58 protein-coding genes and 1 riboswitch (2 of these 59 only partly in view) are annotated in these 57,671 nt (G+C 32.9%); of the genes, 41 read left to right on the top strand and 17 right to left on the bottom strand.

The genetic code is table 11. The annotated features are described in order from the left end of the window. From NRK67_04940 to NRK67_04910, 7 genes are all read left to right on the top strand, one after another. Positions 1 to 356, top strand: partial view of a DEAD/DEAH box helicase gene (locus tag NRK67_04940; protein ID UUV17253.1) — the 3' end only. 2,530 nt of this gene lie to the left of the window's left edge; 356 of the gene's 2,886 nt are visible here — the last part of the coding sequence; the start codon falls outside the window, past its left edge; it ends in the stop codon at positions 354 to 356. 258 nt (positions 357 to 614) lie between these two features. Beyond that, positions 615 to 1,760, top strand: a complete 1,146-nt coding sequence (locus NRK67_04935) for a hypothetical protein (protein UUV17252.1) — start codon at positions 615 to 617, stop codon at positions 1,758 to 1,760. Beyond that, positions 1,747 to 3,678 (top strand): FAD-dependent oxidoreductase, encoded by a 1,932-nt coding sequence (locus tag NRK67_04930; GenBank protein ID UUV17251.1) that lies wholly within the window; start codon positions 1,747 to 1,749, stop codon positions 3,676 to 3,678. The genes NRK67_04935 and NRK67_04930 overlap by 14 nt, the downstream gene beginning before the upstream one ends. A 1-nt stretch (position 3,679) precedes the next feature. Then, a complete protein-coding gene (locus NRK67_04925; protein ID UUV17250.1) occupies positions 3,680 to 4,732 on the top strand; it encodes a hypothetical protein in 1,053 nt (350 codons plus the stop codon). An 87-nt stretch (positions 4,733 to 4,819) separates the two neighbouring features. Continuing rightward, positions 4,820 to 5,263, top strand: a complete 444-nt coding sequence (locus NRK67_04920) for a MarR family winged helix-turn-helix transcriptional regulator (protein UUV17249.1) — start codon at positions 4,820 to 4,822, stop codon at positions 5,261 to 5,263. A 158-nt stretch (positions 5,264 to 5,421) separates the two neighbouring features. Next, positions 5,422 to 5,649, top strand: coding sequence for a helix-turn-helix domain-containing protein (locus tag NRK67_04915; GenBank protein UUV17248.1), 228 nt, complete (start codon positions 5,422 to 5,424; stop codon positions 5,647 to 5,649). Then, a complete protein-coding gene (locus NRK67_04910; GenBank protein ID UUV17247.1) occupies positions 5,642 to 7,609 on the top strand; it encodes a DUF2075 domain-containing protein in 1,968 nt (655 codons plus the stop codon). Before NRK67_04915 ends, NRK67_04910 begins: the two co-directional genes overlap by 8 nt. 176 nt (positions 7,610 to 7,785) lie before the next feature. On the opposite strand, the gene NRK67_04905 is transcribed toward NRK67_04910, so the two are convergent. Further along, a complete protein-coding gene (locus NRK67_04905; GenBank protein UUV17246.1) occupies positions 7,786 to 8,130 on the bottom strand; it encodes a hypothetical protein in 345 nt (114 codons plus the stop codon). Positions 8,131 to 8,170: 40 nt separating this feature from the next. Beyond that, on the bottom strand, positions 8,171 to 8,806 hold the full coding sequence (locus NRK67_04900) for an alpha/beta hydrolase (GenBank protein ID UUV17245.1): 636 nt from the start codon (positions 8,804 to 8,806) through the stop codon (positions 8,171 to 8,173). A 246-nt stretch (positions 8,807 to 9,052) separates the two neighbouring features. Here NRK67_04900 and NRK67_04895 point away from each other — a divergent pair, with 246 nt between their 5' ends. The 3 genes from NRK67_04895 to NRK67_04885 all read left to right on the top strand — a co-directional run bounded on the left by NRK67_04895 (position 9,053) and on the right by NRK67_04885 (position 12,249). Beyond that, on the top strand, positions 9,053 to 10,000 hold the full coding sequence (locus tag NRK67_04895) for an HD domain-containing protein (protein UUV17244.1): 948 nt from the start codon (positions 9,053 to 9,055) through the stop codon (positions 9,998 to 10,000). Between the two features lie 236 nt (positions 10,001 to 10,236). Next, positions 10,237 to 10,779 carry a manganese efflux pump gene (locus tag NRK67_04890; protein UUV17243.1) on the top strand — a complete coding sequence of 181 codons (543 nt, stop codon included), beginning with the start codon at positions 10,237 to 10,239 and terminating at the stop codon, positions 10,777 to 10,779. Between the two features lie 102 nt (positions 10,780 to 10,881). Continuing rightward, positions 10,882 to 12,249 (top strand): hypothetical protein, encoded by a 1,368-nt coding sequence (locus NRK67_04885; GenBank protein ID UUV17242.1) that lies wholly within the window; start codon positions 10,882 to 10,884, stop codon positions 12,247 to 12,249. A gap of 51 nt (positions 12,250 to 12,300) precedes the next feature. On the opposite strand, the gene NRK67_04880 is transcribed toward NRK67_04885, so the two are convergent. Beyond that, positions 12,301 to 13,923, bottom strand: a complete 1,623-nt coding sequence (locus NRK67_04880) for an AbgT family transporter (GenBank protein UUV17241.1) — start codon at positions 13,921 to 13,923, stop codon at positions 12,301 to 12,303. Between the two features lie 345 nt (positions 13,924 to 14,268). Further along, the gene (locus NRK67_04875) at positions 14,269 to 15,054 is read right to left on the bottom strand and encodes a formate/nitrite transporter family protein (protein UUV17240.1); all 786 of its coding nucleotides are present in this window, start codon (positions 15,052 to 15,054) and stop codon (positions 14,269 to 14,271) included. Positions 15,055 to 15,236: 182 nt separating this feature from the next. Here NRK67_04875 and ftcD point away from each other — a divergent pair, with 182 nt between their 5' ends. The 4 genes from ftcD to NRK67_04855 all read left to right on the top strand — a co-directional run bounded on the left by ftcD (position 15,237) and on the right by NRK67_04855 (position 19,284). Beyond that, positions 15,237 to 16,130 (top strand): glutamate formimidoyltransferase, encoded by an 894-nt coding sequence (gene ftcD, locus NRK67_04870; GenBank protein UUV17239.1) that lies wholly within the window; start codon positions 15,237 to 15,239, stop codon positions 16,128 to 16,130. Positions 16,131 to 16,191: 61 nt separating this feature from the next. Beyond that, positions 16,192 to 17,454, top strand: coding sequence for an imidazolonepropionase (hutI, locus tag NRK67_04865; GenBank protein ID UUV17238.1), 1,263 nt, complete (start codon positions 16,192 to 16,194; stop codon positions 17,452 to 17,454). 137 nt (positions 17,455 to 17,591) lie between these two features. Next, positions 17,592 to 18,236 (top strand): cyclodeaminase/cyclohydrolase family protein, encoded by a 645-nt coding sequence (locus NRK67_04860; protein ID UUV17237.1) that lies wholly within the window; start codon positions 17,592 to 17,594, stop codon positions 18,234 to 18,236. A 16-nt stretch (positions 18,237 to 18,252) separates the two neighbouring features. After that, the gene (locus NRK67_04855; protein UUV17236.1) at positions 18,253 to 19,284 is read left to right on the top strand and encodes a M42 family metallopeptidase; all 1,032 of its coding nucleotides are present in this window, start codon (positions 18,253 to 18,255) and stop codon (positions 19,282 to 19,284) included. 146 nt (positions 19,285 to 19,430) lie between these two features. On the opposite strand, the gene NRK67_04850 is transcribed toward NRK67_04855, so the two are convergent. The 5 genes from NRK67_04850 to NRK67_04830 form a co-directional block, all read right to left on the bottom strand. Then, on the bottom strand, positions 19,431 to 20,288 hold the full coding sequence (locus tag NRK67_04850; protein UUV17235.1) for an ATP-binding protein: 858 nt from the start codon (positions 20,286 to 20,288) through the stop codon (positions 19,431 to 19,433). After that, positions 20,285 to 21,130, bottom strand: coding sequence for an ATP-binding protein (locus tag NRK67_04845; GenBank protein ID UUV17234.1), 846 nt, complete (start codon positions 21,128 to 21,130; stop codon positions 20,285 to 20,287). The genes NRK67_04850 and NRK67_04845 overlap by 4 nt, the downstream gene beginning before the upstream one ends. Further along, positions 21,127 to 21,486: a NifB/NifX family molybdenum-iron cluster-binding protein gene (locus tag NRK67_04840; protein UUV17233.1), complete on the bottom strand. Its 360-nt coding sequence runs from the start codon at positions 21,484 to 21,486 to the stop codon at positions 21,127 to 21,129. Before NRK67_04840 ends, NRK67_04845 begins: the two co-directional genes overlap by 4 nt. Positions 21,487 to 21,599: 113 nt before the next feature. Next, positions 21,600 to 21,965 carry a dinitrogenase iron-molybdenum cofactor gene (locus tag NRK67_04835; protein UUV17232.1) on the bottom strand — a complete coding sequence of 122 codons (366 nt, stop codon included), beginning with the start codon at positions 21,963 to 21,965 and terminating at the stop codon, positions 21,600 to 21,602. Positions 21,966 to 21,997: 32 nt separating this feature from the next. Further along, positions 21,998 to 22,276, bottom strand: a complete 279-nt coding sequence (locus NRK67_04830; protein UUV17231.1) for a DUF134 domain-containing protein — start codon at positions 22,274 to 22,276, stop codon at positions 21,998 to 22,000. A gap of 158 nt (positions 22,277 to 22,434) precedes the next feature. Here NRK67_04830 and NRK67_04825 point away from each other — a divergent pair, with 158 nt between their 5' ends. The 17 genes from NRK67_04825 (at position 22,435) to NRK67_04745 (ending at position 40,243) form a co-directional block, all read left to right on the top strand. Further along, positions 22,435 to 24,369: a fructose-1,6-bisphosphatase gene (locus NRK67_04825; GenBank protein UUV17230.1), complete on the top strand. Its 1,935-nt coding sequence runs from the start codon at positions 22,435 to 22,437 to the stop codon at positions 24,367 to 24,369. Between the two features lie 150 nt (positions 24,370 to 24,519). Then, on the top strand, positions 24,520 to 25,140 hold the full coding sequence (locus NRK67_04820) for a CBS domain-containing protein (GenBank protein UUV17229.1): 621 nt from the start codon (positions 24,520 to 24,522) through the stop codon (positions 25,138 to 25,140). Positions 25,141 to 25,203: 63 nt separating this feature from the next. Continuing rightward, entirely contained in the window at positions 25,204 to 25,935 is a 732-nt protein-coding gene (locus NRK67_04815; protein UUV17228.1) for a kinase/pyrophosphorylase, read from the top strand. A gap of 21 nt (positions 25,936 to 25,956) precedes the next feature. After that, the gene (gene ppdK / locus NRK67_04810; protein UUV17227.1) at positions 25,957 to 28,542 is read left to right on the top strand and encodes a pyruvate, phosphate dikinase; all 2,586 of its coding nucleotides are present in this window, start codon (positions 25,957 to 25,959) and stop codon (positions 28,540 to 28,542) included. Positions 28,543 to 28,591: 49 nt separating this feature from the next. After that, positions 28,592 to 28,694: riboswitch (TPP riboswitch) on the top strand. 218 nt (positions 28,695 to 28,912) lie between these two features. Continuing rightward, a complete protein-coding gene (gene thiM, locus NRK67_04805) occupies positions 28,913 to 29,752 on the top strand; it encodes a hydroxyethylthiazole kinase (protein UUV17226.1) in 840 nt (279 codons plus the stop codon). Beyond that, positions 29,739 to 30,404: a thiamine phosphate synthase gene (gene thiE, locus NRK67_04800; protein ID UUV17225.1), complete on the top strand. Its 666-nt coding sequence runs from the start codon at positions 29,739 to 29,741 to the stop codon at positions 30,402 to 30,404. The genes thiM and thiE overlap by 14 nt, the downstream gene beginning before the upstream one ends. Next, entirely contained in the window at positions 30,401 to 31,204 is an 804-nt protein-coding gene (gene thiD / locus NRK67_04795) for a bifunctional hydroxymethylpyrimidine kinase/phosphomethylpyrimidine kinase (GenBank protein ID UUV17224.1), read from the top strand. Before thiE ends, thiD begins: the two co-directional genes overlap by 4 nt. After that, the gene (tenA, locus tag NRK67_04790) at positions 31,204 to 31,899 is read left to right on the top strand and encodes a thiaminase II (protein UUV17223.1); all 696 of its coding nucleotides are present in this window, start codon (positions 31,204 to 31,206) and stop codon (positions 31,897 to 31,899) included. Before thiD ends, tenA begins: the two co-directional genes overlap by 1 nt. A 71-nt stretch (positions 31,900 to 31,970) precedes the next feature. Further along, the gene (locus NRK67_04785; protein UUV17222.1) at positions 31,971 to 32,534 is read left to right on the top strand and encodes an ECF transporter S component; all 564 of its coding nucleotides are present in this window, start codon (positions 31,971 to 31,973) and stop codon (positions 32,532 to 32,534) included. Beyond that, positions 32,527 to 34,059, top strand: a complete 1,533-nt coding sequence (locus NRK67_04780; protein UUV17221.1) for an energy-coupling factor ABC transporter ATP-binding protein — start codon at positions 32,527 to 32,529, stop codon at positions 34,057 to 34,059. The genes NRK67_04785 and NRK67_04780 overlap by 8 nt, the downstream gene beginning before the upstream one ends. Beyond that, positions 34,044 to 34,766, top strand: a complete 723-nt coding sequence (locus NRK67_04775) for an energy-coupling factor transporter transmembrane protein EcfT (GenBank protein UUV17220.1) — start codon at positions 34,044 to 34,046, stop codon at positions 34,764 to 34,766. The genes NRK67_04780 and NRK67_04775 overlap by 16 nt, the downstream gene beginning before the upstream one ends. Positions 34,767 to 34,928: 162 nt before the next feature. Further along, the gene (locus NRK67_04770) at positions 34,929 to 36,080 is read left to right on the top strand and encodes a hypothetical protein (GenBank protein UUV17219.1); all 1,152 of its coding nucleotides are present in this window, start codon (positions 34,929 to 34,931) and stop codon (positions 36,078 to 36,080) included. A 64-nt stretch (positions 36,081 to 36,144) separates the two neighbouring features. Beyond that, positions 36,145 to 37,254: a PfkB family carbohydrate kinase gene (locus NRK67_04765; protein ID UUV17218.1), complete on the top strand. Its 1,110-nt coding sequence runs from the start codon at positions 36,145 to 36,147 to the stop codon at positions 37,252 to 37,254. 21 nt (positions 37,255 to 37,275) lie between these two features. Then, positions 37,276 to 38,193, top strand: a complete 918-nt coding sequence (locus tag NRK67_04760; GenBank protein UUV17766.1) for a pseudouridine-5'-phosphate glycosidase — start codon at positions 37,276 to 37,278, stop codon at positions 38,191 to 38,193. A 90-nt stretch (positions 38,194 to 38,283) separates the two neighbouring features. Further along, the gene (locus NRK67_04755) at positions 38,284 to 39,450 is read left to right on the top strand and encodes a hypothetical protein (protein ID UUV17217.1); all 1,167 of its coding nucleotides are present in this window, start codon (positions 38,284 to 38,286) and stop codon (positions 39,448 to 39,450) included. Positions 39,451 to 39,616: 166 nt separating this feature from the next. After that, positions 39,617 to 39,907, top strand: coding sequence for a DUF2325 domain-containing protein (locus NRK67_04750; protein ID UUV17216.1), 291 nt, complete (start codon positions 39,617 to 39,619; stop codon positions 39,905 to 39,907). Positions 39,908 to 39,916: 9 nt separating this feature from the next. Next, complete coding sequence (locus tag NRK67_04745) at positions 39,917 to 40,243, top strand: DUF2023 family protein (protein UUV17215.1); 327 nt, start codon at positions 39,917 to 39,919, stop codon at positions 40,241 to 40,243. A gap of 58 nt (positions 40,244 to 40,301) precedes the next feature. Here NRK67_04745 and ybaK read toward each other — a convergent pair whose 3' ends face one another. Together ybaK and NRK67_04735 are read right to left on the bottom strand one after the other, a co-directional pair. Continuing rightward, positions 40,302 to 40,778: a Cys-tRNA(Pro) deacylase gene (gene ybaK / locus NRK67_04740; GenBank protein ID UUV17214.1), complete on the bottom strand. Its 477-nt coding sequence runs from the start codon at positions 40,776 to 40,778 to the stop codon at positions 40,302 to 40,304. Next, positions 40,775 to 41,584, bottom strand: a complete 810-nt coding sequence (locus NRK67_04735; protein UUV17213.1) for a MerR family transcriptional regulator — start codon at positions 41,582 to 41,584, stop codon at positions 40,775 to 40,777. The genes ybaK and NRK67_04735 overlap by 4 nt, the downstream gene beginning before the upstream one ends. 70 nt (positions 41,585 to 41,654) lie before the next feature. On the opposite strand from NRK67_04735, the gene NRK67_04730 reads away from it, so the two are divergent. After that, the gene (locus NRK67_04730) at positions 41,655 to 42,275 is read left to right on the top strand and encodes a CatB-related O-acetyltransferase (GenBank protein ID UUV17212.1); all 621 of its coding nucleotides are present in this window, start codon (positions 41,655 to 41,657) and stop codon (positions 42,273 to 42,275) included. A 118-nt stretch (positions 42,276 to 42,393) separates the two neighbouring features. On the opposite strand, the gene NRK67_04725 is transcribed toward NRK67_04730, so the two are convergent. From NRK67_04725 to NRK67_04710, 4 genes are all read right to left on the bottom strand, one after another. Beyond that, a complete protein-coding gene (locus NRK67_04725) occupies positions 42,394 to 42,705 on the bottom strand; it encodes a hypothetical protein (GenBank protein UUV17211.1) in 312 nt (103 codons plus the stop codon). A gap of 56 nt (positions 42,706 to 42,761) precedes the next feature. Further along, on the bottom strand, positions 42,762 to 44,357 hold the full coding sequence (locus NRK67_04720; protein UUV17210.1) for a CTP synthase: 1,596 nt from the start codon (positions 44,355 to 44,357) through the stop codon (positions 42,762 to 42,764). A 193-nt stretch (positions 44,358 to 44,550) separates the two neighbouring features. Then, positions 44,551 to 45,597, bottom strand: a complete 1,047-nt coding sequence (locus tag NRK67_04715; GenBank protein UUV17209.1) for a M20/M25/M40 family metallo-hydrolase — start codon at positions 45,595 to 45,597, stop codon at positions 44,551 to 44,553. Positions 45,598 to 45,712: 115 nt separating this feature from the next. Beyond that, the gene (locus NRK67_04710; GenBank protein ID UUV17208.1) at positions 45,713 to 46,234 is read right to left on the bottom strand and encodes a shikimate kinase; all 522 of its coding nucleotides are present in this window, start codon (positions 46,232 to 46,234) and stop codon (positions 45,713 to 45,715) included. 216 nt (positions 46,235 to 46,450) lie between these two features. Here NRK67_04710 and NRK67_04705 point away from each other — a divergent pair, with 216 nt between their 5' ends. From NRK67_04705 to NRK67_04680, 6 genes are all read left to right on the top strand, one after another. After that, the gene (locus NRK67_04705; GenBank protein UUV17207.1) at positions 46,451 to 47,410 is read left to right on the top strand and encodes an ABC transporter substrate-binding protein; all 960 of its coding nucleotides are present in this window, start codon (positions 46,451 to 46,453) and stop codon (positions 47,408 to 47,410) included. Between the two features lies 1 nt (position 47,411). After that, on the top strand, positions 47,412 to 48,758 hold the full coding sequence (locus NRK67_04700; protein UUV17206.1) for a GGDEF domain-containing protein: 1,347 nt from the start codon (positions 47,412 to 47,414) through the stop codon (positions 48,756 to 48,758). Positions 48,759 to 48,889: 131 nt separating this feature from the next. Next, positions 48,890 to 49,510, top strand: a complete 621-nt coding sequence (locus tag NRK67_04695; protein UUV17205.1) for a protein-L-isoaspartate(D-aspartate) O-methyltransferase — start codon at positions 48,890 to 48,892, stop codon at positions 49,508 to 49,510. 108 nt (positions 49,511 to 49,618) lie between these two features. Continuing rightward, a complete protein-coding gene (locus NRK67_04690; protein ID UUV17204.1) occupies positions 49,619 to 50,296 on the top strand; it encodes a hypothetical protein in 678 nt (225 codons plus the stop codon). An 8-nt stretch (positions 50,297 to 50,304) separates the two neighbouring features. After that, positions 50,305 to 50,877: a phaC PHA synthase gene (locus NRK67_04685; GenBank protein UUV17203.1), complete on the top strand. Its 573-nt coding sequence runs from the start codon at positions 50,305 to 50,307 to the stop codon at positions 50,875 to 50,877. 94 nt (positions 50,878 to 50,971) lie between these two features. After that, a complete protein-coding gene (locus tag NRK67_04680; protein UUV17202.1) occupies positions 50,972 to 52,486 on the top strand; it encodes a nicotinate phosphoribosyltransferase in 1,515 nt (504 codons plus the stop codon). Positions 52,487 to 52,560: 74 nt separating this feature from the next. Here NRK67_04680 and NRK67_04675 read toward each other — a convergent pair whose 3' ends face one another. Together NRK67_04675 and NRK67_04670 are read right to left on the bottom strand one after the other, a co-directional pair. Next, positions 52,561 to 53,379, bottom strand: a complete 819-nt coding sequence (locus NRK67_04675; protein UUV17201.1) for a hypothetical protein — start codon at positions 53,377 to 53,379, stop codon at positions 52,561 to 52,563. A gap of 26 nt (positions 53,380 to 53,405) precedes the next feature. Next, a complete protein-coding gene (locus tag NRK67_04670; GenBank protein ID UUV17200.1) occupies positions 53,406 to 54,617 on the bottom strand; it encodes a glycosyltransferase family 4 protein in 1,212 nt (403 codons plus the stop codon). A 286-nt stretch (positions 54,618 to 54,903) separates the two neighbouring features. On the opposite strand from NRK67_04670, the gene NRK67_04665 reads away from it, so the two are divergent. The 3 genes from NRK67_04665 to serS form a co-directional block, all read left to right on the top strand. Beyond that, on the top strand, positions 54,904 to 55,788 hold the full coding sequence (locus NRK67_04665) for a sulfite exporter TauE/SafE family protein (protein UUV17199.1): 885 nt from the start codon (positions 54,904 to 54,906) through the stop codon (positions 55,786 to 55,788). A 326-nt stretch (positions 55,789 to 56,114) separates the two neighbouring features. After that, positions 56,115 to 56,708, top strand: coding sequence for a TIGR03936 family radical SAM-associated protein (locus NRK67_04660; GenBank protein UUV17198.1), 594 nt, complete (start codon positions 56,115 to 56,117; stop codon positions 56,706 to 56,708). Positions 56,709 to 56,742: 34 nt separating this feature from the next. After that, a protein-coding gene (serS, locus tag NRK67_04655) for a serine--tRNA ligase (GenBank protein ID UUV17197.1) crosses the window boundary here: on the top strand, positions 56,743 to 57,671 show its 5' portion. Its footprint extends 343 nt past the window's final position; 929 of the gene's 1,272 nt are visible here — the first part of the coding sequence; the start codon lies at positions 56,743 to 56,745; its stop codon lies off the right edge, out of view.

Below are 57,671 nucleotides of genomic sequence, written 5' to 3'. Positions count from 1 at the left end.
AAAAATTAGGAAACTGCCCTGTATTTATTACCTATCATGGAGATGAACAGATCTATGATCATGGTTTTTTGAGCAGATCGGAATTTAAATGGATGTCTAAAGCCAGAAGAAAATTATCCAGTCCGGATATGACTGTTATTAGGAACCAGAAGATAAGGATGCCTCTCTTTGTAAAGAAGAGTGACGATGAGGGGATAGAATTTTTCTATATGGGGGATCTGACTCCCAAAAAAGACGGGATAAAAGAGATGAGAATAGTGGATAAAAAGGGAAAGGATGTTTCTGTAGTAGGGATAGAATGTATTCTAAACAGAGGTGTGGAAGATGAGATGTACAGGTATTTGATGGAGGAGTAAAACCTTCATCCAATAAAAATAAATATATTTAGGGTTCATAGAATTTTTTTTAATGTTTGGAGGAAAGAGACATTGAGAAGATTTTCTATGGATCTTTTTTTATCCGTGAAATTATCACCAATGTTTTTACCCGTGAAGGAAATCACTTTTAAAGTGAAACAACTAATTTAAAATAGATCATATTTTTAAATTAGTTGCTTTTAGTAACTTTTACTGTTAAAATAGTTGCAAAGAGAAACTAAAATAAAGAGGTGAAATATGAAAAAATACGATGACTTAGCCAGTGAGTGGAGAGAAAGAAGAAAACGTATGCTGGCAGATAAAGAAAATCCTATCTGTAACTGGGATGAGGTAGATGTTTTATCTTTCAGGGAAAATAAAGGGAAAAAAATAACAGATAATAATCCCTATGTCAATATTTTAGATGTTGAAGAGTTTGAATTGCTCCTGGAAAATGAACCTTATCCTCTATCTCCTCCTGCCATGGCAAGATCAGGAAATCCCAAAAGTAAAACCGGGGAATTTTTTAAAGTGATGCATAAAGAGGTAACGGGAGATGAGATGCACTACTTTAAAGATCAGATGATCTCCATGGAAAGAATTATGAGAGAGATAAAAGATGGAGCTCCTGAACCCAATCCCGATAAAAAAATGGATCTTCATCAGTTAAAAGCTAAAATGAAAAAATATGCTGTCAGTCTTGGATTTTCCAGTGTGGGTGTGACAAAGTTAGACAGAAGATATATTTCATCGGGATATGAAAGTCAAATAGCTTATGATACCGTTATTTTATTGGGATATGAGATGCCCAAGGAGATAATAAAGAATTATCCAAAACCCCAGGGAGAATTAGGGGCTTTTTATGCATATACGGGATGTGCAAGAAATGTTCATAAGGTCGCAGATTTTATAAGAGACAATGGTTATCAGTGTCAGGCAAGAGACTGGAAGGGTGCTATTAAATATCCGCCCCATGCTGTAAACGCAGGGCTTGGAAATTACTCTACCTATGGTGTATGTATCACTCCGGAAGCAGGGACACGTCTTAAATATTGTGCTATTTTAATAGATAAGATGCCAATAGATGAACCTAGAGATTTTAATATTGAAGAATTTTGTTCCAGATGCAGAATGTGCCAGAAATCATGTCCTTCAAAATCCATACCTAAGGAGGAAAAGATCCATAAGGGAATTCTTAAGCGTCAGACACGTTTTTCTACGTGTTTTGAACTAATGACAACAGACAGAGAGTGTATGAAATGTGTGAGAGTATGTCCTTTCAGTCTTTTTGGACATGAAAAATGTATGGATACTCTGCCGGAATATTACAGATATAATCTGGTCAAGGAAGATTTAGATATAGAATTTTTGAGAAAAGAAGGTGGAAAAGATGAAGAAAAATAAGATGATTCATACTTTTGGAGATGTCTGCAATAAAACAGCTGTGAACATTTTTGATGAAACTACAATTTTAGATATTTTAACAGAGTCCGGAGGAATGAAGGGAAATAAAAAATTAAAAGTGATACAGATTGGAGGACCTCTGGGAGTGTGCGTTACCGGAAAGGAGAGATCCCGGAATATAAATGAATTTGAAAAGTTTCTCAATGGAAATATGATAGCTTTTTTAGATGACCTGTTCTGCCCTATGGATTATATGAGGTTTTTAACGAGATTTTTAATAAGGGAACTTAAAATTGATAATAAGAATATAAGAAAATTGAATCAATTGGTTGAAAAAATAACCCAGGGAAGGGGAGAACTCCAGACAATTGAAGAGATTAAAAATCATCTGGACCAGGGTAAAACAATAGCAGAACAACGTATGGCACGTATATTTTTATTTCTTCTGGATGAATTTAGTGATGAAGTTTTAGAGCATATTATAGATAAAAAATGTCAGAGCGGTATATGCAGAACCCTTATTACTGCCCAGTGTATGAATGCATGTCCTGCAGAAGTTTATATCCCTGGATATATTGAACTTATGAAAAATGACAGATATGAAGATGCATACAGTCTTATGAGAAAAAGCAATCCTCTTTCATTTATATGTGGTAAGATCTGTGCAAGGCCTTGTGAAGCCAGATGCAGAAGAAAGGAAATAGAAAGTACAGTAGGAGTTCGGGCTCTGAAAAGGTTTACCTGTGATCTGGTTGTTAACAATAAAGAGTACACAGAGGATAAACTGGATTTTAACTCTAAAAAAATTGCAGTTGTAGGAGGAGGACCTGCAGGGATCAGTGCTTCATATTATCTGGCTAAAACCGGTTATGATGTTACCATTTACGAAGCTTCATCTGTTGTAGGTGGAATGCTTGCCATGGGAATACCAGAGTACAGGTTACCACAAAAAAATATTGACGATGAAGTTCAGTTAATCACAGATTTAGGTGTGAAAATAGTCAAAAACACAAGGATAGGAAAAGATATCCAACTAAAAACGTTAAGAGATAACAATGAGGCAGTTATATTAGCTTCCGGATGCCATATAGGAAATAAATTCGGACCGGAATCAGAAAAAATTGAGACAGCGGTAAAATTCTTGAAGGAAGTAAAAATTGATAAAAGAAAAACTCTCGGAAAAGATGTCTTAGTTATAGGAGGAGGAGATGTAGCTATGGATGCTGCCAGAACAGCACTAAGGCTGAAAGCTCACGTTGTTTCTGCTTCTCTGGAAAGTTTTGACCAGATGCCCAGCAAGGAGGAAAAATATGAGGCCAGGGAAGAGGGGGTTGAATTCTTAAGCCAGTATGGAATAAAAACTATCAAAATAGAAGGAGAAAAACTTTTAGTCACTCTGAAAAAATGCCTGATATTGGAGAAAAACGGCAGGTTTGATCCAGAGTACGATGAAGATGATATTAAAACTTTAAAGGTGGACAATTTAATACTGGCAATTGGTCAGAGATCCGATAATAACTACTTAGATGAAGATATCGAGACAATAAAGGGCTGGGTTAAGGTAGACAAATATTCATTTAAAACCACAGCTAAAAATGTATATGCCATAGGAGATATGTACAGACCGGGAATAGCTATAAAAGCCATTGCAGAGGCAAAAAAAGCAGCAGCAGCTGTAGATGAAGGTTTAGGAGGGAAGGGTCTGTATCTAGGAGAAGAGATTGTCATTCCAGAAAAACCTCTTAACTGTCAGATGTGGGAAGCTGAAAAAGCACCTGAAGAAGTAGTGGTTCCACAGAATTTAGCAGATAACTTCGAATTGGTTTCCAGAGTATATACTAGAGAGGAAGCAAAAAGGGAAGCGGGGAGGTGTATGAGGTGTGATAGAAATTCCATCAAACCTCTGCACTTAAAATAAAATGCTTAAAACTTTTATTTTTTTAAATATATGTTTACTGGCAGATATTAAATTTAGAAAGGAGATCCCTCTTTTGAGGAAGATTTCCTTTCCCTCCCTTTTTTTTATGGGAATTTTTATATCTTTTTTTGATGTATATGTCGATTTTCCCCGGGAAATAAGTAAAATCTTACTGACTTTATTTTTTGCAACTATCGGTCTGAGATATTCTAAAAAAACTTTCTTTAAAGGGCTTAAATGGCAGCTGATGTTTTTAATTTTTGCTGTTCTGGCAGCGGTATTTCAGAATTTATTCATAAAATTAATAGATTATTTTGTCTATATTAAAGATATCAAGATATATTCTTCATTGATGTTTATGGGAGATCTTTCTTTGATCTCAAAATATTCATCCCATCCTTCTATTTCAGGGATGGAGACCCTTACTGTTATTTTAGGAACCGTGTTCTGCAGTCTATTCTTTGGGGTTATTTCAAAAGATAAAAAACTTTATATAAAAAAAATGGAAAAAACAGAGACAAAAAATGTTTTCATCCCTGTAGTTATTATTTTTGTAATTACTATTTTATCCCTCCTACTGGAGGAGACTTTTCTTTATCCCTTAAAAAGTAATGGTATTGCATATATTCTAGGGTTGTTATTCAGATGGAAACTGGATAAGGGTGGTGTTTACCTAGAAAATTTTCATATAAACAAGATAGGGAATTATTTCCTGTCCCTGTTTATCCTCCTAAAATTTTCATCCCTGGACATAAAAAGTTTGGGGATATTGACTTTAAGTGATATTTTAATTGTTTTCTTACAGATTATGCTGCTTATCTTATTTTCGATATTTTTTGTATACAGAGTATACAGGGGGAAAACTCTGGCTGTGTTTTTGTCCACAGCTATCTTGGGGTTTGGTATAGGGATCCCACCTTCTACTATGTCGGTATTACAGCAGGCTGGGAAGGAAAAGGGAACTCCTTGCCATATGATTATGATTGTTCCAGTTGTAGGAGCATGGCTGATAACGTATTTTAATCCAATTATTTCAAAATTTTTCTTAAATTAGGTTTAACTGTGATATAATTTATTTGAATTTTTTAAACAGGCTTTTTATAGAAAGTTAAAATTATGGCAGATTTTTAAAGGAGAGATTATGAAGGAACATTTAATCACAATGGTTTTATCCAGTATTGAACGGGATTATAACTATTATATGAATAAAAAGTTAAAGCAGTATAATATTGGAAAACATGAGATTAGAACTTTGAAGGTTATCAATCAAAATTCAGGTTTAAGCCAGAATGAGGTCTGCTCTATTTTAAAAGAGGATAAAATAACTGTGAGCAAGGCTGTTAAAAACTTGGAAAAACAAGGATATATAAATAAAGTAAAGGATTTGGAAGATAAGAGAGTTTACAGGCTTTATATAACAGAAAAAGGTTCCTTTGATAGAAAAGATTTTATTGAAATAACAAATAATATAAATCAAATTTTTTCCAGGGGATTATCCGATACAGAAAAAACAGAGTTATTAAAGCTTTTAGATATATTACAGAATAATATCCAGGAAGAGGCAGATAAATTGAGAAAACAGTAAATTAAAAAAATTCCGCTAGAAAGAACAATGATCTTTTCAGCGGATTTTTTTAATTGATTACTAATAAAATATTTAAACTACAATTTTTTGAAGACTATAGTCCGTTGACGATAGTCTTCTTTTTGTATGATAATTCAAATAAAAGGAAGGGGGATAAGATGACAATAGAAAGTAATTTTGGAAAAATAATTTCAAAATATAGAAGTGAAAAGAAGATGTCTCAGGAGACCTTAGCAACGTTAAGTGGATTAGATAGAACTTATATTAGTTTACTAGAAAGAGGGAAAAGAAACCCAACTTTAAAAACAATTTTTAAATTAGCAAAAGCACTAGAAGTTTTGCCCTCAGAATGTGTAAAAGAATTGGAGGGAAAAGAATATGAATAGAGCTTATTATTCTAATTCCATAAAAGGTTTTATTAAAGAATCATCTAGTAGTATTTTAGGTAAATTAACTAAGAATCATAGTAATAGAACTCTTGTTGAATTACAAAGAAATGCATGGGTTGAACAAATTAAAGTTTTAAAATCTGAACTTTTAGGAATGGAGGGGAAAATTTATTTTGAATTTTCAATTCCAAGGATGGGTAAAAAGGTAGATAATATTATAATTATTGGAAACACTGTATTTATCATAGAGTTTAAAGTTGGAGAGAAAAGATATAATAAAGATGCAATAGAACAAGTTATAGACTACACTATGGACTTAAAGAATTTTCATGAAGGAAGCCATAATCTACAATTAATTCCTGTTTTAATAGCTACTAATGCTGAGGAAGAAATAATTTCAAATAATAATATCTCATCACATGAGAATGTTATAAAAGCAAATAAACATAATTTTAAAAAAATAATAAGTGAATTTATTGATTTAAGTAAAGAGAATGTGGATATTTCATATTGGGAAAACTCAATATACAAACCTACTCCAACGATAGTAGAGGCAGCACAAGCTCTATATAAAGGTCATAATGTAAAGGAAATTACAAGATCAGATTCTGGTGCGATTAATTTATCTAAAACAGCAGATTGTATAAATACAATTATTAAAAATTCAAAAACAAATAATTTAAAATCAATTTGTTTTGTGACTGGAGTACCTGGAGCAGGGAAAACTTTGGCAGGTTTAAATATTGCTGTTGAAAGAATGAAAGCAGATGAAGATGAACATGCTGTTTTTCTTTCTGGGAATGGTCCATTAGTTGAAGTTTTAAGAGAAGCACTTACAAGAGATGCAGTCCAAACATCTAAACAAAATGGTGAAAAAATAACAAAGAAACAAGCAGGAATTAAAGCGAATACTTTTATTCAGAATATTCATCACTTTAGAGATGATAATTTAATATCTGAGCTAGCCCCTATTGAAAAAGTAGTGGTCTTTGATGAAGCACAGAGAGCTTGGACTAAAGAGCAAGTAAGTAAATTCATGAAAACAAAAAAAGGTATACCTGATTTTAATATGTCAGAACCGGAATTTTTAATTGATGTTATAAATAGACACGAAGATTGGTGCACAATTGTGTGTTTAATCGGTGGGGGTCAAGAGATTAATACTGGTGAAGCAGGATTAGAGGAATGGGTTAATTCTTTAAAAAATAATTATTCTAAATGGAATATCTATTATTCAGATCTTGTTCTAGAAAATGATAATTATTTAAAAACTGAAAACATAAAAGAATGGCTCTTTGACAATGGACAGAATGAAAAGAATCTTCATCTTGCTGTATCACTAAGATCATTTAGATCAGAAAAGGTTTCTAATTTTGTTCGTGAAACTTTGGAGATAAATAATAACTTATCGATTACATTGTTAGAAGATATAAAAAGTAATTATCCTATATTTTTAACGCGAGACATTGAGAAAGCAAAAAAATGGTTAAGAGATCAAGCAAAAGGAACAGAAAGAATAGGCCTACTAGGGTCGTCAGGAGCAAGACGTTTAAGAGCTATAGGAATTGATGTAAAAAATGAGATCTCTGCACCTAATTGGTTTTTGAATAAAAATGACGATATACGTTCATCAAATTTTCTTGAAGAGGTAGCAACTCAGTTTGATATTCAAGGTCTTGAAATTGATTGGGCTTGTATTGCTTGGGGTGCAGATTTTTATATGGAGAATAAAAACTGGAATTTTCAAAGTTTTAAAGGAACCAAATGGCAAAATATTAATCAAAATATTACTAGAGAATATCTTAAAAATACATATCGAGTTTTATTGACAAGAGCTCGTCAAGGAATGGTTATTTTTATACCCCATGGTAGTGAGGCTGATCATACAAGATTATCAAAATATTATGACGGAACATTCGAATATTTAAGTAGTATAGGAATAGAAATATTAGATTAGTGGGAAAATAAAAATTTATAGATTGTAGATAAAGGAAGGGGGGACTCATATCTTGCTAAAAAATAAAGAGAAATCAGCTCTTCCCTTATAAATAGGAGATAATATGATTTTTTTTGAAAGCGACATAATAAGATCCCCTTCTAAGGTGCCTTTAAAACTTTCCCCTGTCAATTGACTTATCTCTTTAGTGAGATTTTTGTATTTATCTTCCCTTTTCGGATAGAATAAGCTAATTTTGTTATTAAATTGTCGTTAACTGAGCCAAAGACATCTCTTTCAATGAGAGTTACAACCTGGGGATGGTCATTTAAAATTTTTACAAACTGGTTGTAAGTTTTTTTCTGGATTATCCAATCCATATATGAATTATTCTCCTTAACCTTTAATTTATCGGTAGCTTTCAAATTAAGATATCTTATAGTCACGAAATTTTGTATATCTTTTGAACAGACAACAGTTAATACAATAAGAAGTATCAGACCGGATAAAAAAGTTCCTACCCACTTAATTCTTTTTTTCATCACTACCTCCTCCTAAAATTAATAATATCCTGCACACTTCTTACATTTTTACAGGCTGGGTAAGTAACTTATATCTGCTGATCTCTTCTTTGGTCATTTGATGGATACAATCTGCTGTTGCTGCATAAATTGTAAACCAGTAAAAATCATCTGATCCCAGCATTGTTTCGATATATTTTCGATTAAGTTCATGTTCAGGAGAATCTACAGGATACTCAGCTGCATCTTTTTCACCATCAGACCATGAGTGAACCCCTATTTTAGCTCCTTTTTCCATTGTTCTTTCCACACCTGCTAAAAAAAGATCGACTCCTCCTGAATTAATATCACTATTTGATAAAATTTTTGTATTTAGCCCTTTCTTCCGGACAAAATAAGCTAATTTTATCATTGTATCATCATCTATTGAACCGGGAACATCTCCTTCAATAATAGTTTCAATCTGGGGATTGTCATTTAAAATCTTTACAAACTGGTCGTAAGTTTTTTCATTGATTATCCCATCCATATACAGATTTGTGTCTTTAACTTCTAATCTGGTGGTAGTTTTTAAATTAAGATATGTCATGGTCATAAAATTCTGCACATTCTTTGAACAGACAGCAGTTAATGCTATAAGAAGTATTAGGCCGGATAAGATGCCGCCTAGCCATTTAATTTTTTTATTTTTTATCATTACTTTCCCCCCTGGATTTTTAATATATAATTTATTTATATTTTACTACAAAAGCTGGAGTATTTTATTTTGTGAACACAAACTCCCCGCTGATATACACAATTTCATTCTATTAAAACACGACTTTACCATAGATCAGATAAAAAACTCATTGCAGGATTTTATAAAAATAGCGGTAAAGATATATTGAAGTCAATTTTGAATATATTTTTTTATTGTTTCAAATGAAAAAAAGAGGTGTATTTGATGGAATATATAAATTCAACACTAATAACACTGGGTATGGTTTTAATTTTTTTAGGTCTGGTGGATTCTGTGAAAATTCTAAAAGATTTTGAAAGTTTTTATAAGGCAGCAAAATATTCCTATAAAATGGGTCTTATTACTTTTTCAGCCATGCTTCTATTTTTATTTTTATATGTAACTCATTTTAGTTATATCATCTTGAAGGAAGTGATTAACAATGAATTTACACATGTGAGTTCACTGCTGTTTTTTATGGATGGACTTTTCATATATATAATAATATTTCTCCTGAAGAATCTGTCATCTTCCCTAAATTCTTTTTATGTGCAGACAATCAGCAGTCTGATCAGAGCGGTTAAACTAAGGGATAAATATACAAGCAATCATTCAGAGCATGTGGCTAACCTGGTCAAGGCAATATTTGACGATCTCCCCGGAGAATTAAAAAAAAATCTGTCAAAAAATGAACTTGTAGAAGCAGCTCTCCTCCATGATATAGGAAAAATTATAACACCCTTGACGATTCTAAATAAAAAAGGTGAACTGTCTGTAGATGAGTATGAACAGATTAAAAAACATGTACCTGACGGGATCTATATTTTAGAGCCCTTTGAGGTTTTTCATAAAATAATTCCATGGATTAAATATCATCATGAGAGAATTGACGGCCAGGGATATTATAAGCTGGAAAAAAATAAAATACCCCTGGAATCTAAAATTATAGCAGTAGCAGATACCTATTCTGCCCTGACTACATCCAGGATATATCAGAGAAAGAGATCCCACAGGGAGGCTGTGGAAGTTTTAAAGGAAGTTTCAGGGACTCAGTTGGATAGTGGGATAGTTGAGATACTGATAAAAATAGAGAATAAAAAAATGGAAAAAATATTTGTAAAATCAGGATTTAATATTAATCAGGATGATTATTACAAGATCTTAGTTAAATAAAAAATAGAATTCTCCTAAGCAGATATGGGAAAGTCATGGGGTCATGATTTAAAAATATTTACTTAGGAGTTTTTTTTTGAAAATTATCAGCGGGGATTTTAAAATAGTTATGTATATTTTTACAGGTATACCCAATAAGGCCGTAAAAATAAAGTAATAATATAAATAAAAAACAAGGAAAATAATAAAAAAATTCTAATATAATAGTAAGATATCTATAGATAAAGGAGGGAAACATGGATTTTATATTACTTTTTTTTATATCTATAGGATTAGCGATGGATGCCTTTACAGTATCGTTAACACAAGGATTATCACTAAAAAAACTTCATATAAAATCAATATTAAAGGTAGCTTTAGTTTTTGGAACTTTTCATGGAGTGATGCCCCTTCTTGGATGGAGAATTGGAAGATTTTTTTATGATGAAATTGCAATATTTGACCACTGGATAGCTTTTGGATTATTGACTTTTATTGGTGGAAAGATGATTTTTGAAGCTAAAAAAATTAAAAAGTGTAAAAATTCTTTGGACATTGTTGCACTTGGAATAGCTACAAGTATAGATGCTTTAGCAGTGGGTTTTTCCTTTTCTTTACTACCTGGATTAAATATTTATTTTGTAATAAGTATTATAGGGATAATAACATTTATCATATCGTTTTTAGGGGTGTATTTAGGGAATAAAGTTGGACAATTATTAGGTGTTAGAGCTGAATATACAGGAGGAATTATTCTTATAGGAATGGGAATAAAAATTCTTATTCAGCATATAATGTAAATAAATTTATTTCTAGACGGGTCCTGGTAAACTGATAACTAAAATAAAAATAGGAAGGTATAGAGAGTATATTGGAACATATAAATAGAGGAGGAGATATTTATGGAGATTATGCACTTACTTAAGGAAGTTTATAATATAAAAAAAAATAATAAACGTTCACGGGATGAAATCCTAGAGATCCAGAACAGCAAATTGAATGATCTGATTGAACATGTATTAAAAAACTCAAAATTTTATCGTGAATTCTACGGGAAACACGGGATAACCCTGGAAAACTTTAAAACGATAGATTACAATAAATATCCTACAATTAATAAAGATATTATTTCAGATCACTTCGATGATCTTATCTGTACTAAAGATTTTAAGAGGGAAGATTTAGAAGAATTTATAAGCCATAAGGAAAACTGGGGAGGAAGGTATAAGGGGAAATATTTGGCTATGACTTCTTCGGGCTCAACCGGGCATCCTACAATATTTGTTTATGACCAGAAGGCATGGGCTACAGTAAAGGCTTTTATAATAGGAAGGGTGGATCAGTCCCATAAGATGAATCTGTTAAAAAAAGAGAGGATAGCTTTTATTATAGCGACGGGAGGAAATTTTGCCAGTTATAATCTAGCCCAGGAAGCAAAAAATATAAACTACACAACTCTGACTCTGGATGTTAACGGTGATTTTAAGGAGATAATAAAATCATTGAATGAATTTCAGCCGACTATTCTATCGGGATACTCCTCATCTATAGCTGCCCTGGGAGAGGAAAAACTAAATGGAAATTTAGGGATATTTCCAAAGCGGGTATTCTGTTCAGCAGATAAATTGACCCGGAACAGAAAAGAGATAATTGAAAGAGCCTTCGGGGTAATACCTTTAAATTTTTATGGAGCAACTGAATCTTTGGGAATGGGGTCGGAAATTCCTGAGAGAGGACAAATTTTTCTTTTTGATGACTACTATAAATTTGAGATAGTTGATGAAAAGATGGACGAAGTAGGTCCAGGAGAAGTAGGAGATCTCATAGTGACCAACCTTTATAACTATGTGATGCCTCTCTTAAGGTATAAGATGGAAGATAGATTAAAAAAATCTAAAGATCAGGATTTTAATTTTACCCTTATAGATGAAATTGCCGGAAGGGTAGTGGATGATCTTTATTTTGAAATGGCAGACGGGAGCCAGGAAAAACTGACTGCTCTTCAGCTGGTAGGTATGTACTTTAATAATGTAAAGAAAATTCAATTTGTGCAGGAAGATAAAAATACTCTAAAGATTAGATATGTTGAAAGGGAAGAGTTAGATCCCGAGAAAGAAATACTGCCTATGATGACTGAATTTCTAAGATCGAAAAATCTTGAGAAAGATATAAAACTGATCATAGAGAAAGCAGATAATATCCCTGTAGACCCCCATACAGGAAAATACAGGCAGATAGTTTCCCATAAAAAGAAGCCATCTTTAAATTAAAATAAAAAGGCTGCCCGGTATCCCAGGCGGCCTTTTTAAATGTAATTCTAATTATATAAACATCGATACTCCCGGTCCTATTGGAAGACCTAAGAAACTCCAGGCAAGGAACATAATACTCCAAATCACTAAGAATATAATTGAGTAAGGAAGCATCATAGCTATGATTGTTCCTATTCCCATTCCGTCTTTTTTAGATGCATACTTTGCAGCAAATGCCACTACAATTGGAAAGTATGACATAAGGGGAGAGATAATATTAGTTGTAGAATCTCCAATCCTATAAGCCAGCTGTGTATATTCAGGTGATAAACCTAATTGAGCAAACATAGGGATAAATACAGGTGACAACATGAGCCATTTAGAAGAAGCTCCTCCAATGAATAAATTTATGAATGCAGTTAAGAATATAAGTCCTACAGCAGCCCATACTCCACTTATTCCCATGGATTTCATAAGATCAGCCAAGTTTACTGCAATGATAATTCCAATATTTGATTTTGTAAACACATATACAAACTGTGCTGAAACAAATATTATTACCAGGATAGCTCCGCAAGATGCCATAGCTTTATTGAGTGAAGCTATCACGTCTCTATGGCTTTTTATTGTCTTAGCTCCAATTCCAAATAATAACCCTGGAATGAAGAAGAACATCATAAGGATATAAACAATAGACTGACTGAAAAATGGTTTTAATATCTCCATACTGCTAGGGGTTCTACCGTTTTCTGTGGCAAAATTTTGAATCTCAGCAGGAGTCCATCTAAGAAGTCCATTTTCCGGGATAGTCATCATGATGACAGCTCCTAAAAATACCAGCATCCCTATTCCTGCAAATCTCATTCCCTTGATCTCATCTTTAGATATATCTGAACCGGCATCCAGATCCAGTTTAGGACCTGTATATTTTCCCAGTCTGGGTTCAACAATTTTATCGGTAATAAATGCTCCGACGATTGTTATCATAAATGTAGAAGCTACCATAAAGAAAAAATTTGCTGTAGGAGTAACTGAATATCCCGGTAAAACTATCTGTGCTGCGGTAGTTGTGATTCCGCCTAATAATGGATCTGTAGTTCCAACCAGTAAGTTTGCTGAAAATCCGCCGGATACTCCTGCAAATGCTGCAGCAAGTCCCGCAAGGGGATGTCTTCCGAATGAAGCGAATATAATTGCTCCCAGTGGGATTAGTACAACGTATCCTGCATCTGATGCGATGTTAGACATAACTCCTGCAAATACTACAATTCCTGCTACCATAGATTTAGGAGTAGATAATACTACTTTTTTTATAACAGCATTTATAAGTCCGGAACCCTCAGCCAGACCGACCCCTAACATGGCTACGATGATAGATCCTAATGCTGCATGGCCGGTAAAGTTATCTACTCCGCTGGTTAAGATCCCTCTAATTCCAGAAGCTGTCAATAAACTCTGAACAGTAGTTGTCTTATCTATAACTGCCCCGGTGGCTCTGGAAATCTCCTGGTACGTTACTGAGATACCTGTTTTAGCTAAAACTGCTGATAAAAAAATTGTTATTATAAAGAAACCAAAAAACATTGCTACAGGATGAGGTAATTTATTACCTGCTACCTCAATAAAATTTAAAAATTTATCAAATTTACCGATTTTCTTTTTGCCTAGTTGTACTTGAATTTCTGCGTTCATATTTCCCTCCTCTTTTTAGTACTATTGACAAACATTATGTTTGATTATGTACAAAAGGATGGTATCACAATATAAGAAAATGTGTCAAATTTTTCTAAGATTTCTAATGAAATATTAATAGAAGTTTGAAAAAATAATATGTTTATTTTAAAAATATGTTTATTTTAGGACTTTTGTATGCGGAAATATATATATTCTGTGATTTTTTATAATGATTATTTTTATTTGAATTAAATAGGGGAGATAGAAAATAAAAATTATTAAGTCGGAAGATGTGATAAGTTAAAAAAATTAAAAAATTAAAAAATTAAAAGCCGGCAGATCTGCCGGCTTTTAATTTAAAATTTATTTTTGTTTTTTTACCAATAAGAAATAGTACATAGCAGGAATAATTAATCCTCCAGAAAGAGCATTTCCAATTGTAACGGGGATGATGTTGTTCATAAACATCTGTCCCAGGGTGTAGTCTGCTCCTAAGATCATCCCTAAACTTAGAACATACATATTAGCAACTACATGCTGAAATCCGCAGAGTACGAATAACATAATCGGGAACCAGACACCGATGACTTTAGAAACAAGATCTTTCCCGGACATAGTCATCCAGGCACCTAAAGCTACTAAAACATTACAGAAAAATGCACTGGCTACAGCTTCAGAAAATCCTAAAACTGCCTTATGCTCTGCCATGTGGACAGCTACAGAATGAATAGCTTCCGATTTATATAATCCTGCTGTAACAGCTAGGATAGCTGCTACGATAGAACCTGTAAAATTTCCCAGCCATACAAAGGTCCAGTTTCTCAATAAGTTTTTTAAACTGATTTTTTTATCAAATAGTGCAAGGGTCAATAAGTTATTGCTGGTAAATAATGATCCTCCTACAACTATACATAACATTATACCAACCGGGAAGACACTGGCTCCTAAGAAGCTGGCTAACCCTGTATCTACCCTGGTTCTCATAGTCTGGGTAACGGTCATATATCCCATATATCCTAAAGCAATGAAAAATCCGCCTAAGATACCAAATAAAAATATATTTATACTTTTACTGTTTCCCTTTTTAATCCCCATCTTAACAACATTACCTGCTGTTTCATAATTATCGTACATGTTTTCTTTACACATAATATACCTTCCTTTTTAAATTACTAAATTTGAACATGAATTATATTATATCATAAAAAAAATGAAATCAAAAATATTTTTTCACTTATAATTTTAAAAAAATCCAGAAAAAATTGGAAAAAAGAGAAAAAAGTACTAATATAGTGGTGTACAAAATTTAAAAATTTTAGGAGGTCAAGGGTATGTTAGAACAAGTAATACAATGTGTGCCTAATTTTAGTGAGGGAAAAGATTTAGAAAAGATAGAAAAAATAATTGCTCCTTTGAAAAATAGAGAGGGGGTAAAACTCCTCAGCGTAGAACCGGATAAAGATTATAATAGAACAGTTGTAAACATAATCGGGGAACCTTTAAAAGTATTGGAAGCTGTGTACGAAACAATAGGAATTGCAACAGAATTGATAGATTTAAATGTTCATAGGGGAGAACACTCCAGGATGGGAGCTACAGATGTAGTACCTTTTATACCCATTAAAAATATAGATATGGAGGAGTGTATAGAGCTGGCAATAACATTGGGGAAAAGGATAGCTGATGACTATAAGGTCCCGGTATTTTTGTATGAGGAAGCAGCTACCTGCAAGGAAAGAATTAACCTTGCTGCTGTGAGAAAGGGTCAGTTTGAAGGGATGGCAGAAAAAATGAAAGATCCCCAATGGAAACCTGATTTTGGAGAGTGTATGCCTCACAGGACAGCAGGAGTAGTAGGAGTAGGAGCCAGGTTACCTCTAGTAGCTTTTAATATAAACTTAGGAACGACAGATGTAAATATAGCGAAAAATATTGCTAAGGCGATCAGACATTCCAGTGGTGGATTCAGATATATAAAAGCCGGACCGGCAGAATTGAAGGAAAAAGGGATAGTGCAGGTGACTATGAATGTAGTGAACTATAAAAAAACTCCCCTTTACAGGGTCTTTGAAACTGTGAAGATGGAAGCTAAAAGATACGGGGTGCCGGTATTAGGGAGCGAGATCATAGGAAGTGTACCTATGGAAGCTCTTGCTATGAGTATGGAATATTATTTAGGTTTAGATGGCTTTTCAATGGAGAAGATTTTAGAGTCTAATTTATAGGGTAAAATAAAAGAGTTTAATTATAAATTCGGCCGAAGGTCGTATGGGGGGATATATTAAGATGTATGCGGAGTTAATTGTAAAAAATATAGGAAATTTAATTACCCTGGGAGAAGGGGAAAAAGCCAGAGCCGGAAAAGAAATGGGGGAAGTCGAGATAATAAAAGACGGCTATATAGTTATTAAAGACGGGAAATTTTTAGAAACAGGATCAGGAGAATTCGATAAAAAATATATCGGAGAATCAACATTAATAAAGGATGCCATGGGACTGACTGTAACTCCCGGCTTGATAGATCCACATACACACCTGGTTCATGGGGGAAGTCGTGAAAATGAATTTTCTAAAAAATTAGAAGGGGTTCCCTATATGGATATCTTAAATGCCGGAGGTGGGATTTTGAGTACGGTAAATTCCACAAGGCAGGCCAGTTTTGAAGAATTATATAAAAAAGCTAAAAAAAGTCTGGATATTATGTTATCTTTTGGTGTAACCACTGTAGAAGCTAAGAGCGGGTACGGACTAGATATTGAAACTGAATTAAAACAGTTAGAAGTTGTAAAAAAATTAAATAAAGACCACCCTATAGATTTGGTATCAACATACTTAGGGGCTCATGCTCTGCCGCCTGAATATAAGGGGAAGAGGGAAGAATTTATTAGTGAGATAATAGGAGCGCTGCCTATGATCAAAGAGAAGGAATTGGCTGAATTTTGTGATGTTTTCTGTGAAGAGGGAGTTTTTTCAATAGAGGAAACCAGGAAGATATTAAATGCTGCCAAGGATCTTGGATTTAAAGTAAAGATCCATGCAGATGAAATTGTAACCTTAGGGGGAGCAGAATTATCGGCAGAGTTAGGAGCATTTTCTGCTGATCACCTTATGGCTGCCAGTGAAAAAGGGATGGAAGATATGGCTGAAGCTGGAGTGATAGCTGATATTCTCCCTGCAACCTCATTTAATTTAAATAAAGACTATGCACATGCTCGTCAGATGATTGAAAAAGGTGTAGCAGTAGCCCTGTCTACAGATTATAATCCTGGAAGTTCTCCTACAGAGAATTTACAGCTGGCTATGCAGCTGGGATCATTGAAATTGAAGATGACTCCTAAAGAAGTTATTAGTGCAGTTACTGTGAACTCTGCTTATTCGGTGGACAGGGGAAAAGAAATTGGAAGTATTACAAAAGGAAAGAAGGCAGATTTTGTAATTTTTGACACACCAAATTTAGAGTATATAATGTATCACTTTGGGATAAATCACACTAAGGATGTGTATAAAAATGGAATCCAGGTAGTGGCAGATGGGAAAGTAATATATTAGGCATAAAATAGTCCATAAGTTATACAGGTAGAATACGGAGAAAAGATAAAATACAATTAAGAGATCTGAATGGATTTCAAATGTAACTATACATAAAAAAATTATCAATTTCGCCGTAGGCGATAGGGGGGGTAAATATGAGTTATTTAAATATAGAATTAGGAGACTTTATAAATGTGGTGGATTCAGATGCACCGGCACCTGGAGGAGGAAGTGTAGCAGCTCTCTCTTCATCATTGGGGATAGCATTATCTCGTATGATGGCATCACTGGTTATAGACAAGAAAAAATATAGAGAATTTGATGATATGATCAAAGAGGAATTTTTAACAAAACATAGAAGACTTCTGAAAATAAGAAAAAGAGTAGAAATATTAATCGATGAGGATACAAAATCTTTTAATGACCTTATGGGAGCATTTAAACTGCCCAAGGATACCGATGAAAATAAAGCAGTCAGAAGCGAGGAGATACAAAAAGCTACTTTAAAAGCTACAGAAGTTCCCTATGAGATTGCTAAAACTTCTTTAGAAGCTATGGAATTACTGCCGTTTTTCTCTGAATACGGAAACCTAAATGCCGTAACGGACCTGGGTGTAGGAGCTATGCTTTTGGAAACAGGGATCAGAGGAGCTATACTCAACGTAAAGATAAACCTGGGATCTTTAAAAGATCAGGCTAAAGTAGAAAGGTTTAAGAGAAATTATGAAAGGATAGAAGAAGAATCTATAATCCTAAAGGAAGCAATTATGGATTTTGTAAATGAAAAAATTAAGTTATAAAAAAAGGAGAGAGTAGATGAAGTACATTACAAATTATATGGTAGAAAAATTAGTGGAAATATTAAATATCCCCAGCCCTAGTGGTGACACTGAAAAAGGGATAGCAGTATGCAGAGATGAGTTTAAAAAATTAGGAGTAAAAACGGAAATAACTCCCAAGGGAGCATTGAAGGCAACTCTTCCCGGAAAAAAAGAGGATAGCAGGATAATTGCTGCCCATATCGATACCTTAGGTGGGATGGTAAGGGAGATCACATCCAATGGTTTTTTAAAATTAACTCAGATCGGTGGATATGCTTGGAATTCTGTAGATGGAGAATACTGCACTATATCTACTATGGATGGTGAAGAGATCAGAGGAACGATCTTATTTGAAAAATCATCTGTACACAACTATGGAGATGCTCCTAGATCGGATAAGAGAACAGAGGACAATATGGTAGTAAGATTGGACGAACTGGTAGAAAATGCAGAAGATATAAAAAAACTGGGGATAAATGTAGGAGATTTTGTATATTTAGACCCAAGAGTAGAGGTAACAAAATCTGGATTTATTAAGAGTCGTCATCTAGACAATAAAGCCGGAGTAGCAATTATACTAGGAGTTTGCAAATATCTTATGGAAAATGAGATAGTTCCAGAGTATACACTGGAATTCTTTATATCTAACTATGAGGAAGTTGGTCATGGTGCATCAGGAATTGCTACATCATTAACCCAGGAAATATTGGCTATAGATATGGCATCTCCAGGAATCGGTCAGACTTCAAAAGAAAATAAGGTGACTATTTGTGCTAAGGATTCTTCAGGGCCATATGATTTGGAGATGAAAAAACGTCTGGTTAATTTATGCCGTAACGAAGAGATTGATTATGTTATAGATATTTATAAATATTATGGATCAGATGCCAGTGCACTTTTACGTGGTGGAGCACAAATTAAACATGCTCTTGTAGGACCTGGAGTAGATTCATCTCACTCATATGAGAGAACCCATGTAGATGGACTTTTAAATACAGCTAAATTAGTAATTGAATACTGTAAATAAAAAATCAAAGTGATGCTGCATTTAATCAGCAATAAAAAATTATAAAAACCTGAATTATGTCTATTTGGATCCAACGTCACGTTGCTTTCTTAGGTAAATAAAAAACATAAATTTTCGCTGATACGAAAATTTATGTTTTTTTCTTTTTAAACTAAACTGTCTATAAACTTGAAAAAACCGATCTCTTGGAAAAAATCTTTTTCTCCTATGGAAGGAATAGTTTTACTGACGATGGATCTTACTATTTTTGGAGTGAATGGTATTTGTAACCCTACTATTATTTTTTTTTCTAAACAATATTTTTTTATCATCTCACTATGTTGAGGAGAAAGATCAAATTTATTTATAACTACCTGAACCTTCAGGTTAAATTTTTTAGTTAATTCGTAGATTCTTTTTAGATCGTGGAGTCCTGAAAAAGTAGGTTCGGTAACTATTATAACCTGGCTGGCTCCTGTAATAGAACTGATAACATTGCAGGCAATACCAGGGGAACCGTCTACTATAATATTTTTCTTCTTTTTTAAAAGTGCCAGTGCCTTGGCTTTTTTCCTGACTTCAGCCACTAATTTTCCTGAGGTTTCTTCACCGGGAATAAGTTTTGCATGGACAAAATCACCAAAAACTGTATCTGATTCATAGAGTTCACCTACTACTGCGTCTTTCATTGAAATTGCGTTTTGGGGACAGATAAATTCACAGACCCCACAACCCTCGCATTTTGATGAAGTTAATATAATATCTTTGGAGATAGCAGAAAATTTGCAAGATCTCACACACACTCCGCATTGGATGCATTGATCACTATCTATAACAGCTTTTTTTAGTCCTACAAATCTGTTAACAGACTTTATTTGAGGGTTCAATAAAATATTTAGATCTGGAGCATCTACATCACAATCGGCGATAGTTATATCGTTTAAATATGGAATAAGAGAAGCTGTTAAAGTTGTTTTACCGGTTCCTCCCTTACCAGAGATAACTATAATTTCATTTATATTCATAGTGTCCCCCTCCCCTTTGTTATATTTTTATAGATATCATTGAATAAATTTTTGTATTCAGGGAGGGAAATGCTGAATATTTTCCCGTCGGCATAGAGTTCAGCTATCCTTTTATCAAAGGGAATCTCTCCTAAAATTTCTATATTTTCATCTCTGCAGTAATGGTAGATCTCCTCATCCCCCAATCCGGCTTTATTTATAACAAGTCCAAAAGGTATTTTCATTTGACGAAGCATCTCTACAACCATCTTCATATCACTGACTCCAAAAGGTGTAGGTTCAGAAACTATTACAGCATAATCTGCATCTTCTACTGCTGCCACTGTGGCACATGAAGTCCCGGGAGGAGAATCGATAAAAATTATATTTTGATCTGAATCGTTAGATTGTTTTAACTGGTCGATAATCTTCACTCCTGACATCTCGCCGATATTTAAAAGGCCATAAGAAAGTTGTGTATTATATTTTGATCTGCCGCTAAAAATCTGCCCGATCTCACGCTTTTTATATGTGATAGCACCATTTGGACACACTAATTTGCACCCGCCACAGTCATGACAGCTTTCCTTGAAAACGATTACCTGATTTTTTGCAGGAATTACAGCATGATAGTTACAGAAATCTCCGCATCTGCCGCAGAGACTGCAGAGATCCTTATCGATAGACGGATAGAGTGTATATACCGATTCAAAAGCTGAATTTTTCATATCCATAAAAATATGTAAATTTGGTTCCTCCACATCAGAATCTATACTTATAGAGTTTTTTATATTTACAGCAAAATTAGAAGTAACAGTAGTTTTTCCAGTTCCTCCTTTTCCGCTTAATACAGCTATCTTCATAGTCTGGTCAATCCTTTTATTTTTACTATTTCTTTTAATTTACCGACCTTATATGCTTCTAAAACCTCTCCTACACTTTTATAATCCTCCTGGGAAACAGTTTTTATTTCAAAAGCTTCCATAGCTTTTTCAGCTTTAGGACCCAGATGGGGAACTACAGCGACATCTACTCTGTGTTTTGAAAGTAACCTTACCGCTTCTCCCCCTGCACCGCTGGGATCATTTTTAGCTGTATTTTCAATGGTTTCAACTATAGCTGTATCTAAATCTATAATAGTAAAGTTTTCTGCTCTACCAAATCTTTCATCGACTAAACTGTCTAAGCCTGCTTTTTTTGAACATATGGATATTCTCATACCTACCTCCTTATATCTTTTAAAAAAATAGAAAATCAAAATATTTGTCTATCAAAATTTATATTTTTAGGATAAGCCGAAATAAATTCGGCTTATTTTTAATTAATTTTATTTTAGTGGTTGCAGTCATGGTCCCCATGATGATGGCTGCAGGCAGATCCGGTAGATGCCAGCTGACCATCTAAAAATGTATTTAGATTTTCTGTGATACTTCCAGTGGCTCCTAATATAACATCTATATCTTGTACTTTGAACAGGTTTATAGCCATGGCTCCCATTCCACCTGTAATGATAGTAGTAATCTTATGTTCACCTAAAAATCTTGGCAATACACCAGGTTCATGAGGCGGCGGTGTAAGAAATTCTTCCGATGTCACTTTTCCATCCTTAGTATTCAATATTTTAAATTCGCTGCAGTGTCCAAAGTGTTCCTCAACATTTAATCTGTCATTTGTAGGAAATGCAATTTTCAATTCCATAATTTTCTTCCTCCTTGTTTTTTAGCTTATAGTCAATGTTTGTTTTTTATAACTATAGCTTTTTCATTCAAAAAGCTGTCGACAATTTTTTTTCTTCCAGAATTTAATAGTCTTTGGATTGTTCCACGGGAGATCCCCATCAATACACTAGCTTCGATTTGACTCAAACCCTCATAGTCACAAATTCTAATGGCTTCAAATTCATCAGCCTCAATATTGTTTGTTGTAATCTCTTTCATGGTAATACCTCTTGGCTTATATACAATTTCATTTTTTAAAAATCGGCAACACCTTTTCTTTTTACCTCTCATAATCCCCTCCATTTTTGTGCATATGCACATTTAAACTTTAATATATTTTAAAAGATTTGTCAATGGCTTTTATTTAAGTTGCATTTTGGATATAAAGTGAGTAAACTATATTTAAAGACAATTAGTGCACATAAATAAATAATTAGGGCAGGTGTAAAATGGAAAGAAAGTACTATGAATTATTATCGAATAGATATAAAAATATAGGAGAAGTCACTAGTGAAATTATAAATTTAGAAGCTATACTGAATCTTCCTAAGGGAACAGAACATTATCTTACAGATCTTCATGGAGAATACCATGCTTTCAGGCATTTGGTGAAGACAGCTTCGGGAAGTTTAAAAATAAAGGTAGATGAGCTTTTTGGAGATATACTTTCCCTGGAGGAAAAACATAATTTTTCTAAATTGATTTTTTATCCTGAAAAAATACTGGAAGGGTTAAAATTGAATGAATATGAAAAAGCTCACTGGTACAGGGTATCTATAAAGAGAATTTTATCGATATTTAGATTAGTGTCATCTAAATATACCAGATCCAAAGTAAGGAAAGCGCTACCCAATGAATATGCTTATATATTGGAGGAATTTTTGACCCTGAACAGCAAGGACTTTAATAAGGAGGAATATTATTCCCAGATCATATCTACAGTAATAGAGTTAGAAATAGCAGATGACTTTATAATAAAAACTGTTAATCTGATCCAGCAGCTGTCGGTAGATAAACTTCATATTTTAGGAGACATATATGACAGAGGGGCAGATCCCCACAAGATTATGGATAATCTTATAGGGCATCATGACTGTGATATTCAATGGGGTAATCACGATATATTATGGGTAGGAGCATCCAAGGGTCACCTTGCGTGCGTAGCCAACGTACTGAGGATATCTCTCAGGTACAGTAATTTAAAAACTTTGGAGGAGGGATATGGGATAAACTTACTCCCTCTAGGGAGATTTGCTATGGAAACTTATGGTGGGGATCCGTGTAAAGAGTTTTTACCTATAGCCAACAGTGATGAACTGTTTAATGAAAAGGAACAGTATGTACGGGGACAGATGCATAAGGCTATAGCTATTATTCAGTTTAAATTAGAAGCTAAAGTTATTAAGAAAAGGCCGGAATTTAAGATGGAAAACAGGATGCTCTTAGACAAGATAGACCAGACTAAGGGAACGATCACATTAAATGGAAAGGAATATAAGTTAACCAGCAACAATTTTCCTACAATAGATCCGAAAGATCCCTATAAATTAACAGAGAGGGAAGAAGAGGTAATAAAGAAGATAGCTAAATATTTTAAAAAGAGTGACAAGCTGCAAAAACATATTCATTTTTTCTTTTCTAATGGAAATATATACTTGAAATATAACAATCAGCTGATGTTTCATGGTTGCATTCCAATGGATTCGGAAGGAGCCTATAAATGTTTTAACATAGAAGGGGAGGAATACTGCGGTAAGGAACTCATGGATAAATTTGAAAAGCTGGCTCGAAAAGCTTATTTTAAGGGAAATGAAAAAGATTTAGACTGGTTCTGGTATATGTGGACAGGGGAGTATTCACCTCTTTTTGGGAAAGAGGAGATGAAAACTTTTGAAAGGTATTTTATCAAAGAGAAGGAAACTCATAAAGAGATAAAGAACCCATACTATACATTGAGGGAAGATGAAGGAATAATATTAAAACTTATGGATCATTTTGGAGTCTTAAAAGAAAATGGTCATGTTATAAACGGTCATACACCTGTATTGGCTAAAAATGGAGAACTGCCTATAAGGGCAGGGAAAAAATTGTTGGTGATTGACGGGGGGTTATCCAAGGCCTATCAATCAAGTACCGGGACTGCGGGATATACTTTGATCTATAATTCTTATGGATTGAGGTTAGCTTCCCATAAACCGTTTAAAAATATTGAAAAAGCCATTGAAGATGGTCACGAAATAATATCGGTAATACAATTAGTGGACAAGGCAGAGAGGAAAAAAGTTAAAGATACAGAGACAGGAGAGCTTCTCATAAGGAGTTTGAAGGAGTTAAGGGTTCTTTTGAAGATGTATAGAAATGGAAGTTTGATAGGCAGAAATTAGCGTACACTAAAAAAAGAAAAAAATTAACAAAAAAAGGTCAAAAATTAATAAAAAAGGTTGACTTTTACCCTGTAAAAGATTATTATATGATCAAAGATAGGTTGATAAAATAATTACAAGGTATTTGTGAACACTAAAAAAGGAGAATTTATGAATTTATCTGAAAGACAATATAGAATAATAGAAATTATTAGAATGAATGGTTCAATTACAGGAGAAAAAATAGCAAAGATCTTAGGAGTAACAAGATCAGCTCTGAGAACGGACTTTTCCTTTTTAATAAAATCAGAGATTATAAAATCTAAAACTAAGGTAGGATACAGTTTGAATCCTCAAAAACCTAAAAAAATAGATAGTTCTTCATTGAAAGATATAAATGTAACAGAATTTATAGGAGAAGCTTTGATCCTCTCGGAGAAAAACTCTATCCATGATGGAATAGTAGAAATTTTTACAAGGGATTCAGGGACAATCTATATAACCAATGGAGATTTACTTTCTGGTGTGGTTTCTAGAAAAGATCTACTTAAAGCAGCTATAGGAGGGATGGATCTTTCGTCTCTGCCAATCAGCTTGATAATGAGCAGAATGCCGAATATACACTTTTGTACTACAGATGCTACATTGTTTGAAGCTGCTGAAATAATTGTAAAAAAAGAGGTAGATTCCCTGCCGATAGTTGAGTATTCTAAAGAATTAAATGGATATAAAATTGTAGGGAAGATTTCGAAAACGGATCTAAGTAAGGTTTTGTTTGAGACTTTATTATAGTTGATGTAGGTAGCAGGAGGGATTTCTATTATTGATATATATTTTATTAAAGATGACGCTATAGTGGACTCAGAAGTCATCTTAAAAGTAATTAAAGATGAATTGAATCGGGAAGATTTTAAACTGATCCAGATAACCCAGAAAGAATTTGAAAAATTAGAAGTTATAAATTCTCAAAATTTAGTTTTTTACAGTTTAAAAGATAAAAAACAACTCCGGAAACTGGAAAAATTTTGTATAGAAAAAGATATAACACATTTTGATACTTTTAAAATTTTAAAATATGGATTTAAAAAATTATTTAAAAAATCCAAAGCAAATTCATTTAAGAAGATGGATGAAAAGTATTTTAAACGTATCGAGGCTATGGAATTTGCAGTAAAGTATGATGATGGAAAGATAAGCCGGGGAATATTAGAAGCGGATCTTCTGATTGTAGGTTTATCCAGGACATCTAAAACTCCGTTGTCAATCTATTTAGCCAATAAAAGTGGATTAAAGATAATAAATATACCACTGGTTCCGGAAGTACCTATTCCAAAAGAGATCTTTGAGGCAACTCAGGTAATTGGGTTGACCATATCTATAGATAAGTTAAACAAGATAAGAGAAGAAAGATTAAAAACAATGAAAGCAGAGGAGAGGGCATCCAGCTACGCATCCTTTGGAAGAATATTGGAAGAATTGGATTATTCAGATAGGATAATGAAAAAATTACGGTGTCCAGTAATAGATGTATCGGAAAAAGCCATTGAAGAAACGGCAGAGATCATCTTAAAATTAATAAAAGCATAAATACTCAAGGAGGATTAACTCATGAAAAAATTTATTTATTCCTTTAACGATGGTGGAAAGGAAATGAAGTCACTATTAGGAGGAAAAGGTGCAAACCTTTCTGAGATGACTAAATTAGGATTACCAATTCCACAAGGATTTGTTATAACGACAGAAGCTTGTATGAAATACTATGAAGAGCAAAAAAAGGTATGGAAGGGCTTAAAGAAAGATATAGAGCAAAACTTAAAGAACTTAGAGGCCGTGACAGATAAAAAATTTGGAGGAGATAATCCACTTTTTGTTTCAGTGAGATCTGGTGCTGCCATATCTATGCCTGGAATGATGGATACAATCTTAAACTTAGGTTTAAATGACAAAACATATAAGTTACTTGCAACGCAAACAGGAAATGAAGAGTTTGCATTTAATAGTTATAAAAGATTTATACAAATGTTTTCGGAGGTAGTATATGGAATTGAAAAGTACAAGTATGATTTACTTGAAAAAGAACTTGAGAAGAATGGAACTAAAAAAGAAACTTATATTAAAGAATATAAAAAACTCTTCAAATCAGAAGTAAACTTTAAGTTTCCAGAAGATCCAATGGACCAGCTGTTAGCAGCAATCGAAGCAGTATTTAGCTCTTGGAACAATCCTAGAGCTATCTACTACCGTAATTTAAATAATATCCCACATGATATTGGAACAGGAGTTACAGTTCAATCTATGGTATTTGGTAATATGGGAGATACTTCAGGTACAGGAGTAGTATTTACTAGAAATCCATCTTGTGGTGAAAATAAATTGTTTGGTGAATTTTTAATCGATGCTCAGGGAGAAGATGTAGTAGCAGGGATAAGAACCCCTAAAAAGATAGAAGAATTAGAAAGTGTAATGCCTGAAACTTATACAGAATTAATAAATCTATGTGCTCTTTTAGAGGATCACTATAAGGATATGCAGGATATAGAGTTTACTATTGAAAATCATAAATTATATATCCTTCAGACAAGAAATGGTAAAAGAACTGCAAATGCGGCTATAAAAGTAGCTACAGATTTAGTTAATGAAGGTATAATAACTAAGGAAAAAGCTATAATGATGATAGAACCTGAGATGATCTCACAGCTGCTGCATCCAACATTTTCAGAAGAAGAGTTATCAAATTCAGAAGTTTTAGTGACTGGATTAGCTGCATCACCAGGTGCCGCAACAGGAAAAGTATACTTTAGTTCGGAAAAAATAAAGGAAAATAATGGTGGAATCTTAGTAAGGTTAGAAACTTCCCCAGAAGATATTGAAGGAATGAATATAGCAGATGGAATATTAACTGTTCGTGGAGGGATGACTTCCCATGCAGCAGTAGTTGCCCGTGGAATGGGTAGATGCTGTATCTGTGGATGCGGATCACTTGACTTAGATGAAGAAAAAAGAGAATTTAAAGTAGGAAATATCACGGTCTCTGAGGGAGAATGTATATCATTAAATGGAAGTACAGGAAATGTATACTTAGGTGAGCTTAATAAAAGTGACTCTGGATTAACAGATGAATTTAAGATGATACTTGATTGGTCTAGTGAAATTGGAGCAATGAAGGTTTTGGCAAATGCTGATACACCTTTAGATGCCAAAGTTGCTTATGACTTTGGAGCAAATGGAATAGGTCTTTGTAGAACTGAACATATGTTTTTCGAGGAAAAAAAGATAAATCATGTTAGAGAGATGATCTTAGCTGAAAATAGTCACGAAAGAAAGATAGCTTTAGAGAGTATTTTACCACTTCAAAGACTTGATTTTAAAGGAATATTTGAAGCAATGAAAGGGAATTCTGTAACAGTAAGACTAATCGATCCTCCACTACATGAGTTCTTACCAAGAGAGAAAGAAGAGAAATTAAAGTTAACTCAATCTATGGGAATTACCATGGAAGAGATAGAGAATAGAATGTTAAAGTTAGAGGAATTAAATCCTATGCTGGGTCATCGTGGATGCAGATTAGGGATAACTTATCCTGAGATCTATGAGATGCAGTCTAGAGCAATCATTGAAGCTGCTATAGAAGTTAAAAAATCTGGAATCGATGTGAAACCTGAGATAATGATTCCATTGGTAGGAAAAGTAGAAGAACTTGGATACTTAAGAGAAAGATTAGTAGCAATAGTAGATGAAGTAATTGAAAATTCAGATATAGAGTTAGAGTATAAGATAGGAACGATGATAGAAGTTCCAAGAGCATGTGTTACAGCTGGTGAGATTGCAGAAAAAGCGGATTTCTTTAGTTTTGGAACTAATGACCTGACTCAAATAACTTTTGGATATTCAAGAGACGATGCAGGAAAGTTTATCTCTGATTACAGGGAAAAAAATATCTTAGAAGCAGATCCATTTGAAACTATAGATATAAAAGGTGTAGGAAAATTAATGGAAATGGCAGCAAACCTAGGTAGAGGGGCAAAGAAAGGCCTTAAAATAGGTGTATGCGGAGAACACGGAGGAGATCCAAAGAGTATTGAATTTTTCCACTCAATTGGTCTGGCTTATGTAAGTTGTTCACCATATAGAATTCCTATTGCCAAATTAGCAGTAGCGCAGAACACTATAAAAGGAAGAAACTATTCTTTTTAAAAGATAAAAATGAAATTTATTTGCCATTTAGATATATTTGTGATAGATTATAGAAAAGCAAGGGAGCTGTAATGGCTGAGAGGAGACAAGATAGTCTCGACCTTTAACCTGATCTAGGTAATTCTAGCGTAGGAAGTGATAAAATAATATTTTATTGTTTAAAGATGCCTTTGTTTAAGGCATCTTTTTTTTGTAGTTTGGGAGATTATACCTGTAAGGGTACCACCAAAATGCTAGTAGTTCACTTTGTAAACATAGAATTTTGCGATAAGGTTTATGGAGTAAATAAAAAATTATAAAGATCTAGATTATGCCTGTTTGGATGCAACATCATGTTGCTTTTAGTTTTATAAAGAGATTTGGAGGAAAAATGGAAGGAATTATACAGATAAAAAATGAACTGAAAAAAGTAAAGAAAAATATAGAGAAGAACAGACCCCTAGTACATAATATTACAAACTATGTAACGGTAAATGATTGTGCTAATATTCAATTAGCTTTTGGTGGAAGTCCCATCATGGCAGACAGTATTTTAGAGGTAGAAGAGGTTGTATCAGTATGCAGCTCTCTAGTAATAAATATAGGAACGATAAATGAAAGGACTATAGAATCAATGATAAGAGCTGGAGAAATGGCTAATATTAAAGAAATACCAGTAATTTTAGATCCTGTGGGTTATGGATTTACTAAGTTAAGAACTGATGGGGTAGATGAGATATTATCCAAGGTTAAGGTATCGGTAATCAAAGGAAACATCAGTGAGATTAAGGGATTGCTAAAGGGAAACAATGATATCAATGGAGTGGATGTGAGCACTGCCGATAAAGAGTTAACTAAGAAAGATATCTTTGAAATAGCTAAAAAAGTATCAAAAGTACATAATTGTGTTGTTGCTGTAACATCAAAAGTTGATGTGGTAACAGATGGTGAAAGAGTTGTTTATTTATCCAATGGAAATCATATAATGTCTGATATTACAGGAACAGGTTGTATGATCGGTGCATTATTAGGAGTGAGCCTTGGAGGAAATAAAGAAAATATATTTATGGGAACAGCCTATGGAGTTGGAATGATGGGTGTTTGTGGAGAAATAGCTGCAAACTCTTTAGAAAAAAGAGAATTGAGTAGATTAAAAAATAATATATTGGATAAGGTTGGTTCTATAAAATTTGAAGAATTTATGGAAGTGTTGAATTATGAACATAACTAGAATAAAAGAAAGAGATCTTCTTCTCTATGGTGTTATTTCTAAAGGAGAACTATCTTGGGAAGAATACTTGCAAAAGATTGAACAATCTATAGATTCTGGAGTAACAATAATTCAACTGAGGGAAAAAAAGATGGATACTGACAGTTTTATTGAGCTGGGAAAAAAAGTAAAAAAAATAACAGATAGAAGGGGAATAAAATTAATTATCAACGACAATATAGAAGTCTGCAAAGAGATAGATTGCGAGGGAGTGCATATAGGTCAGGGAGATATTTCACCGATAGAGGCTAGAAAGATTTTGGGTGAAGATAAAATCATAGGTTTATCGATTCAAACAAGGAAACATCTAGATGAGAGTATAGACAGTGATATTGATTATTATGGGGTAGGAGCGGTGTTTTCAACTACAACAAAACTTGATGCAGACAATGTTTCATATTCTGATTTAAAGGCATTATCTTTAGGTTCTAAAATTCCTATGGTGGCTATAGGAGGGATAAATAAATCAAATATATTAAAATTAGAAGGTACAGGAATAGCAGGGGTAGCAATTGTATCAGCTATATACGGGGTAGAAGACACATACAAAGAGTCGAAGACACTCTTTAATTTAGCGAAAAAATTTTTTTTAAAGGTGGAGGGAAAGAGATGAATACAGTATTAACTATAGCAGGAAGTGATTCTAGTGGAGGAGCTGGAATACAAGCAGATTTAAAAACTTTTACAATGCATAATACCTTTGGAATGAGTGTGATTACAGCAATTACAGCACAAAATACAACTGGGGTAAGATCTATTCAAAATATAGATAAAGAAATAATAGAAGATCAAATAGATGCAGTATTTGAAGATATATGTCCTATGGCAGTAAAAATAGGGATGGTATCCAATACAGAGATAATAAAAGTAATATCAAAAAAATTGAGGAACTACAATGCTCAAAATATAGTTTTAGATACTGTAATGGTGTCAACAAGTGGTCATACACTCTTAGAAAAAGAAGCTAGGGAAACCCTTATAGACGAATTATTGCCACTTGCTTCAATTATTACTCCAAATCTTCCGGAAGCAGAGATATTATGCGGGTTTGAGATAGCTAATGAAGATGAGATGAAAAAAGCATGTCAGGAGATATCTAGTTATTATAAAGGCTATATCCTAATTAAAGGTGGACATCTTGAAACCAGTAAAAAAGCAATTGATATCCTTTATAAAGATGGGAAATATGAGATTTTTGAAAATGATTTTATAGATAATAAAAATACTCATGGTACAGGATGTACACTTTCTAGTGCTATTGCTGCTAACTTAGCTCTAGGAGACAGTGTAGAAGAATCAGTAAAGAGAGCAAAAAACTATGTATACAGTGCAATTTCAAGTAAGATAGATCTTGGGAAGGGGAAAGGTCCTATTGATCATATGTATAAATTTAACTCAGGAGGGAAAAACTAATGTCAGTATCTAACATAGAGCAAGAAAAAACATTACTAGAAGAATTAAAAGAGGCGTGTAAGGATGTATGGCATGAGTATACCCATCCGGAATTTATAGATCAGCTTCAAGATGGAACATTAGATATAGAAAAGTTTAGATACTATTTAAAACAAGATTATTTATATTTACTGCACTATGTAAGATGTTTTGCATTGATGGCGTTTAAAGGGGAAACCTTAGAAGAGATACAGTTTGCTCTAGAGGGTACACTATGGATAACAGAGGGAGAACTAGAACTACATAATCAATATAAAGAGTGGGGGATAGAGAAACACGAATTGGAAAGTTCTGAGGAGTCTATAGAGTGTATCGCTTATACGAGATATATGAAAGATATTGGAGTGAGTGGTGACTACTTAGATCTAATGATTGCCATAGCTTCTTGTTACATTGGTTATGGAGAGATAGGACAAAGGTTACTGGCAGATGAAAAAACAGTGTTAGAAGGCAATCCATATAAAGAATGGATCCATATGTATGGAGGAGAAGGTTATCAGTCTTCTACAGTTGAATTTGTAGAAAAATTAAATAACTATGGTAAGAATATCAGTAAGAAAAAATTAGAAAAATTAAAAGTTATATTTAGGGAAGTAACCAGATTAGAGGTAGCTTTTTGGGATATGGGGATGAGAGGAGATAAAAAGATAAAATAGGGTAGATAAAGTTAAAGAATTTATTACTAAAAGATTGGGAGGGGAGTAAAATAATAAAGAATAAGCTAAATATGAGAGAGATAGTAGTCATGGCGGTGCTATCAATGGCATATGCAGTTATTTATATTGGTGGTGTAGGAGCTTGGGGAATATTTAACGCAATATTTGGGCCTATTGGAACAGATATAATATATGGTATATGGTTCATGTCAGCAGTAACCAGTATGTATATAATTAGAAAACCAGGGTGCGCATTTCTTGGTGAGATGATGGCAGCAATGTCAGAAGTGTTGCTGGGAACACCAGTGGGAGTAACAATGTTAATAGGAGCGGCAATCCAAGGGGCCTCCAGTGAATTAGTGTTTACAATAACAGGCTATAAGAAATACAATACATTTGTTTTGGTTTTAGCTGGGATATTCCCAAGTTTAGGGACATTTTCATATTCATATGTTATGTATGGTTTTTCTCACTTACCGATAAAGATGGTTGCGATGATGTTAATAATCAGAGTAATTTCTGGTGGTTTGATAGGAGGATATGGCGGTAAGATGGTCGCTGATACCCTGGCATCAACAGGTAGTCTAAATACGTTTTCATTGGGAAGAGAAAGGAGGATAAGGTTTAATGGCTAGGATAGAATTAATAAATTTTAGTTTGAAATATTACGGGCACAAGAAGGAAACACTTTCAAATATCAATTTAAGTTTTAATACTGATGAAAAGATACTTCTTCTATCACCTAGTGGATATGGCAAGAGCAGCCTTCTGCTTTGTTTTCTTGGGATTATTCAAAGAAATAATCTAGGGGAAACAAAGGGTGAGATTACTATTGATGGCATAAATATAGAGGAGATGTCCCCTATAGAGATAGCTCATAATTTTGGAATAGTTTTTCAGGATCCAGAAAATCAATTTTGTACAATGTATCCGGAAGATGAGATAGCTTTTTCACTGGAAAATTTTTGTACTCCTTCACAGGAGATAGGGGTAAAGATAGAAGAAGTGTTAAAACAGGTAAAGATAGGTCATAAAAAAAGAGAGATGTTATCAAATCTCTCAGGAGGAGAGCAGCAAAAAGTTGCCATAGGGTCTTCATTGGCAGTTGAAAGTAAGATGCTATTGTTAGATGAACCTACAGCAAATTTAGATACCTTAGGAAGGTGTGAGATAAATCAATTGATCACATCTCTTGATATTGGATACCTTCTTGTAGAGCATAATTTTGAGGAATGGTTAGATACAATAACAAGGGCGATTATTATAGATAAAAATGGAACTATAAGAGTCGACAGCAGTGGAGAGAATTTTTTAGAAAAAAATAGAGAGGTCTTGATAGAGCTTGGTTTGTCCAAGAAGGTAGAAGAGGATAAAAGTGTCTATAATGAGAGTATGTTTTCTAATAAAAGCGAGAAACTTTTAGAGATAAAGAATTTGAATTTTAAATATGCAGAAAAAAACATATTAAACAATATTTCCTTTGATGTGAATTCAGGTGAAATTATAGCACTACTAGGGAAAAATGGGGCCGGGAAAACTACTCTATCTAAAATTTTAGGTGGAATGGAGACGAAATTTAATGGTGAAGTATCTTACAGGGGTAAAAATATTAAAAAAATATCAAAAGAGAAACTATATAGTGAACTAACTTATGTTTTTCAAAATCCTGAACACCAATTTATAAAAGATTCTGTAAGGGATGAGGTAGAACTCTTTAAGGAGATTCACGGAGAAGAGATCTGTGTAGATACTATTTTAGATAAGTATAATTTAGAAGGGGTAAAAAATGAAAATCCTTTTACCCTCTCTGGTGGCCAGAAAAGAAGACTTTCAGTGGCAATAATGTTATCAAAAAAGCATAATGTATTAATCTTAGATGAACCAACTTTTGGATTGGATTATTTTAATACTAGAGAATTGATGACACAAATAAAAGGGCTAGCTAAAAAAGGTATGGGAATAATTATAATTACCCATAATATGGAGATAGTAAAGGAATATGCAACGAAAGCATTGATTTTAAAAGAGGGAGAAAATTCATATTTTGGACCAATAAAAGAGTTGTTTGAAAATAGAGAATTTTTAGAAAAAGCAAAAATTATAGGAAAAAACACAAAACTTTGGAATAATAGGGAAGTGAAAAGATGTTTAGAGAGATAAATCCAATAATAAAATTAGGATGTAACCTATTGGGGGTAATCTTATCTTTTTTAGTGTTTACAGTAGGGGGGCTTTTTCTTATCTTAGGGTTTACGTTTATAATAGCTTTGATTGAAAAGAACCTCACCAAAAAAAGTTTATTAAAAATATCTCCGTTATTGTTATTTGGAGTTGGAATATTTATAACTAATTTATTATGGGGAAGTGGGAATTTTAATGATAGTTTCTCATATGGAAATTTTATCTTAGGTCTAAAACTCTTTTTAAGAGTAGCTATAATTGGAACATTAGCAATGAGTTTTTTATTTAATATAGACCCAAATAGGATGTTGATGAGCCTTATGCAGAATTTAAGGCTGAATCCAGGGTTAGCTTATGGTGTTATGGTAGCTTTCAGGTTCTTTCCAATGATGGAAAATGATATGAATATGATAAAAAATGCAAGGGATATTAGGCTTGGAGGAAGAAAAAAAACTTTTAAAGAGAAGATTACTCTCCCTATACCTCTCCTTGCTACAAATATCAGGAGAGCGGAAAGAGTTGCAATTGCCATGGAAGGGAGAGGTTTTGACAGGTTTAATAAAAGAACACACTATAAAAGTATACCTTTAAAATTTATTGACTTTATCTACCTTATGGCAATATCAGGGATATTTATCCTGGTATATTTTTACGGGCATGGAAATGGGAATTGGTTAGGTTATTAAAGGTATAATATATATATATTAGGAGAAAAGAGTCGATAAAAAAGGTGATTTCTATATTAAATAGGGGTCATTTTTTTATTTAGGTGCAGTGTCACATTGCTTTTTTTATGAATAAAGGGAATGTTTTGGTATACTATAAAAAAGAGCAATTAGGAGGTAGTAATGAAAAAGAATAAGTTGGTATTTATATTGTTGTTAGGGTTGATCCTTATGGGATGTAGTAATGTGGAGGAGAGGATAAATAATAAAGCGGTTTCTGAGATAGATAGGGGAAACTATATAAAAGCGTCTTATTTATTAAATGATGCTATAAAGATAAACCCTAATTATCTTGACGGGATGGTAAATTATAGAAATGTCTATCCGCGAGCACTGGATCAGGCAGTTGAAAAGATAGGTGAGTATCAAAAAGTATCGGACTATAAATTAGAAGCTTATGCCTATGAAGATCTGTTAAAATTAAAAAATAATTACTATTATGCAGATGACCTTGTTCATCAAAAATTAGGGCTGAGTCTGGAGATACCAACAATTGAGGAACTATATAAATTAAAGAGCACAATGGGTGAAGTATACTATAGTGCAGGAAATGAGTTGGAAGAGAGAAAGTTAAACAGGGGAGAAAAAAGAGAAAAGTATTTTCTCTATGAAAGAGGTGTAGAGTTATCCCCGAAGTATAAAGATATTGTAGATCGTCGTGAAAAAGCTTATAAAGAAGCTTTAGTTAAAGCCATGATTGAATTTTCTAAAAATACTCCTAGTCTCTATAGGAATAATTTAGAGAGTCAGGTAAAGGGGAATATTGCTAAAGGTAAAAAGAGAGATCTTATAAGGATAGTCTCTCTAGATGAGAAAAGGTTTATAAATGCATGGGAAAATGATAAAGCTGATCACCTTATAAATACAGGGGTAAAAATAAACTTAAATTATATAACCTCAACTCCTGAATCTATAAAAAGATCTGTAACACCTCTAACCTGGTCGGAACAATATGTGGCTAATACTAAAAATGGACCTGTAGTAAAAAATATTAAGAAGACATATTTTAAACATGATTTTTATAAGTCAGCAGATGTAAAAGTAAGTTTTACGTATATCATGAAAGATATTCCCAGTGGAGAAATCATAGGATCGGGAACTTTTGACGGGGTAGGAGAGGACAGCTATAGATGGTCTACTTTTTCGGGGAATCTTCCAAAGGGTCAGGGAAGGGGAGCCTATGTAAGAAAACTAAAATCTAAAAAAGAACTGACAGAGATGGCATTGGCAGATGCAGTATCTAAGATGTCACAGGATATATCAGATAAAATATAGTTGACAAAAATATATAAGTGTATTAAACTAATGTTAAGAAATAAACATTAATTAAGGAGTGGTCATGACTAATAGGGAAAGGGAAGTTTTAAAACTAATTGAAAGCAACCCCATGATCTCCCAAGAGGAGATAGCAAATATCCTTGAAATTACAAGGTCTTCTGTAGCCGTTCATATAAGTAACCTTATGAAAAAAGGTGTGATTATGGGGAAGGGATATGTTTTATCTAAGGAGGAATCTTATATTTGTGTGGTTGGGGGATCAAATATTGATATCCAGGGATATCCCAAAGATTCACTTATTTTAGGTGATTCCAATCCAGGAAGTGTAAAAACATCTTTAGGTGGTGTAGGAAGAAATATTGCAGAAAATCTTACAAGGTTAGGGGTAAAAACCAAGTTTTTAAGTGTTGTAGGAGATGATGAGAATGGAAAAAGAATTCTTACTCATGCTAAATCAATAGATCTTCATATGGAAAACACCTTGGTGGTAAAGGGAGAAAGCACTTCCACCTACCTCTGTGTATTGGATGAGAAAAGAGATATGAATGTAGCTATATCTTATATGGATATCTTAAAAAATATGGATATAGACTATATAAAAAAGAATGACTATATCATTAAAAATTCAAAATTCTGTATTATAGATGCGAATCTTCCGGAAATTTTGGAGTATCTGGTAACTACCTATGATGTACCATTTATTTTAGATACGGTATCTGCAAGTAAAGCAAAAAAAATAAAGGACTTGGTGGGTCATTTTCATACTATAAAACCCAATAAGATGGAAGCTGAAGTTCTGTCTGGAATACCTATAAAGAATGAAGCAGATCTTAAAAAAGCAGGCCAATATTTTGTAGACAAAGGGGTAAAGAATGTCTTTATTACCCTGGGAGCAGATGGTGTATACTATAAAACCCCAAATATAGAGGGGATCATAGTTCCTCCTACAATGGAGATGGTAGGAGCCACAGGAGCAGGAGATGCTTTTGTAGCAGGATTAACTTACGGGTTGTTTAATAATAAAGATATAGAGGAAGAGATAAGGTTTGCTATTGGAGCATCGATCTTGGCTATATCTTCTGAAGAGACAATAAATCCAAATATGACATCTAGTCTGGTAAAGAAAACAATAGAAAAATTAAATTTTGAAAATAATAAAATAATTTTATAATAAAAGGAGTATATTATGTTAATTTATGAAAAGTATGTAGACATCAGCACTGAAGTTATGGAAGCATTAGATAGTGGTAAACCTGTAGTAGCATTGGAATCTACAATTATTTCCCATGGAATGCCTTATCCTATGAATGTAGAGACTGCACTTAAAGTTGAAGATATAATCAGAGAGGGCGGAGCTGTTCCAGCAACCATTGCAATCTTAAACGGTAGATTAAAAGTAGGATTGACTAAGGAAGAGATAGACTATCTTGGAAAAGCTGGAGAGAAAGTTATTAAAACCAGTAGAAGAGATATTCCATTTATTATTGCAAAGCAATTAGATGGTGCAACTACTGTAGCTTCGACAATGATAATAGCTAACATAGCAGGAATCAAAGTGTTCGCAACTGGTGGTATTGGAGGGGTGCACAGGGGAGCAGAGACAAGTTTTGATATATCTGCTGATTTAGAAGAATTAGGAAGAACAGATGTGGCTGTAGTTTGTGCAGGAGCAAAATCAATATTAGATATAAACTTAACTTTGGAATATTTAGAGACAAAGGGAGTTCCTGTGATAGGATACCAAACAGATGAACTACCAGCTTTTTATACTAGAAAAAGTGGATTTAAGGTAGATTATAATATTCAAAATCCTAGTGAATTAGCACTTGCTTTAAAGGCTAAATGGGATCTGCATCTAAATGGAGGGTTTGTAATAGCTAATCCAATTCCTGAAAAATATGAGATGGATTTTGATGTGATTACTGATGCTATTAACAAAGCTGTAGAAGAGGCTGAAAAATTAGGAATAAAAGGTAAGGAAAGTACACCATTTTTACTAGCTAAGGTGAAAGAATTAACTGGTGGAGATTCACTGGAATCAAACATTGAGTTAGTTTACAATAATGCAAAATTAGCTGCAAAATTAGCTGTAGAATACTCGAAATTGTAGTAAAAATATAAGATCTTCTTGCTAATAAGTTCACAATGGTGTATCTTATTTGGGAGGGAGATTTTTTTTTGTAAAAAAAGGGAGGAACAAATGAACAAAAAGTACAAAAAATCCATTAGTTTGGAAGGGATACTTGCAATTTTATTTATTATTGGAGGTGTATTTTACACAGCTAATACAATGGGTGGAATAAACATGATTAACACAATAATGAAAACCGCTCATGATTTACTCTTAAATACGGTGTTTTTCATAATGGGGATAGCTGTTTTAGCGGGAGCTTTAGCCGGGGTGTTGTCGGAATTTGGAGTAATATCTATAGTTAATCGAGTTTTATCACCACTGATGAAACCACTTTATAATCTGCCAGGAGCGGCAGTATTAGGGGTTATAACTACTTATCTATCTGATAACCCAGCAGTTATAACTTTGGCCGAAGATAAGGGGTTTAGAAAATATTTTAAAAAATTCCAATTACCGGCTCTGACTAATTTAGGAACATCTTTTGGGATGGGATTAGTAGTTTCAGCTTTCATGGTAGCCCAGAGTACTGTGGCAGGGGAAAGTTTGATAGTTCCAGTAATACTTGGTAATGTCGGAGCTTTTCTAGGAAGTATAGTCAGTGTAAACCTTATGTTGATGTTTACGAAAAAACTATATGGTACAGAGGAATATATTGATGGAAATAATAAATTTGACTCTAATGCAGATATACTGAATTACCGTGAAGTAAGGGAAGGAAGTGTTACTGGAAGAGGATTAGAAGCTGCCTTAGAAGGCGGGAAAACAGGAGTTAAGATGGGGCTGGAAATAATCCCTGGAGTTCTTATTATCTGTACTATGGTAATGATGCTGACAAATGGACCGAGTCCAGATGGGTACACTGGTGCAGCCTATGAAGGAATAAAATTATTGCCTTTTATAGGAGATAAATTATCATTTATATTTACACCGATATTTGGATTTCAGCATTCAGAAGCGCTGGCTTTCCCTATTACATCTTTAGGAGCAGTAGGAGCAGCTATAAGTTTGGTACCACAGCTTTTGAGAGATAAATTGATTGGCGGAAATGAAATAGCAGTATTTACAGCAATGGGGATGTGTTGGAGTGGTTATTTGAGTACCCATGTAGCTATGATGGACAGTTTAAAATTTAGAAATCTTACTGGTAAGGCCATATTCAGCCACACTATAGCCGGATTGGTAGCTGGATCTTCTGCACATTTTTTATTCGTTTTTTATAGTTCATTTATGTAAAAATAATATTATCGAGGAGTTTTCTGAATAGAAAACTCCTTTTTTTAGTTGATTTTACATATTTTTTATTAAATAAATTTGCAAATGTTTTATTTATCATATATAATGAATAACATATAGTTTGACAATCAAAATTAATTGAAGTTTGAAATATAAGGAGGAGCTAATGATAGCAATAATTGGAGGAGTAAAAGGAATAGAATTTGAGTACAAGGGATTGATGAAGAAAAATAACCTTAAGTGTAAAATATATAATAAAAATTGTCCGAATTTTGAAAAAAAGATAAAAAATTGTGAAGCCTGTATAATGTTTACCAATACAGTAAGTCATAAACTTTCGACCTCATGTAACAAGGTCTGTAAAAAAAATGATATAAAATTAATAAGGGTTCATTCGAGCAGTATAAATAAATTAAAAGAAAGTATCAGCGAAGTATGTGAATATTTAAATAATTAGGAGGAAAAGATGAAGGTATTTGTTCACCATATATATGAATATGAAAAAGGATTAAGAAATTTAGTTTTACATACAACATCTAAAGATAACCTTGAGATGATTGAAATGAAACTAGGAAATAGGAAGATAAATTATAAGATCTATGAAACAAAAAATGGAAAACTTAATATTTTTTTTGGAGCAAAAGAGTGTGTAGAAGTTATAAAAAAAATTGGGAAAGATTATTTGGTAGATTATACAGCAGAGGAAGATTTTATATTAGGAATAATGCTAGGTTATGACAGAAAAAAACAGTGTGAGAGATTTATGAAATATGATGAAATAAATAGAGCTTAAATAAAATAAAGCTCTATTTACTTTTAAGAAAATTTTTCTTAATCTTAAAATTTTGATCCTATAGGCTTATAGAGATATCATCTACATGGATATTTAAAACTTTGATTAGTTTATTTGGATCAACTTCAATCTGCATCCCTCTTTTTCCACCACTGATAACAATAGTTTCAAAATTCAGGCAGGAATTTCCAATATAAGTAGGAAAAGACTTTTTCATTCCCAAGGGAGAGCAGCCACCTCTCATATATCCTGTTATCTTTAGGAGATCTTTCATATGAATCATCTCAACCTTCTTATTTTTGCTGATCTTAGCTAATTTTTTTAAATCTAATTCTGTCTCTCCTGAGATACATGCTACTAAATAACCAGTTTTGTCTCCTAAAAGAACTAAAGTTTTAAAGATTTTATCGATATCAACCTTAGTTTTATTTGCCATAGCCACAGCACTGAGGTCAGACTCATCGTACTCATATTCGTTGATTAAATATGGGATTTTATTTTTATCCAGGATTCTCATAGCATTGGTTTTTTTCATATTTCCTCCTCTATCTTAAACAATATTTCACTTAAATAGTCATCGACCGAACTTGATGTATGAGCTCCCAAGATGCCTCTTCCATAAGCTTTACCAGCTGATTTCAATTGATTTTCTTCCAAATATTCTTTTATTTTTTTCATGGCAGGTCCATTATATATTTTGGGATTACCTTTGTATATCAGGGATATATAGAATCCCCCGAACATTAAATATTCATTTTCTGCATTTTTCCCCTTAGAAAGTTCATGAATTAAACCATTGCAGCTGTACTTTCCTTTCAATAATTCGTCTACATCTAATAACCCATAGATTTTTCCTTCTATCTCATCAGTTTTTTTTCTTAAGGTCATACCCATTTGGTATAGTGCAGGGGTTTCTACTGTATTTATTGATTCAAATTCAATTTTTTCAAATTTTGTATCAGATAATTTAATTATCTTTATCTCAAAAGTTTCATTGATCTCTGGAGTAGATTTAAGCTTTAGTATGTGGTTATCCACGCCAATCTTCAACTTTTTTAATTTTTTTATTTCGCCTTCTATTTTTTCAGAAATAATAGTTAGTTCATTTAGGAGTTCTCCTCCATTTTTAATTTCTTTTATTTTTTTTAAAGAAATCCCCATTTTTTTTAGTGAAAAAATAATATATGCTTCCTTTATATGCTCTTTTAAATAATATCGGTATCCTGTAATGGGATTTTTAAAAGCTGGAATCAATAGACCTAATTCCTCATAATGTCTCAGTGTTTTAGTTGTAATATCTAATATTTTGGCTAATTCGCCTATAGTAAAAAAATTTTTCATATTTCCCCCTTGAACTTTACCCTTAGGTTAAAGCTTATCATATAAATATAAAATATTAAAGGAGGAAATCATGAAAAAAAATCATTGGTTTTACACAAAACTTATAAAGGACGAGATAACAAATGAAAATATTGAGGCAGGGATAGGAAGTTATTATTCCGGATATTATCAGGAGGGTAATTTTGAGGATCATAATGTCAGATACCTTTATGGAACGCCTGAGGATAAAGCGTTGTCAGCTATCAGGTGGACCCCTGACAAATTAAAGATAGGAAAATACAATTCCATAGCCAGTGGAGTGGTCTTTATGATGGGAGGTAATTCCACACATAACTTAAATTTTGTTTCAGTTTATCCATTTCCTTCCATCATAGAAGAATCCTATGAAAGTCGTGGAGATACTATCACTGGGAATGATGTCTGGCTAGGAATGGAAGCTATGGTTATGCCGGGAGTTAAGATAGGTCATGGGTCTGTAGTTGCAGCAAGAAGTGTGGTGACAAAGGATGTACCGCCTTATACTATAGTCGGCGGGAACCCGGCTAAGGTTATAAGGAAAAGGTTTTCAGAAGAGGAGATTGAGATGCTGCTGGAGATGAAATGGTGGGATTGGTCTAAGGAGGAGATAAATCTGGCTTTACCCTACTTCACAAAGGGAGTTAAGGAGCTCTATCAATATTGGAAGCAATAAAAAAAAGCGAGGTGGCATTGCATCCGAAGAGGTATAGTATAAATTTGTATAATATCTAGAATACTTATCGATGTAATTTTTGGATAAAAAAAGGGGGACTAAATGTCCCCCTAAATTTTTATAGATGGATTATAAAATAACTCTTTCCTTTAACTTTAAATTCTACAGGTTTTCTTTCTCTGATTTTCTTAAATTTTGTGTGAGTATATCTCTTTACCATTTTTTGAGGGTAATCCTCTGCTTTTTTTCTACTCATAGTAACTATGGTGTTGATTACTTCTGATTTTTTATCACTAACCAGATAATCTTCCTTCATGCAGGTAAATAAAACACCTCTGTAGATAGGATCTCCCTTTATTTGTTTGAAATTTATATTTTTACCTAATCTTTCATTTATATATAACCCTAAGGCCATCATTCTGTTTTTCATAATTCATTCCTCCTATTAGACAAAAATTTGGCTGAGAAATCCCAGCCAAATGATTTTTATTTTTCTGTTCTATTAAATGCTGCAGTGATTAAACCACTAAATAATGGATGTGGTCTGTTAGGTCTTGTTTTAAATTCTGGATGGAATTGTCCTGCAATAAAGTAAGGATGGTTCTTAACTTCTACAATTTCAGCTAATCTTCCATCTGGAGAGGCACCTGAGATGATAAGTCCAGCTTTTTCCATCTCTTCTTTGAATTCATTGTTGAATTCAAATCTATGTCTATGTCTCTCATAGATTAACTCTTCCCCGTATAATTCACGAGCTAAAGTTCCTTCCTTTAATTTACAAGGGTATAATCCTAATCTCATAGTTCCACCCATCTCTACACCTTTTTGATCTGGCATTATGTCTATTACTGGATGAGCAGTACCAGAATTAAATTCAGCTGAATGAGCATCCTTCCACCCCATGATAGATCTAGCATATTCAATAACTGCTGACTGCATTCCAAGACATATTCCTAAGAATGGTATCTTATTCTCTCTAGCATATTTTACTGCTGCTATTTTACCTTCTACTCCACGATCTCCAAATCCTCCAGGAACTAATATCCCGTCAAATCCCTTTAGATCTTTTAAGTCTAAATTCTCAGCTTGAAGATAAGTTACTTCAGCTTTGATATCTTGATGGTATCCTGCATGTTTTATTGATTCATCTATAGAAATATATGCATCTTTTAACTCTACATATTTTCCAACTACAGCTATTTTAACTTTTTTAGAAGGGTTTTTGATCTTATCTACCATAGCTCTCCATTCTGTAAGAGCAGGTTTTTCATTAGATACTCCTAATTGTTTGCAAACTACATCTGCTAAACCATTTTCTTCTAAGTTCATAGGCACTTCATAGATAGTAGGAGCATCTATACACTCGATCACAGCATCAGTATCTAAGTCGCAGAATAGTGATAACTTTTCTTTTAATGATTCAGGAAGAGTATGCTCAGTTCTACATACTAATACATTTGGTCTTATTCCTAAAGTCATAAGTTGTTTTACTGAATGTTGTGCAGGTTTTGATTTTAATTCTCCAGCTGCATTTAAATAAGGAACTAATGCACAGTGAACATATAATACGTTTTCTCTTCCTACATCATATCTAAATTGTCTGATAGCTTCTAAAAATGGTGTAGACTCGATATCTCCTACAGTTCCACCAATTTCAGTAATTACGAAATCAGAGTTTACTTCTTTACCTACAATTTCGATTCTTGATTTAATCTCATTTGTGATATGGGGAATAACTTGTACAGTTTTACCTAAGTATTCTCCCTTTCTCTCTTTGTTGATAACACTTTGATAGATTCTACCAGTAGTTACACTACTGTACTTAGTTAAGTTTTGGTCGATAAATCTTTCATAGTGACCTAGATCTAAGTCTGTTTCTGCTCCATCGTCAGTTACAAATACCTCTCCATGCTCATATGGGTTCATTGTTCCTGGATCTATATTGATATACGGATCAAATTTTTGAATAGTAACAGAATGACCTCTTTCCTCTAAAAGTCTACCTAAAGACGCCGCTACGATTCCCTTTCCTAAAGATGATACTACACCACCGGTAACAAAAATATACTTAGTTTGTTTCATATAACTCCTCCTAAAATAATAGATTTAACACATAAAAAAAAGACGAAAAAAAAAACGGATGTTTTGATTTATCGCCTATAATAATTTTTTTTAAAACAGAAATATTTATTCCTCTGTTCAATTTACTTTAATAAGTATACTATAGGATTTAAAAAAAATCAATATTTTTTTTAAAATCCTATAGTCTTTTTTCTTATCCCTCAATTGGATTTAAATTAATTTTAGGATCCAAATTCAAAATAAAGTGAGTAAGTAAATTTATTTCATCTTCAATATCATAAAAACTAGCTGTCTCTACCGGGGAGTGCATATACCTGATCGGCAGAGAAATCAAAGCTACAGGAACCCCTTTACCAGTATACTTTATAGTGTCAGCATCTGTACCAGTTCTTCTAGGAGTCAGCTCATATTGTAAATTTATATCTAATTCTTCAGCTGATTTTTCCAATTCTCTATTGATCTTAAGGTTTATAGGTGCTCCCTTGGCCAAAACAGGTCCGCCCTCTAATGAAAACTCTCCATTGGCATTGGTATCTACCCCGGGATAGTCAGTAGCAAAGGTAACGTCACAAATTACAGCCATATCCGGATTAATTTTTGAACCGGCAAAATAAGCTCCCCCTTGATTAGTTTCCTCAGTGCTTGTATTAACAGCATAAACTCCTATACTCAGATCTTCCTTAGCCAGCTTTCTCATAACTTCAGCTATGATGAAACTTCCAGTTTTATTGTCTAAGGCCTTACCGGCGATTCTATTTTCCTGCAAAAGTTCAGTTTCTCTTTTATAAACTGCCATATCTCCAATATTTAAAAATTTTATTGCTGATTCTTTATTTTTAAAGCCGCAGTCCACATATATATCATCCATACTGAGATTTTCTTTTACTCCTCCATGGTGTTCAGCATTGGCTCCTACTACTCCGACAACCTCTTCTTTACCCAAGATTTTTATTTTCATTCCAACAGCTACTTTTGGGCTTATGCCCCCTAATTTTTCCAAAAAGATAAAACCATTAGAATCGATTCTTTTTACCATAAATCCGATCTCATCTCCATGGGCTGCGATCATAACTTTAAAATCTGCTTCTGGGTTTAAAATTGCATATGCATTGCCGACATTATCACTCTCTGTTTTGTGGGAAAACTCTTTTATATAGTCCAGCCAAAGAAGTTGTATTTCTTTTTCCATTCCAGATGGCGAAGAGGTATCCAAAAGATCCATTAAAAATTTTCTGTTCATAAATTATGCCCCCCTAGTATTTTTATTCTCTAAAAAATTATAAAATTTAACAATAAATTAAAGGTTATAAAAACTTTCATTGAGACTAATTGGATGCAACGTCACGTTGCCTTTATTAGTCAAATTTAATATACATTTTTTTTATCTTATCCACAGTATCCCAGATGTTAGTTCTAGAATCGATATATACTTCATCGTCCATATATTTTTTATAATTATGGATTCTTTCATCTAAAAGTTCAACAATACGAGAATGCAGGTCCTCTACATCATTTAGGAGAGGCCGGGTATTTCTCCTGGAAACCCTCTTATAGATACACTCAATGGTGCAGTCTAAATAGATTACAAAGCCGCTTTCTTTTAAAAGCATTATATTGGTATCAGATGCTACCACGCCGCCCCCTGTAGAGATAACGGTGTTATTCATTTTTGAGATTTCTTTAACATATTTTGCTTCAATTTCTCTGAAATATTTTTCCCCTTTAAGAGCAAATATCTCTTTTACTTTCATGTTTTCTTTGTGTTCTATATAGTGGTCTGTATCTACAAAGTCCATCTCTAAAACTTTAGCCAGTTCTCTGCCCACTGTAGATTTTCCACTTCCCATAAATCCTATTAAAATTAAATTTTGTTTCATAAGGTTCACCTCGAGACAATTATATCATAATATTAAATACTTTTGATTACTTTTATTTTCTCTTTTTTAGGCAATAACTATTTATTGGATGGAGAATCGCGATTTTATAAAAGTAGAAGGATCTTAGGGCATTTTTTGTATAACATAATATGTGATATAAAAAACAAAAAAATATTTAATGAATTATATGATATCAAAAAATATGGGGGGACTAGAATGGGAAATAAAAAATTATATTTGATATTAGGTGTTTTATTTTTAAGTTTGATTTCCTGCAGAAAATATGAGGAGCCTATAAAAATAGGGATCAATGATTGGCCGCCTTGTGAATTGTGGTATATAGCTGAAGAACAGGGTTATTTTGAAGAGACCAAAGTAGAAATTATTAGATTTTCTACCTGGGCAGACAGTTTAACAGCTTTTTATTTAGGGAAAACAGATATAGTGAGTTCCTCATATTTTAATACTCTTTATTATGATAAAAAAGGAGAAGGTGGAAAGATAATCCTCACTGCCGATATGATAGAGGGAGGAGATGGGTTAGTAGTTAAAGAGTTTATTGAGGATCTAAAAGATCTTAAAGGTAAAAAAATAGCAGTAGAACTTGGGACAGACGAACATTTTTTACTTCATAAAGTATTGGAAAAAATAGGACTCAAAGAGGAAGACGTGACAATAATTCCCGCTACTTCTAAAGAAAGTATGGAAAAATTTATCCTCGGGGAAGTAGAGGCCTGTTTTACATATGAACCTTTTATGAGCCAGGCTGCGACAGAAGGTAGTGGTAGAGTTGCAATCACCACTGAGGATATGCCTAATTATGTAGTGGATGTTTTACTTGCCAGAAATGAGGTTTTAGAGAAAAGAAAGGGAGATTACTCGAATATTATCCGTGCCTGGTATAAGGCTCAAAAATTTGTAAAGGAAAATCCAGAAGAAGCCTATAAAATAATGAGCTCCAAGGAGAATATAAATCCAGAAGAATTTAAGCTATTCTATGAAAGTTTTAAAATGTTTAGTTTAGAAGAAAATAAAAAGATATTCAATTCAGAAAAATTTAAAGAAAAATTGATGGAGATGGATGATTTTTTATTTGAAAATGGTTTGATCTCTGACAGAGTAGAGATAGAGAGGATATATACTGATGAGATTATTATTGATATAGGAGAGGAGTAGGATGAGGAAGGGATTAAGAAGATCTTTTTATACCTTATATCTAAAGATTTCAATGGGATTGATAGTTGTAATAGTTACAACTATGCTTTTGTCATTTTTTTTCATAGATAAACTTTTGTATAGTTATTTGAAACTTCAGTATAAAGAACAGGTTTTTTCTGTTATTTCAGGATTAGACTGGGCAGCATCAGGTCTTTTGGAAAATAAAGAAATAAATTCTTTACAGAGATTGACAGAAAATATTGGTTCTTATTCTTTTATAGAAAAAATACGTGTCTATGATACAGAAGATCATATCATATCTTCTAACAATAAAGGGGAAGTGGGAGAAAAGTTAAGGGAAAAAATCGTCAATGAAATATTAGTAAAAAATAAACTGCGAAGTATGGAAATAAATTTTAAAGAGGGACGATTTAAAGTGGCTGTACCTATAAAAGGGAAGGAATACAGCAGAGTGACAAAATCCGGAGTAGTTGGTGTACTCTACATAAAGGTTGATCTAAAAGGAATAGATAAGCTCATGTACGAGTATAGACACAATATTATTAGGGATATTATTATAGTTGGTGTACTCTTACTCATAATAATATTAATATTGTTAACGAAAAAAATGTTTATTCCTTTAATTAAATTATCAGATGCTGCAATAGAAGTATCTCGTGGAAATTATAAGAGTAAAATTGAGAATAGCTCTAAGTTAGAATTTAGTTACTTGATCAACGAGTTTAATCATATGATCGAGCAAATTAATATAAGGGATGAGAAATTAAAGATAAGCCGAAAAAAATTAGAAGACTATAGTTTGTCGCTGGAAAAAAAAGTGAAAGAACGAACTAAGGAGCTGCATCTAAGTAATGAGAAATTTAAAAAAATAGCAATCACAGACGGATTGACTAAAATTTATAACAGGAAGTATATCTTAGAAAAACTTGGGTCAGAAATAGAAAAAGCAATAAGAGTTCATGAAAAACCATCTGTGGTTATGCTGGATGTGGATGACTTTAAAAGAATAAATGATAAGTACGGTCACCAGACAGGGGATGAAGTATTAAAAAAAATAAGTGAATTTATTAAAAGTAATCTAAGAGAAGTAGATTTATTTGGAAGATATGGTGGGGAAGAATTTATTATTATCCTCCCTGAAACAAATATAGAAAAATCTTTTGATATAGCTGAAAGGATCAGGGAAGAAGTTGAAACTATAAGATACGATAATGAAAATATTAAAACTACTATAAGTTTAGGAGTTGTAGAAGTAGCTGATGAAAGTCAAGATGAAATTATAAGAAAGGTAGACAAGCTTCTGTATAAAGCTAAAGCAAGAGGAAAAAATAGGGTAGAAAAATAAAAAAGCTGAAGAAGTTGTTTTAGCTTTTTTTTACTTTATAAATTAACTAAAAATAGATATTGTATTAATTTAATTAGTAAAAGTTACTATTATTTAAATTAAAAGAATGATAAATTTTTAAAGGAGGAAAGATGTTTGAAAAACTGAGAAAATCTATGGTAGAAAAACAGCTTCTTTATCGCGGAATAAAAGCTCCTGAAGTAATAGCTGCATTTTTAGAGGTTGAAAGGCACCTTTTTGTCAGAGAGGAAGAGATTGAGTTTGCATACAATGATTACCCTCTTCCTATTGGATCGGGACAGACAATTTCCCAGCCGTATATCGTAGCTTATATGCTGGAAAAATTAAAAATAGAAAAAAATGACATAGTTTTAGAGGTAGGAGCAGGATCGGGATATGAAGCGGCACTCATATCTAAAATTGCAAAGCAAGTTATTACTCTAGAGGTGAACTTTGATCTTTATCTGGAATCTAAAGAAAAGCTCAATCGTTTAGGATATAAAAATATTGAAGTGCTGAATAAAAATGGCTTTGAAGGGTATGAAAAAAAGGCTCCCTATGATGTTATAATAGTATCGGCTGCACCTGCAGAAATTCCACAAAACCTCATGAAACAATTAAAAATAGGGGGGAGGATGATTATTCCTGTAGGTAGATTCAGACAACAATTGTTTTATATAGAGAGAAATGATGGGGATACATTTTTAATAACTGGTTTAGCTTATGTAAAGTTTGTGCCCATGATCAAATAAGTTTTTATTAAAAAACTACTAGAAAAATAAATTTCTTAAAAAATAAATTTAATAATTATGGTACAATAATTCCACATGACATTATTAAATAGGGAGGATACAAGTATAATGAAAAAAATAATTATTGCTTTAATAACCCTCCTTTCTTTGAATCTTTACGGAGAGACAGAGGGAGAGGGAAAGAGTAGAAAGGCGTTTGACGTAGATGGAAACAAATATATAATCAGGCCTCTATATGGAATAGCTACACAGTCAGATTTAGGAGATCTGCTGGCCTTTAAAGATTTAAAGAAAGACCCCAACGATGGTAAGATTGCTGGGATACAGGTGGAAAGATATGTATACAAGAGACCCTATGATTTTCCAATAAATATAACTTTACAGAGTAGTTTTATTACCCACTTTAACAGTTATAGCGGTGAAGAAACAGATTATTACACAAATGATAATACCTATGAGATAAATTTTGGTATAAAAATATACTGGACGGAATTTCCATGGGATAAATATGTCCGTACAAGATTGGGAGTATCAGAAGGATTATCTTATACAAGTAATATTACTAATTTAGAAAGATACAATCAATATAATGAAAAGAACTCTAACTATTTAAACTATATAGACATTACCCTTTCTTTCAATGCTAAAGATATTACTAAGATAGATGACTTGGAAGATACCTATATTGGAATGGGAATTTCGCATAGATCAGGAATATTTGGGACTATTAACGGGGTAGATGGTGGATCAAATAATGTGACATTCTTTTTTGAGACAGAATTATAGGAGGAAAAATGAAAAAACTAATATTATTTTTAAGTTTGATGATCGGTGTGACTATGACAAGTTTTAGTCAAAGTACAAACTTTCAGTTAGGATTAACACCTACTTTGAATATAGGTGAAGGTGAACAGGTCAAAGGATTACGTGTGCCTGTATTTTTTGGAACTACAGAAAAAGTTACAGGGGTTGATTTTAATATGTTCGCCAGTGATGTAGACGAATTCACAGGTCTGCAGGGGGGAATATTTTTAGGAGCAGGAATATTTAATAAAGTTAATACTGAATTTAGAGGAACCGGTCTGGGGCTTATTAATCTCCATGGTGGGGATAGTAAGGGGCTTTTAATAGGAGCGGGAAATCTTACAAATGAGTTTACAGGATTAAAACTAGGAATATTTAACTATTCAAAAACTAATTCAGGTTATGAATTTGGGGTAATCAACTATTCCAAGGAAACATTTTTTCAATTGGGACTTATAAATGTTACAGATAAGATAAATGGTATCCAAATAGGATTTTTAAACTTTGCCAGTAATGGTATTTTACCGGTAATGCCATTTTTAAATTTTAACTGGAAGCTTTAAAAGTAAAGATAAGAATTAAAAATAGAAAGCTAACTATAAATTAGATAGATTAAAAGAGAAATTATCAAGATTTTAAATAAAAGAGGGGGAACCTATGAAGGATAGACAACTGTTAAGTGAATTTGCAAATGTAATAAACTCCGATAGGTATCAATATACAGAAAGTGATGTTTTTTTAAAGGAGGGTATGGAGGAAAGGGTAGCTGTTTTTGACATGTACTTTCGTAAAACAGAGGATGGAGGCTTAGCTGTAGTTTCCGGTATCCATGAAGTAATTAAATTGATAGAGGTTTTAAATAGTACAAGTGAGGAGGAAAAAAGAAAATATTTTTCCCCCCTTATTCATGAGGAAGAATTATTGGAATATTTGGTAAAGTTAAAATTTACAGGAGATCTATATGCTATGAGAGACGGGGAGATAGCGTACCCCAATGAACCTATTATAACTATAAAAGCTCCTATAATTCAGGCCAAAATTTTAGAAACCCCTATTTTAAATATAATGAATATGCAAATGGCCATAGCTACAAAAGCATCTCGTGTAAGCAGAGCTGCTCACCCTACCCCTGTGCTGTCATTTGGGAGCAGGAGAGCCCATGGATTTAGTTCTGCTGTAGAGGGGAATAAAGCGGCCTATATTGGGGGATGTACAACCCATTCCAATATAGTTACAGAATATAAGTATGGGATCCCCAGTGTAGGAACTATGGCACACTCATATATTCAGACTTTTGGTGTCGGAAGGGAAGCAGAAAAAGAATCTTTTGATAAATTTATAAAAAATAGAAGAAGTGGGAATAATCCCCTTATTCTCTTAATTGATACCTATAATACCTTGAAGATAGGAATACAGAATGCCATAGATTCATTTAAAGAAAATGGGATAGATGACTCCTACCAGGGAACTTATGGTATAAGGATAGACTCGGGAGATTTAGCATATCTGTCTAAAAAATGTAGAAAATTATTGGATGAGGCATCTCTTCATAAGGCTCAGATAGTTCTAACCAATGGATTGGATGAAAATTTAATAAGAGCTTTAAAGGAGCAGGATGTAGCTGTAAACTCCTATGGTGTAGGAGATGCTATTGCTGTAAGTAAGTCAAATCCTTGTTTTGGAGGAGTATATAAAATAGTAGAAGTTGACGGTGAATCAGTTATAAAACTGTCGGAGGATATTATCAAAATATCAAATCCTGGTTTTAAAGAGGTCTACAGACTCTATGATAAAAAGGGATTAGCTTATGCAGACTTAATAACTTTAGTTGATGGAGATAATGATAAGAAGTTATTGATGAATAATGAAACCCTGGAACTCAGAGATGAAAAGTATGACTTTAAAAATGTTAGTTTGGCAGGGGGAGATTATACCTATAAAAAACTTACTAAAATATACGTAAAAGATGGTGACATAACTGAAGAATATTCAAAGTTGAAAGATATAAAAATTTCAAGAGATTATTATCTGGCAGAATTAGATAAAATATCTACTGAGAGAAAGAGACTGGAAAATCCACATAAATATAAGGTGGATCTATCCCATGATTTGAGAAGATTAAAGTATAAGCTTATAAGTAAAATATCTAAACAAATTAAGGGTGAAATATAAAAATTAAAATAAGAAATCAATTGAATTAATAAAAGAGACCTAAAATCGAATCTTTAGGTCTCTTTTTACTTTAATCAAGAATTGAGTCTAGCTGGTTTTTTTAGATGTCTTTCACTTAAATTTTTTATAAGATCTCTGATTTTCTCATATTGTTTTGCAGTTATTTCATCGGCTATAGCTATAGAATTTTCAAATTCTCCTAGATTTCTATGAAGCTCTGCCTTTAAAATCTTTTCGGCACTGCTTTCTCCTAAGATATCTAAAAGGATTTTCATGTTTTCTTTTTCTTGAGTACTATAAACTACTTCTGCTTCTCCTACTTCTTCCATCTCTTTAATTTGAGCTGTGATATTATTTAGGTGGTTTTTTTCCTTCAGTCTGCCATAGACTTCCTCTCTTTTTTGGATCAATTCATTAATTTTTTCTTCCACTACAGCTATGGATACATTTTCAGAAAGAGTTTCCTTTTTTTGGACCATCTTAGCAATATATTCGTTAAAGTGTGTTATAGAAGGAATTTGTGAAATGGTAGCCTTTAAAAGTTCTACCTTTACTTTGAGGTCATCTAAGGAATCGATCTCCCTATATTTATCGTTGGCTCTCTGCCAGGTTTTTATCCGGATATTCAGAGTTTTAAATTTTTCATCTTTTAAAATTTCTAAGTATTTCTCAGTTGTGGGTTCTAGGAGAAGAGTGGCGGCCTTCTCTTGGATTTCTTCACATTCACTGACAAATTTGATTTTTTTACAGGTATCACATATAAAAACATCTATCATTCTAGGAGTCATAGCTCCTTCTACTACCCCGTCGGTGTAGATTGTAGCCTCTATATCCCCTGTAAATTCAGGCGTTTTAGTCCTGTATTTAGCCCCGCATTTACATTTAAAATTCATATGGTTCCTCCATTTTTAAAATTTTTTTACTGATTTTTAATATCTTTTAAAATATCTTCTAATTGAGAAGTTAAATTTTTCCAAGTGAATCTATTTAAAGAAATATCATGATTCGTATGATGGAGAGTATCTAAAGAGTTTAAAAGAGCACTCTTTATATTTTTTATATAGATCTCTTCATTTTGTTCTTTTAATTGATCCTGGGAGACTCTTTCTGGAATATCTATGTATGTGATCATATTTGAATCATTGATCGCATCTCCAAACCAGGGCTTTATCCCGGGAAGATCAGAAGAGATGACTCTCAGTCCACAGGCCATAGCTTCTACTAAAACTAAGGGTAAGCCCTCGTATAGGGATGGGAGGATAAAAATGTGCCCTTTATTATAGATCTTTTTTAATTTAATCTGCTCAACCATACCCCAAAACTTTATCTCATTCTTACTATTTTTACTATGGGTTAGAATCTCTTCATATTCCTTTCCATGCCCCATACCAATCAGGTTAAGTCTTATTTGTTTATCTGTTTTAATGGAAGAAAAGGCCTCTATTAGATACCGAACCCCCTTTGCATATGAGATCTTACCGGTAAAGATTATATCGATTATTTCATTGTTTTTTTCTGTATCGATCAAATGAAAAACTTTATTATTAAACCCTATTCCAAGGGAAGTAACTTTATAGGGCTCTACATCATAGATCTTTTGAATTTCTTTTTTTTGAACTTCGTGAAGGGCTATGATTTTATCTAAATTTTTAATTTTTTCCTGGATGAAACTATTTTTTAAGCTGTGTGTATTCATCTGTCTGAGGTCGCTTCCATGACAAAATCCAATTACCTTAATATCTTTGACCCATTCTCTTACTAAGGCAGTCAAAAAATATAAATGATGGCAGAGGATATAGTCTGGGTTAAACTCCTTCACAGCTTTTAAAATTTGTTTTTTAAAAGCATCTTCATAAAGGTTTATCATGGAACTATCCATCTCTTTGTACACGGTACTTTTATAGGGCATGATGTCACTCATACCGACAATTGGAAAGGGGAGTTCGGATGTATTAAAAATAACTTCGTAGGTGGAAAAAATATCTATATCCTTTACTTCTCCTTGAAATTCACTGCCATAAACTAAACATTGAGAGTGGTTTAAATCGGCAAATTCTTTTATTAGATTTTTTAAATAGATTCCACTTCCGGTATCGCTTGGTTTCTGAGATATAATATGAAGAATTTTCATTAAATTCCCTCCTAGGTAATTAAAAGCTTTCATTATATTTTAACTAAAATAGACAATTTTTACAATATTTTTCAATTTTTTCCGTATTTAAGTGTTTAATTTTTGATCTTTTTAAGTTTTTTTTAATTATTTTATTAGTCGTAATAAACATTATATATTTTTTTTAATTAAAACTTAATGTATCATAATTGGGTTTAATGTTTTGTATCCGTAACAAAAAATTGGTAAAAATCTTCAAACTATGGTATTATTTTCACATGTATTGTTTTTTGTAGAAGGAGGAAAGATGGTTGGAGCGTTATTAGGAATTTTATTTTGTATGGGATTATGGTATCTTGCAGTTTTTTTTAAAGATTATAGAGAGGTTAAGAGAAAGAATAAGTTAGAAAAGGAAAATAAGGTAGCTTTAAGTGGTATTGGATTTATAATTTGTTTTTTCGACACCCTTGGAATAGGTGGATTTGCACCTATGACTGCTATATTTAAACAGTTTAAGTTGGTAAATGACAGGATTATTCCTGGAACTTTAAACACTGCTATGACTATTCCTATTGTTATTGAAGCTCTTATTTTTATCAAAGATGTAAAGGTGGATCTGGTTACGTTGATATCTATGCTTGTAGCTGCAACTTTAGGGGCTCTTTTAGGTGCAGGATATGTGGCCAAATTGAACGAGAAAAAGGTTCAACTTTATATGGGGATAGCTTTAATAGTTGTGGTAATAATAATGTTAGCCGGTAAATTAGGAATACTTTCATCTGGTGGAGATGCAGTTGGTCTTTCTGGTATTAAATTAATTATAGCAATTATAGGGAATTTTATATTAGGAGCGCTTATGACTCTTGGAATAGGACTTTATGCCCCTTGTATGGCACTGGTATATGCCCTTGGACTAAGTCCATTAGTTGCTTTCCCTATTATGATGGGATCATGTGCATATTTAATGCCGGCAGCAAGTGCAAAGTTTATCCGTGAAGGAGCTTATCATAGAAGTGTTACTCTATGGAGTACAATATTTGGGTCGGTTGGAGTTGTTGTGGCAGCTTATCTAGTTAAATCACTACCTATAAATATTTTAACTTGGGTTATTATGGGAGTTATCCTTTATACTTCGGTTAATTTATTAAAAGATTCTTTTTCACCTGAAAATCAAGAACCTGTTAATGTTTAATTAAATATTCCTTGATAGATGTAGGCTAGGTTAAAATTTTCTACAAAGGTATTATATTTAAAACCTTTATAGAGATAAATTAAGTCCATTGAAAAGACAGATAGTTTTTTCGATGGACTTTAAATTTTTTGGACTGTTTTAATATCTAAATTAAGTGAGGTAAAATTAATTTTGATATGGTCATTTTAATTTTAAATAATAATAATAAATATCAGAGGTTATAAAAATAACACCTGTATAAGTGGTTCTGTATTTCTTTTGATTGAATTTTTTAATGGTTTATGTTAGAATTGTCAGATATAATAAGCGATAAAGAGGAGATGAACATGAAGAAAAGAATAGTCTTTGATAGAATCGGAGATATGAAATACATCTCTCATTTAGATACTATAAGATTTTTAGAGAGACTCTTTAAGAAAACTGGTATAACTATAAAACATTCAGAAGGGTTTCACCCAAGACCAAAATTGTCCTTTGGAAATCCTGTGTCATTAGGAGATGAAGCATACAATGAATTAATGGATGCTGAGATAATCTCCGAACTGTCCAATGAGGAGATGGTAGAACTTCTAAATTCCAACTCACCTGAAGGGTTTAAATTTCATAAGATCTACGATGTCCCAAAGAAATCGGGGATAGCCAATGATTTTGATATTTTGATCTATGAGGTAGAGGGATGTACAGCGGATATAGATGCTTTAGAAAATCTATTAAACAGTGATGAAATCATAGAAATAAGGGAAAAAAGAGGAAAAACCCAAGAAAGAAACTTAAAAGAAAAAATAGCAGATTTTAAAAGGATTGCCAATAAGATCTTTTTAGAGTTATATAATATTTCTCCCAAAGGTTTATTTACATTGGCTGAGATAGATACTAAAGGTCTGAAAGTTACAAGAATGGGATATAAAAAAAGTAATTAAAATAAAATATAAAATAAAATATGGAGGGGTAAGCATGTTAGATTTAAAGTATATCAGAAATAACATTGAATTTTTAAAAGGAATTTTAGAAAATAGAAATGCCAAGATAGATTTAGATAGATTTGAGCAGTTAGATGAGGAAAGAAGAGAGTTATTATCAGAGGTAGAAACTTTAAAGTTTAAAAGAAATAACGCTTCACAAGAGGTAGGAAAGTTAAAGAGAGCTGGAGAAGACGCATCTCATATTATTGAAGAGATGGGATCTGTAAGTTCTAGTATCAAAGCAATAGATAAGAAATTATCTGTAATCGAAGGGGAGATCAAATATTTCCAAATGACTATTCCAAATGTATATCATGAGTCTACACCAGTTGGAAATGACGATACTGATAATATCTTAGTTAGAACTTGGGGAGAGCCTTCAAAGTTTGATTTCGATGTTAAACCTCATTGGGAATTAGGAGAAGACTTAGATATATTAGATTTCGAAAGAGGAGTAAAATTAGGAGGATCTAGATTCACTCTATATAGAGGAGCAGGAGCTAGATTAGAAAGAGCACTAATAAACTTCATGTTAGATCTACATACTACAGAGCATGGATATACAGAGCACCTTACACCGGTTTTAGTAAAACCTGAAATATGTGAAGGGACTGGTCAATTGCCAAAATTTGGTGACGACATGTATAAAACTGAAGATGATATGTACCTAATCTCAACTTCAGAGATAACTTTAACAAATATCCACAGAGGAGAAACTTTAGCAGAAGCAGATCTACCTAAATATTATACTGCATTTTCACCATGTTTTAGAAGGGAAGCAGGATCATATGGTAGAGATATCAGAGGATTAATCAGACAACATCAATTTAATAAAGTTGAGATGGTAAAATTAGCTCACCCTAATAACTCAAATGAAGAATTAGAAAAAATGGTAGTAAATGCAGAAACTGTATTACAAAA

It is taken from the genome of Fusobacteria bacterium ZRK30 (assembly GCA_024628785.1).
Classification (GTDB): Bacteria; Fusobacteriota; Fusobacteriia; order Fusobacteriales; family Fusobacteriaceae; genus Psychrilyobacter.
This window is presented reverse-complemented; position numbering and strand designations above follow the sequence as displayed.

Bases quoted from the DNA above. Each gene is read 5' to 3' on its own strand.
- NRK67_04935 (UUV17252.1), top strand. From the start codon at position 615: ATGAAAAAATACGATGACTTAGCCAGTGAGTGGAGAGAAAGAAGAAAA.
- NRK67_04930 (UUV17251.1), top strand. From the start codon at position 1,747: ATGAAGAAAAATAAGATGATTCATACTTTTGGAGATGTCTGCAATAAA.
- NRK67_04925 (UUV17250.1), top strand. From the start codon at position 3,680: ATGCTTAAAACTTTTATTTTTTTAAATATATGTTTACTGGCAGATATT.
- NRK67_04920 (UUV17249.1), top strand. From the start codon at position 4,820: ATGAAGGAACATTTAATCACAATGGTTTTATCCAGTATTGAACGGGAT.
- NRK67_04915 (UUV17248.1), top strand. From the start codon at position 5,422: ATGACAATAGAAAGTAATTTTGGAAAAATAATTTCAAAATATAGAAGT.
- NRK67_04910 (UUV17247.1), top strand. From the start codon at position 5,642: ATGAATAGAGCTTATTATTCTAATTCCATAAAAGGTTTTATTAAAGAA.
- NRK67_04905 (UUV17246.1), bottom strand. From the start codon at position 8,130: ATGAAAAAAAGAATTAAGTGGGTAGGAACTTTTTTATCCGGTCTGATA.
- NRK67_04900 (UUV17245.1), bottom strand. From the start codon at position 8,806: ATGATAAAAAATAAAAAAATTAAATGGCTAGGCGGCATCTTATCCGGC.
- NRK67_04895 (UUV17244.1), top strand. From the start codon at position 9,053: ATGGAATATATAAATTCAACACTAATAACACTGGGTATGGTTTTAATT.
- NRK67_04890 (UUV17243.1), top strand. From the start codon at position 10,237: ATGGATTTTATATTACTTTTTTTTATATCTATAGGATTAGCGATGGAT.
- NRK67_04885 (UUV17242.1), top strand. From the start codon at position 10,882: ATGGAGATTATGCACTTACTTAAGGAAGTTTATAATATAAAAAAAAAT.
- NRK67_04880 (UUV17241.1), bottom strand. From the start codon at position 13,923: ATGAACGCAGAAATTCAAGTACAACTAGGCAAAAAGAAAATCGGTAAA.
- NRK67_04875 (UUV17240.1), bottom strand. From the start codon at position 15,054: ATGTGTAAAGAAAACATGTACGATAATTATGAAACAGCAGGTAATGTT.
- ftcD (UUV17239.1), top strand. From the start codon at position 15,237: ATGTTAGAACAAGTAATACAATGTGTGCCTAATTTTAGTGAGGGAAAA.
- hutI (UUV17238.1), top strand. From the start codon at position 16,192: ATGTATGCGGAGTTAATTGTAAAAAATATAGGAAATTTAATTACCCTG.
- NRK67_04860 (UUV17237.1), top strand. From the start codon at position 17,592: ATGAGTTATTTAAATATAGAATTAGGAGACTTTATAAATGTGGTGGAT.
- NRK67_04855 (UUV17236.1), top strand. From the start codon at position 18,253: ATGAAGTACATTACAAATTATATGGTAGAAAAATTAGTGGAAATATTA.
- NRK67_04850 (UUV17235.1), bottom strand. From the start codon at position 20,288: ATGAATATAAATGAAATTATAGTTATCTCTGGTAAGGGAGGAACCGGT.
- NRK67_04845 (UUV17234.1), bottom strand. From the start codon at position 21,130: ATGAAGATAGCTGTATTAAGCGGAAAAGGAGGAACTGGAAAAACTACT.
- NRK67_04840 (UUV17233.1), bottom strand. From the start codon at position 21,486: ATGAGAATATCCATATGTTCAAAAAAAGCAGGCTTAGACAGTTTAGTC.
- NRK67_04835 (UUV17232.1), bottom strand. From the start codon at position 21,965: ATGGAATTGAAAATTGCATTTCCTACAAATGACAGATTAAATGTTGAG.
- NRK67_04830 (UUV17231.1), bottom strand. From the start codon at position 22,276: ATGAGAGGTAAAAAGAAAAGGTGTTGCCGATTTTTAAAAAATGAAATT.
- NRK67_04825 (UUV17230.1), top strand. From the start codon at position 22,435: ATGGAAAGAAAGTACTATGAATTATTATCGAATAGATATAAAAATATA.
- NRK67_04820 (UUV17229.1), top strand. From the start codon at position 24,520: ATGAATTTATCTGAAAGACAATATAGAATAATAGAAATTATTAGAATG.
- ppdK (UUV17227.1), top strand. From the start codon at position 25,957: ATGAAAAAATTTATTTATTCCTTTAACGATGGTGGAAAGGAAATGAAG.
- thiM (UUV17226.1), top strand. From the start codon at position 28,913: ATGGAAGGAATTATACAGATAAAAAATGAACTGAAAAAAGTAAAGAAA.
- thiE (UUV17225.1), top strand. From the start codon at position 29,739: ATGAACATAACTAGAATAAAAGAAAGAGATCTTCTTCTCTATGGTGTT.
- thiD (UUV17224.1), top strand. From the start codon at position 30,401: ATGAATACAGTATTAACTATAGCAGGAAGTGATTCTAGTGGAGGAGCT.
- tenA (UUV17223.1), top strand. From the start codon at position 31,204: ATGTCAGTATCTAACATAGAGCAAGAAAAAACATTACTAGAAGAATTA.
- NRK67_04785 (UUV17222.1), top strand. From the start codon at position 31,971: ATGAGAGAGATAGTAGTCATGGCGGTGCTATCAATGGCATATGCAGTT.
- NRK67_04780 (UUV17221.1), top strand. From the start codon at position 32,527: ATGGCTAGGATAGAATTAATAAATTTTAGTTTGAAATATTACGGGCAC.
- NRK67_04775 (UUV17220.1), top strand. From the start codon at position 34,044: ATGTTTAGAGAGATAAATCCAATAATAAAATTAGGATGTAACCTATTG.
- NRK67_04770 (UUV17219.1), top strand. From the start codon at position 34,929: ATGAAAAAGAATAAGTTGGTATTTATATTGTTGTTAGGGTTGATCCTT.
- NRK67_04765 (UUV17218.1), top strand. From the start codon at position 36,145: ATGACTAATAGGGAAAGGGAAGTTTTAAAACTAATTGAAAGCAACCCC.
- NRK67_04755 (UUV17217.1), top strand. From the start codon at position 38,284: ATGAACAAAAAGTACAAAAAATCCATTAGTTTGGAAGGGATACTTGCA.
- NRK67_04750 (UUV17216.1), top strand. From the start codon at position 39,617: ATGATAGCAATAATTGGAGGAGTAAAAGGAATAGAATTTGAGTACAAG.
- NRK67_04745 (UUV17215.1), top strand. From the start codon at position 39,917: ATGAAGGTATTTGTTCACCATATATATGAATATGAAAAAGGATTAAGA.
- ybaK (UUV17214.1), bottom strand. From the start codon at position 40,778: ATGAAAAAAACCAATGCTATGAGAATCCTGGATAAAAATAAAATCCCA.
- NRK67_04735 (UUV17213.1), bottom strand. From the start codon at position 41,584: ATGAAAAATTTTTTTACTATAGGCGAATTAGCCAAAATATTAGATATT.
- NRK67_04730 (UUV17212.1), top strand. From the start codon at position 41,655: ATGAAAAAAAATCATTGGTTTTACACAAAACTTATAAAGGACGAGATA.
- NRK67_04725 (UUV17211.1), bottom strand. From the start codon at position 42,705: ATGAAAAACAGAATGATGGCCTTAGGGTTATATATAAATGAAAGATTA.
- NRK67_04720 (UUV17210.1), bottom strand. From the start codon at position 44,357: ATGAAACAAACTAAGTATATTTTTGTTACCGGTGGTGTAGTATCATCT.
- NRK67_04715 (UUV17209.1), bottom strand. From the start codon at position 45,597: ATGAACAGAAAATTTTTAATGGATCTTTTGGATACCTCTTCGCCATCT.
- NRK67_04710 (UUV17208.1), bottom strand. From the start codon at position 46,234: ATGAAACAAAATTTAATTTTAATAGGATTTATGGGAAGTGGAAAATCT.
- NRK67_04705 (UUV17207.1), top strand. From the start codon at position 46,451: ATGGGAAATAAAAAATTATATTTGATATTAGGTGTTTTATTTTTAAGT.
- NRK67_04700 (UUV17206.1), top strand. From the start codon at position 47,412: ATGAGGAAGGGATTAAGAAGATCTTTTTATACCTTATATCTAAAGATT.
- NRK67_04695 (UUV17205.1), top strand. From the start codon at position 48,890: ATGTTTGAAAAACTGAGAAAATCTATGGTAGAAAAACAGCTTCTTTAT.
- NRK67_04690 (UUV17204.1), top strand. From the start codon at position 49,619: ATGAAAAAAATAATTATTGCTTTAATAACCCTCCTTTCTTTGAATCTT.
- NRK67_04685 (UUV17203.1), top strand. From the start codon at position 50,305: ATGAAAAAACTAATATTATTTTTAAGTTTGATGATCGGTGTGACTATG.
- NRK67_04680 (UUV17202.1), top strand. From the start codon at position 50,972: ATGAAGGATAGACAACTGTTAAGTGAATTTGCAAATGTAATAAACTCC.
- NRK67_04675 (UUV17201.1), bottom strand. From the start codon at position 53,379: ATGAATTTTAAATGTAAATGCGGGGCTAAATACAGGACTAAAACGCCT.
- NRK67_04670 (UUV17200.1), bottom strand. From the start codon at position 54,617: ATGAAAATTCTTCATATTATATCTCAGAAACCAAGCGATACCGGAAGT.
- NRK67_04665 (UUV17199.1), top strand. From the start codon at position 54,904: ATGGTTGGAGCGTTATTAGGAATTTTATTTTGTATGGGATTATGGTAT.
- NRK67_04660 (UUV17198.1), top strand. From the start codon at position 56,115: ATGAAGAAAAGAATAGTCTTTGATAGAATCGGAGATATGAAATACATC.